The 57,671-nt window shown below is 55.8% G+C and carries 40 protein-coding genes and 1 pseudogene; 31 read left to right on the top strand and 10 right to left on the bottom strand.

Going from position 1 to position 57,671, the window contains the following annotated elements; all coding sequences use genetic code 11:
* Positions 1–42 precede the first annotated feature (42 nt).
* The 5 genes from AB8B20_RS19220 (at position 43) to AB8B20_RS19200 (ending at position 7,844) form a co-directional block, all read left to right on the top strand.
* Positions 43–2,415, top strand: a complete 2,373-nt coding sequence (locus tag AB8B20_RS19220) for an FdhF/YdeP family oxidoreductase (RefSeq protein ID WP_439074287.1) — start codon at positions 43–45, stop codon at positions 2,413–2,415.
* Between the two features lie 8 nt (positions 2,416–2,423).
* On the top strand, positions 2,424–3,821 hold the full coding sequence (locus AB8B20_RS19215) for a cytochrome ubiquinol oxidase subunit I (RefSeq protein WP_439074288.1): 1,398 nt from the start codon (positions 2,424–2,426) through the stop codon (positions 3,819–3,821).
* Positions 3,818–4,840, top strand: coding sequence for a cytochrome d ubiquinol oxidase subunit II (locus tag AB8B20_RS19210; protein ID WP_439074289.1), 1,023 nt, complete (start codon positions 3,818–3,820; stop codon positions 4,838–4,840). Before AB8B20_RS19215 ends, AB8B20_RS19210 begins: the two co-directional genes overlap by 4 nt.
* 280 nt (positions 4,841–5,120) lie before the next feature.
* Complete coding sequence (locus tag AB8B20_RS19205; protein WP_439074290.1) at positions 5,121–5,921, top strand: RNA polymerase factor sigma-32; 801 nt, start codon at positions 5,121–5,123, stop codon at positions 5,919–5,921.
* A 207-nt stretch (positions 5,922–6,128) separates the two neighbouring features.
* Positions 6,129–7,844 carry a thiamine pyrophosphate-dependent enzyme gene (locus AB8B20_RS19200; protein ID WP_439074291.1) on the top strand — a complete coding sequence of 572 codons (1,716 nt, stop codon included), beginning with the start codon at positions 6,129–6,131 and terminating at the stop codon, positions 7,842–7,844.
* 156 nt (positions 7,845–8,000) lie between these two features.
* On the opposite strand, the gene AB8B20_RS19195 is transcribed toward AB8B20_RS19200, so the two are convergent.
* The 5 genes from AB8B20_RS19195 to AB8B20_RS19175 all read right to left on the bottom strand — a co-directional run bounded on the left by AB8B20_RS19195 (position 8,001) and on the right by AB8B20_RS19175 (position 17,611).
* The gene (locus AB8B20_RS19195; protein ID WP_439074292.1) at positions 8,001–8,960 is read right to left on the bottom strand and encodes a helix-turn-helix domain-containing protein; all 960 of its coding nucleotides are present in this window, start codon (positions 8,958–8,960) and stop codon (positions 8,001–8,003) included.
* 144 nt (positions 8,961–9,104) lie between these two features.
* The gene (locus AB8B20_RS19190; RefSeq protein WP_439074293.1) at positions 9,105–12,014 is read right to left on the bottom strand and encodes an ATP-binding protein; all 2,910 of its coding nucleotides are present in this window, start codon (positions 12,012–12,014) and stop codon (positions 9,105–9,107) included.
* 263 nt (positions 12,015–12,277) lie between these two features.
* On the bottom strand, positions 12,278–13,228 hold the full coding sequence (locus tag AB8B20_RS19185) for a helix-turn-helix domain-containing protein (RefSeq protein WP_439074294.1): 951 nt from the start codon (positions 13,226–13,228) through the stop codon (positions 12,278–12,280).
* A 213-nt stretch (positions 13,229–13,441) separates the two neighbouring features.
* On the bottom strand, positions 13,442–16,300 hold the full coding sequence (locus AB8B20_RS19180; RefSeq protein WP_439074295.1) for an ATP-binding protein: 2,859 nt from the start codon (positions 16,298–16,300) through the stop codon (positions 13,442–13,444).
* Positions 16,301–16,717: 417 nt separating this feature from the next.
* Entirely contained in the window at positions 16,718–17,611 is an 894-nt protein-coding gene (locus AB8B20_RS19175; RefSeq protein ID WP_439074296.1) for an SDR family oxidoreductase, read from the bottom strand.
* A gap of 359 nt (positions 17,612–17,970) precedes the next feature.
* On the opposite strand from AB8B20_RS19175, the pseudogene AB8B20_RS19170 reads away from it, so the two are divergent.
* The 7 genes and pseudogenes from AB8B20_RS19170 to AB8B20_RS19140 form a co-directional block, all read left to right on the top strand.
* Positions 17,971–18,282 (top strand): annotated as a pseudogene (locus AB8B20_RS19170) (winged helix-turn-helix domain-containing protein); the annotation flags it as partial.
* 105 nt (positions 18,283–18,387) lie between these two features.
* The gene (locus tag AB8B20_RS19165; RefSeq protein ID WP_439075000.1) at positions 18,388–20,835 is read left to right on the top strand and encodes an ATP-binding protein; all 2,448 of its coding nucleotides are present in this window, start codon (positions 18,388–18,390) and stop codon (positions 20,833–20,835) included.
* A 261-nt stretch (positions 20,836–21,096) separates the two neighbouring features.
* On the top strand, positions 21,097–22,125 hold the full coding sequence (locus tag AB8B20_RS19160) for an ABC transporter substrate-binding protein (protein ID WP_439074297.1): 1,029 nt from the start codon (positions 21,097–21,099) through the stop codon (positions 22,123–22,125).
* Entirely contained in the window at positions 22,122–22,898 is a 777-nt protein-coding gene (locus AB8B20_RS19155) for an ABC transporter ATP-binding protein (RefSeq protein ID WP_439074298.1), read from the top strand. The genes AB8B20_RS19160 and AB8B20_RS19155 overlap by 4 nt, the downstream gene beginning before the upstream one ends.
* Entirely contained in the window at positions 22,899–23,654 is a 756-nt protein-coding gene (locus AB8B20_RS19150) for an ABC transporter permease (protein ID WP_439074299.1), read from the top strand.
* Between the two features lie 756 nt (positions 23,655–24,410).
* On the top strand, positions 24,411–24,635 hold the full coding sequence (locus AB8B20_RS19145) for a DUF3551 domain-containing protein (RefSeq protein ID WP_439074300.1): 225 nt from the start codon (positions 24,411–24,413) through the stop codon (positions 24,633–24,635).
* A gap of 763 nt (positions 24,636–25,398) precedes the next feature.
* Positions 25,399–27,240: a PAS domain-containing sensor histidine kinase gene (locus tag AB8B20_RS19140; protein ID WP_439074301.1), complete on the top strand. Its 1,842-nt coding sequence runs from the start codon at positions 25,399–25,401 to the stop codon at positions 27,238–27,240.
* A 45-nt stretch (positions 27,241–27,285) separates the two neighbouring features.
* Here AB8B20_RS19140 and AB8B20_RS19135 read toward each other — a convergent pair whose 3' ends face one another.
* Positions 27,286–27,927: a response regulator transcription factor gene (locus tag AB8B20_RS19135; RefSeq protein WP_439074302.1), complete on the bottom strand. Its 642-nt coding sequence runs from the start codon at positions 27,925–27,927 to the stop codon at positions 27,286–27,288.
* Between the two features lie 652 nt (positions 27,928–28,579).
* Positions 28,580–28,819, bottom strand: a complete 240-nt coding sequence (locus tag AB8B20_RS19130; RefSeq protein ID WP_441253331.1) for a DUF3551 domain-containing protein — start codon at positions 28,817–28,819, stop codon at positions 28,580–28,582.
* Between the two features lie 605 nt (positions 28,820–29,424).
* On the opposite strand from AB8B20_RS19130, the gene AB8B20_RS19125 reads away from it, so the two are divergent.
* The gene (locus AB8B20_RS19125; RefSeq protein ID WP_439074303.1) at positions 29,425–30,609 is read left to right on the top strand and encodes an efflux RND transporter periplasmic adaptor subunit; all 1,185 of its coding nucleotides are present in this window, start codon (positions 29,425–29,427) and stop codon (positions 30,607–30,609) included.
* Positions 30,606–33,704 (top strand): efflux RND transporter permease subunit, encoded by a 3,099-nt coding sequence (locus tag AB8B20_RS19120; RefSeq protein ID WP_439074304.1) that lies wholly within the window; start codon positions 30,606–30,608, stop codon positions 33,702–33,704. The genes AB8B20_RS19125 and AB8B20_RS19120 overlap by 4 nt, the downstream gene beginning before the upstream one ends.
* A 262-nt stretch (positions 33,705–33,966) precedes the next feature.
* Here AB8B20_RS19120 and AB8B20_RS19115 read toward each other — a convergent pair whose 3' ends face one another.
* On the bottom strand, positions 33,967–34,248 hold the full coding sequence (locus AB8B20_RS19115; RefSeq protein ID WP_441253330.1) for a DUF3551 domain-containing protein: 282 nt from the start codon (positions 34,246–34,248) through the stop codon (positions 33,967–33,969).
* A gap of 732 nt (positions 34,249–34,980) precedes the next feature.
* Between AB8B20_RS19115 and AB8B20_RS19110 the strand changes: the two genes are divergently transcribed.
* The 13 genes from AB8B20_RS19110 to AB8B20_RS19050 all read left to right on the top strand — a co-directional run bounded on the left by AB8B20_RS19110 (position 34,981) and on the right by AB8B20_RS19050 (position 46,145).
* On the top strand, positions 34,981–35,766 hold the full coding sequence (locus tag AB8B20_RS19110) for an alpha/beta hydrolase (RefSeq protein WP_439074306.1): 786 nt from the start codon (positions 34,981–34,983) through the stop codon (positions 35,764–35,766).
* Positions 35,767–35,865: 99 nt separating this feature from the next.
* Complete coding sequence (gene mdcA, locus AB8B20_RS19105) at positions 35,866–37,533, top strand: malonate decarboxylase subunit alpha (RefSeq protein ID WP_439075004.1); 1,668 nt, start codon at positions 35,866–35,868, stop codon at positions 37,531–37,533.
* Positions 37,534–37,543: 10 nt separating this feature from the next.
* Positions 37,544–37,861 (top strand): malonate decarboxylase acyl carrier protein, encoded by a 318-nt coding sequence (gene mdcC, locus AB8B20_RS19100; protein ID WP_439074307.1) that lies wholly within the window; start codon positions 37,544–37,546, stop codon positions 37,859–37,861.
* Positions 37,858–38,796 carry a biotin-independent malonate decarboxylase subunit beta gene (locus AB8B20_RS19095; protein WP_439074308.1) on the top strand — a complete coding sequence of 313 codons (939 nt, stop codon included), beginning with the start codon at positions 37,858–37,860 and terminating at the stop codon, positions 38,794–38,796. The genes mdcC and AB8B20_RS19095 overlap by 4 nt, the downstream gene beginning before the upstream one ends.
* Positions 38,783–39,508 (top strand): biotin-independent malonate decarboxylase subunit gamma, encoded by a 726-nt coding sequence (gene mdcE, locus AB8B20_RS19090; protein ID WP_439074309.1) that lies wholly within the window; start codon positions 38,783–38,785, stop codon positions 39,506–39,508. The genes AB8B20_RS19095 and mdcE overlap by 14 nt, the downstream gene beginning before the upstream one ends.
* Positions 39,483–40,163 carry a malonate decarboxylase holo-[acyl-carrier-protein] synthase gene (gene mdcG, locus AB8B20_RS19085; RefSeq protein WP_439074310.1) on the top strand — a complete coding sequence of 227 codons (681 nt, stop codon included), beginning with the start codon at positions 39,483–39,485 and terminating at the stop codon, positions 40,161–40,163. Before mdcE ends, mdcG begins: the two co-directional genes overlap by 26 nt.
* Positions 40,160–41,041, top strand: coding sequence for a triphosphoribosyl-dephospho-CoA synthase MdcB (mdcB, locus tag AB8B20_RS19080; RefSeq protein WP_439074311.1), 882 nt, complete (start codon positions 40,160–40,162; stop codon positions 41,039–41,041). Before mdcG ends, mdcB begins: the two co-directional genes overlap by 4 nt.
* Positions 41,041–41,988 (top strand): AEC family transporter, encoded by a 948-nt coding sequence (locus tag AB8B20_RS19075; RefSeq protein WP_439074312.1) that lies wholly within the window; start codon positions 41,041–41,043, stop codon positions 41,986–41,988. The genes mdcB and AB8B20_RS19075 overlap by 1 nt, the downstream gene beginning before the upstream one ends.
* Positions 41,989–41,998: 10 nt before the next feature.
* Entirely contained in the window at positions 41,999–42,937 is a 939-nt protein-coding gene (locus tag AB8B20_RS19070) for an acyltransferase domain-containing protein (RefSeq protein WP_439074313.1), read from the top strand.
* A gap of 601 nt (positions 42,938–43,538) precedes the next feature.
* Positions 43,539–44,381 carry a helix-turn-helix domain-containing protein gene (locus tag AB8B20_RS19065; protein ID WP_439074314.1) on the top strand — a complete coding sequence of 281 codons (843 nt, stop codon included), beginning with the start codon at positions 43,539–43,541 and terminating at the stop codon, positions 44,379–44,381.
* 92 nt (positions 44,382–44,473) lie between these two features.
* Entirely contained in the window at positions 44,474–44,737 is a 264-nt protein-coding gene (locus AB8B20_RS19060) for a DUF3551 domain-containing protein (protein WP_439074315.1), read from the top strand.
* Between the two features lie 134 nt (positions 44,738–44,871).
* Entirely contained in the window at positions 44,872–45,111 is a 240-nt protein-coding gene (locus AB8B20_RS19055; RefSeq protein ID WP_439074316.1) for a DUF3551 domain-containing protein, read from the top strand.
* A gap of 383 nt (positions 45,112–45,494) precedes the next feature.
* A complete protein-coding gene (locus tag AB8B20_RS19050) occupies positions 45,495–46,145 on the top strand; it encodes a YoaK family protein (RefSeq protein WP_439074317.1) in 651 nt (216 codons plus the stop codon).
* Between the two features lie 388 nt (positions 46,146–46,533).
* On the opposite strand, the gene AB8B20_RS19045 is transcribed toward AB8B20_RS19050, so the two are convergent.
* The gene (locus AB8B20_RS19045) at positions 46,534–47,652 is read right to left on the bottom strand and encodes a cell envelope integrity protein TolA (RefSeq protein WP_439074318.1); all 1,119 of its coding nucleotides are present in this window, start codon (positions 47,650–47,652) and stop codon (positions 46,534–46,536) included.
* Positions 47,653–47,722: 70 nt separating this feature from the next.
* Between AB8B20_RS19045 and AB8B20_RS19040 the strand changes: the two genes are divergently transcribed.
* On the top strand, positions 47,723–47,956 hold the full coding sequence (locus tag AB8B20_RS19040) for a helix-turn-helix domain-containing protein (protein WP_439074319.1): 234 nt from the start codon (positions 47,723–47,725) through the stop codon (positions 47,954–47,956).
* A 189-nt stretch (positions 47,957–48,145) separates the two neighbouring features.
* On the opposite strand, the gene AB8B20_RS19035 is transcribed toward AB8B20_RS19040, so the two are convergent.
* Positions 48,146–48,628: a recombinase family protein gene (locus tag AB8B20_RS19035; protein ID WP_439074320.1), complete on the bottom strand. Its 483-nt coding sequence runs from the start codon at positions 48,626–48,628 to the stop codon at positions 48,146–48,148.
* 194 nt (positions 48,629–48,822) lie between these two features.
* On the opposite strand from AB8B20_RS19035, the gene AB8B20_RS19030 reads away from it, so the two are divergent.
* Genes AB8B20_RS19030 through AB8B20_RS19020 form a run of 3 tightly spaced genes read left to right on the top strand, consistent with a single transcriptional unit; the run spans position 48,823 to position 57,541 of the window.
* On the top strand, positions 48,823–50,922 hold the full coding sequence (locus AB8B20_RS19030) for a hypothetical protein (protein WP_439074321.1): 2,100 nt from the start codon (positions 48,823–48,825) through the stop codon (positions 50,920–50,922).
* Positions 50,919–52,022, top strand: coding sequence for a hypothetical protein (locus AB8B20_RS19025; protein ID WP_439074322.1), 1,104 nt, complete (start codon positions 50,919–50,921; stop codon positions 52,020–52,022). The genes AB8B20_RS19030 and AB8B20_RS19025 overlap by 4 nt, the downstream gene beginning before the upstream one ends.
* Complete coding sequence (locus AB8B20_RS19020) at positions 52,019–57,541, top strand: DEAD/DEAH box helicase (RefSeq protein WP_439074323.1); 5,523 nt, start codon at positions 52,019–52,021, stop codon at positions 57,539–57,541. Before AB8B20_RS19025 ends, AB8B20_RS19020 begins: the two co-directional genes overlap by 4 nt.
* Positions 57,542–57,671: the final 130 nt, after the last annotated feature.

Genomic DNA, 57,671 nt, shown 5'->3' with positions numbered 1-57,671 from the left:
ATTTGAGCCAGGCTGTTCATTGCACGTGGAGAGATGTCGGCAATGACAAAGCAGCGACCTGAGGGGATCGAAGAGTATCACGAGCCGGCTGGAGGCTGGGGGGCACTAAAAGCTCTCGCTGTGGCCTTGAAAGAGCAGCAGCTTGTGACTGAGGGGATACCGACCCTCTTTAAGCAGAATCAACCAGAAGGATTCGATTGTCCCGGCTGTGCGTGGCCGGATCCGAAGCATACGTCGGCGTTCGAATATTGCGAGAACGGAGCGAAGGCCGTCACGTGGGAATCAACGGCAAAACGGGTTGAGCCTGCGTTCTTCGCTGAGCACACAGTGGCGTCGTTATGGGAACGATCAGACTATTGGCTGGAAAATCAAGGGCGCCTTACACATCCGCTGCGCTATAACGCGGACATCGATAGATATGAGCCGGTCGATTGGCAGGTTGCATTTGATGACATCGCCCATCGGCTGAATGCTCTCGATGATCCTAACGAGGCCGAGTTCTACACGTCCGGCAGAGCATCAAACGAGGCCGCTTTCCTCTATCAGCTCTTCGCGCGTCAGTTCGGGACCAACAATTTTCCAGATTGCTCAAACATGTGTCATGAGCCGACTTCTGTCGGACTGCCGCGTTCGATCGGCGTTGGCAAAGGCACTGTAACCCTCGAGGATTTTGATCGTGCAGAGCTGATCATGTGTCTCGGCCACAATCCTGGCACGAATCATCCACGAATGATGACGCCATTGCGGGACGCTTCGCGACGTGGCGTCAAGATCATCGTGCTCAATCCGCTGCGCGAGCGTGCGTTAGAGCGCTTTGAAGCCCCCCAGGCACCGATCGAAATGGCGACGATGTCGTCTACGCCGATTGCTTCCACATATCTGCAGGTGAAGGTCGGTGGTGACGCGGCTGCCCTAAAGGGAATCGCAAAAGCGCTGGTCGCGATGGATCGAGCCGCCAGCGTTGGGGACCGGGCGCCTGTTCTCGATCATGCGTTCATAGCCGGCCACACTGCCGGATTTAGCCAATACGCAGCAGATTTGGAGCGAAGCGACTGGCGAGAGATCGAGAAAGCAAGCGGCCTGAAGCAGGTCGATCTGGAAAGAATTGCGGAAATTTACGCGGCGTCCCAGGCAACGATCATATGCTACGGAATGGGTATCACCCAGCACGTAACCGGTACGGCAAATGTCCAACAGATTGCAAACCTACTCCTACTGAAGGGAAATATTGGCAAACCGGGCGCAGGCATATGCCCACTGCGGGGACACTCCAATGTCCAGGGCGACCGCACGGTCGGCATCACAGAGCGCCCATCAAAAGAGTTCCTTGATCGGCTGCAACACGTATTCCGATTCGATCCACCACGGGCCATTGGCCACTCGGTCGTGGAGAGTATCGAAGCAATGCGCGACGGTCGTTCGAAAGCAATAATCTGTTTGGGTGGAAATCTAGCCGTTGCAGCGTCAGATCCGCAGGCCTGCTTTGCGGGATTCCGCCGACTGGACCTTGCGGTCCACTTGGCCACAAAATTGAATCGCACGCATCTATTGACTGCGAGAGCGAACTACCTATTCCCCGTTCTCGGTCGAACCGACAATGATGTTCAGTCGTCCGGTCGCCAGGCGGTAACTGTCGAAGACTCGATGTCTATGGTTCATGCATCGAGGGGCTTTCTAAATCCGCCGAGCGGGCACGTAAGGTCCGAGCCCGCCATTATAGCAGGAATCGCCAAAGCAACGCTCGGCGTAAAATCTGCTGTAGATTGGGATGCTCTTGCTGGCGATTACCAACTAATCCGAATGGCCATTGAATCCGTCTTTCCAGAGTTCGAGGCGTATAACGACCGCATCCAGACGCCTGGTGGCTTTCAACTTCCAAACGCAGCGGCTATGCGCGTTTGGAAGACGCCCAACGGCAAGGCGAACTTTGCGATATTCGCGGGACTAGAAGAGGATGCCGTTACATCCGATGCAAATGTCTTGCGGATGACATCGCTACGCGCTCACGACCAGTACAATACAACAATATACGGCCTTAACGATCGGTACCGCGGCATCTTCGGCCGTAGAGACGTTTTGCTCATAAGTCCCGATGAACTTGCGCGACTCGGTTTTACCGAGGGCGAGTTGGTCGACGTTGCGACTGCCCTCGACCATGCTCGTTCCGATCGGGTGGTACAGGGGCTAACGCTCGTTTGCTACGACTTACCTGACGGGTGCTGCGCATCGTACTACCCGGAGAGCCAGCCTCTCGTAGCACTCGAGCACCGCGATGCCGACTGTCTAACGCCATCCTACAAATCGATCCCCGTCACTATCAGCCGGGCGAAGGCAGCAGAAAGTGCTGTGAGATCCATCGTGCGAGACGGGGTCGTCGGGCGACCTATAGCGCCTTCTATAACTCCAGCTGCGTAGGACATAAGATGGATCCGCTTCTTATCTCTCGTCTGCAATTCGCGTTTACAATCGGATACCATATTCTTTGGCCCGCATTCACGATCGGCCTTGCCTGGTTTATAGTTATTCTGAATGGCCTCTGGCTCGCAACCCGTCAGCAAGAGTACCGACACCTCGTACGATTTTGGACGAAAGTCTTCGCACTTGCGTTTGGCATGGGTGTCGTGACGGGTGTCGTTATCTCTTACGAGATCGGTCTGAACTGGTCCGGATATGCGCGAGCAACGGCCGATGCGATAGGCCCACTATTTGTGTTGGAGGTACTGACCGCGTTCTTCCTTGAGGCGGGCTTCATTGGCGTCATGCTATATGGAGAAGAAAAAGTCGGAGAAAAGCTCCACTTTGCCGCCTGTATTATCGTGGGCACGGGTACGCTTCTCTCAGCATTCTGGATCATATCCGCGAATTCCTGGATGCAGACTCCGACAGCCTTCACTACGACGGCTGATGGTCGCTTCGTCGCCACCGACTTCTGGGGTGTCGTCTTCAACCCTTCCATGCCGTTTCGCCTGGCGCATATGCTCACCGCGAGCTTCATTACAGGAGGCTTCGTCGTAACCGGCGTATCCGCGTTCTGGCTGTGGCGCGGTCGAGATGTCGATCACGCGCCCGCTCGTAAAGCATTCTCGACGTGTCTTTGGTTGATGGCAGTCTTGGTCCCGGCACAAATGATAATTGGCGACCAGCACGGATTGAATACTCGAAAATATCAACCAATGAAGATTGCCGCGATTGAAGCGCGATGGGATACGGAGAGGCGCGTTCCGATCAACGTGATCGCTTGGCCTAATCAGGCCGAAGCGAAGAATGACTATGCACTCGAAATCCCCCTGCTTGGGAGCATCATTCTTACCCATTCACTGGACGGTGAGATCAAGGGCCTGAAGGAAGTGCCACCCCAGGATCGTCCGCCCGTAATCCCCGTGTTCTTCGCATTTCGGATTATGGTCGGGTGCGGAATGCTGCTGCTATGCGTCGCATTAACAGGATTATATCTCCGTTGGAAGCGTCGTCTGTACACTACAAGATGGTATCAAGTAGCCTGCATGGGCTGCATCCCGCTTGGGTTCATCGCAACCCTTGCAGGATGGACGGTCACTGAAGTCGGGCGCCAACCATATGTGGTTTATGGCCATTTAAGAACAGCCGACGCCGTCTCTCCGATCGCTGGCGGCGCGGCGCTTGGCACAATCGTCACGGCCTTCATCCTCTACAATCTGCTGCTGCTGAGCTTCTTCTGGTACGCGGGCCGCATGGTCTGGCGTGGACCTTTGACCGGTGCGCCAATGCCTCCTGCTGTTCCAACAGCCGCCTTTGCAGGGAATATCGGGCGGCTCTCTAAGGAAAGGAGCGACGTTAAATGACCTTCCTCTCGAGCTTCGATCTTGCGATCTTCTTTGCCATCGCCGCTGCGATCGTTATCGGTCTGTATGTAACATTGGACGGTTTTGACTTGGGCGTCGGAATACTATTTCCGTTCGCGCCGCGGTCTGAAGAGCGCGATATCATGATGGAAACCCTCGAACCATTTTGGGACGGGAATGAGACATGGTTAGTGCTCGGCGGCATGACGCTGCTCGCCGGCTTTCCTCTCGCGTTTTCAATTCTATTGCCGGCCTTCTACGTCCCGCTCTGGCTCATGTTGTTCGGCTTGGTGATTCGCGGCGTGGCATTCGAATTTCGCAGCCAAAACGGCCCACTCAAGAAGATCTGGTCGTTCACATTCGCAGTAGGTTCGCTCGTTGCTGGGTTCTGCCAGGGCGCCATACTTGGCGGCTTCGTCGGTCGGAAAATTACTGTTGAGGCAGGCGTCTTTGCCGGTGGTCCGCTTGATTGGTTGGGCCCGTTTTCAGTTCTAACAGGCCTCGGCGTCGTTGCGGGATATGCTCTCCTTGGAGCCTGCTGGCTCATTTGGAAAACGGAAGGAGCGACCCAGACATTCGGACGGGAGCTCGTGCGTCCCGTTCTTCTTTGCGTCGGGGTTGCCATTATTGCCGTGAGCATATGGACGCCGTTTGCAATGCCGAAGATAGAAGAGCGGTGGTTTGGGTGGCCTAACACGTTACTTCTGTTACCATTGCCGATCATTGCAGTTGTTGCTTGGCTCGGCATTTTGTCGACGCGCTGGAGTCCGAAAGAATGGGTGCCGATGGCGTTGGCGCTGCTGCTCTTCCAGATATCGCTTGTCGGGCTTGGGGTGAGTGTCTGGCCCGCTGCAATCCCTGGCGTAATGACAATCTGGCAGGCTTCTTCGATGCACAGAACTCAAGCGATCGTGGCCGGCGCCATTGTAGTTGTTCTGCCCATCATCCTTACATACATCGGCTACGGCTATTGGATCTTTCGGGGAAAGACGAAGCCTGTGGCGGATGAGCCTCGCTAGGCATTGGAGTTTTAAGAGCGCAGTATGGCGTGACCTCTACGCAAGTGAGTCTAGGCGCGTTATCCGTTCGATCGCGAAATATCGATAGGTAGTGGGAATACCCTGTCTGATTACTGTTTATCGTTGACGTAACGTTCGGGCGTCGTTTCGAACGAAGATGTCGTCGGAGCCGATAGAGATGGAAACAGACATAAATGTAGTTGGAGAAGCCGCACGCTCTCCCCGAAGCGAAAGCGCTAAATACTCTGCCGTATCTGGGTCCGCACCGAACCTGCTTTACATGGCAAGTCTGCGCAACTTTGAAATGCTAGCCAGCGATGTCGAATACTCGCTGGCTATGTTGTGGCGAGATCACGGAGATCGGTCAGCAGCAGAAAGGCTTGTAACAAGCCATTTGCGACTTGCCGCCAAAATCGCCTGCGGTTTCCGGGGGTATGGCCTTTCCCTGACGGATCTCATATCTGAGGCTAATCTTGGTCTGCTGAACGCCGTTGAGCGTTTTGATCCAGACAGAGGAGCGCGATTTTCAACCTATGCCACCTGGTGGATCCGTGCCGCAGTGCAGGAGTATGTTCTTCGAAACTGGTCTCTGGTGAAGATCAATTCGACGGCAATTCATAAAAGACTGTTTTTCAAACTTCGCTCGAAGACGAAAGGCGAGATCGCGGCGAAAGGAGTGTTGCGAAGCGAGCAGGCTGTCGCGTTGGCGAGAGAGTTGAGGGTCGAAACTAGTGACGTGACCCAAATGGATCAACGCCTTCGCGGCGATGCCTCCCTGAATGCGTCGGTGCGATCCAACGGACAAGTGTTCGAGTTACAAGAGATGCTCGTCGATGACGCGCCTACGCCGGAAGCGATCGTTCTTATCCGAGACGAGAGCGAATATCGACGGCGTGCGCTGGCCGCCGCTGTAGAAAAACTGAGTAGCCGGGAGCGACGTATTTTTGACGAGCGCCTCGTCGCAGAGGAACCAGCTCCAAGACATTTGCTGGCGGCCGAGCTCGGGATCTGCAAGGAACGGGTCAGACAGATCGAGGAGATCGTGCTTCGAAAATTGCGCGCGGACGTGTGCGGACACTGAGGTTTCAGGCGTTGCGATAGAATTCTTGTCTCGTGTCGTGTGAATTTGGAAATCGGCATCTCGCGAATAAGACGCACGCCCCCACCGACCCTAGCCTGCAAAGCGAATGCCGTCGACCGGATCCAGTGCGCATGTGCGATGTGACCGAAACTCAGGCAATCGATGAGCATGATCGCGGCCAATCGGCCCTAGTGAAGGATGTCAAAAATGAGCAAGCGAGTTGCCGACGTCATCGTAGACGTATTGCAGGGTGCCGGTGTCAAGACATGCTACGGCATTGTCGGTGATACGATGAATCAGATTGCCCAATCCTTGAGCCATAGCGAGATCGATTGGGTGCACATGCGTCATGAAGAGGCCGGAGCGTTTGCAGCCGCAGCTGAAGCTTCTTTGATGGGTCGCCTTACAGCCTGCGCGGGGACCTGTGGGCCGGGGAGCCTTCATTTCATCAATGGGCTATATGAGGCCAATCGAAATCGCTCGCCGGTCTTGCTCATCGCGACTCAAATTGTCAGGCAGGATCTCGGTTTTAGTTCTATTCAAGAAGTTGATTTTAGCGAGGTCTTTAAAGGCTGCAGCGTCTTCTGCGACATGATCTACACACCCGAACAGGCCAGGAGAAAGACGGTTGCGGCCTGTCAGGCTGCATTAACGAAACGCGGAGTTGCCGTGCTGGTCATTCCAGCTGACGTATCGAACTCTCCTGTTCACCAAGAGCTGCCATATGAGGTTCATGTGTCGACGCCTGTCGTTCGTCCGAGTGATGCAGATCTCGATGCCATTGCGAAGATCCTTAACGAAAGCAACTCTGTGACCATCTACGCAGGTGCCGGCTGTCAAGGTGCGCATGATGAGGTCGTCGCGACCGCAGCACGTTTAAAGGCGCCGATGGCGCACACTTCGCGGGGTAAGGACTTCTTGGAGTACGATAACCCCTATAATGTGGGCATGACCGGTATGATCGGTGGCGCCGCGGGCTATCATGCTGTCCTTGACTGCGACACTTTGCTTTTGCTGGGTGCAGATTTCGCATGGAGTCAATTCTATCCGCATAAGGCAAAAATCATTCAAATTGACCTGGACCCGACGCATATCGGAAGGCGCCATCCCGTCACGATCGGAGCAGTTGGTAATGTGAAAGCAACGCTTGAAGCACTGTTGCCGCGACTTGACCAGAACGAGAGTGGCTCATTCCTAGCGGCGTATGTTGAGCGCTTCAAACACGATACAGCGGCTGGAAAGGCTGAGGCGATGTCGGGAGCCGATTCTGCGATATCCGGCACTTATCTGGCAAAGATCATCAACAATTACGCGGCTGACGACGCTTTGTTTGCGGCTGACGATGGAACACCTGCAGTATGGCTGACCCGTCACATTGACACGGGAGGGAAGCGCCGCACCTTCGCAAGCCTTCTCCATGGAACAATGGCGGGCGGTATGCCCTCCGCGCTCGGCCTACAGAAATGCCAACCAGGACGGCAGGTTATCTCAATGTCAGGTGACGGAGGCCTGGCAATGTTGCTGGGTGATCTTCTCACGACTGTACAAGAAGACCTGCCGATCAAGATTGTTGTATTTGACAACGGTAAGCTTGGTTTCGTTGATATCGAGCAGAAGGCCGCTGGGCTGGTACCCGTCTATACAGATCTTAAGAACCCGAACTTTGGTGACGTAGCGAAAGCCATGGGTCTTTGGGGTAAGAGCATCTCGAAGGCTGGCGAACTTGAACCGGCGGTCACGGAATGGCTTGCGCAACCAGGGCCAGCATTGCTGCACGTTAAAGTTACGCCCATGCAACTCGTGACGCCTCCATCAACGTTCGTATCGCCGGAAGCGGTGATCGGGATGGCAGTGTACACTGCTAAAGCGGTTCTGCAGGGCAAAGGCCATGATGTATGGGAGATGGTCGTCGAGAACGTGTGATCAGAAGCTCACCGTCTAAATTCGCTTCGCAGAAGCAGTAAGATCGACAAATGGAGAGGGCCTTAGCCACGTCCGGCGGCTAGGCCCTCTGTCCGATAGTTAAGCCGCCGTTTGTTATGTAGCTCCAAGTATGTAGCGGTCGCCGCATGCAAGTTGTTAAGCCTTAGCTTCAGCATCAATGACTTCTTGCTTGCGGGCTTCTCTCCAGCGAGCGGGTGTCTCAGCTGTGAGGCGCTTGAAGACGGTCGAAAAATGCGCCTGGGTACGAAATCCGGTACGGACTGCAACTTCTGAAAGGGAAGCATCCGAGGTGCCCATTGCGTGTTTGGCTCGTTGAATACGCTGGTGCAGGACAAATTCATGCGGCCGGTATCCAGTCGCGGCACGAAACTGCGCCGCGAAATGCATTCGCGAAAGCCCTGCGATAGATGCAAGATCCGACAGGCTGATATTGTCCTGAATATTGGCCTGGACATAATCTTCTACCCGCTTTAGCCGCCATCTCGGTAAAGCTGCGACTTTTGCCTGAGGCCGTCTAAGGCGCTCGACGTGAATAATCAGGGTGCGGCTTACGCACTGCGCGAAGTCAAGGTCGCTTGCGTAAGACGAATCCGTGAGCGCCTTACCGAGCTGTTCTGCGAACGGATCACGCAGCAAAACAGTTTCCTCGCAATCTTTACCGAAGAGGAAAGTTCGCGCTGTTCCCTGCGATGGGAAATTGTGCACCGGTACGTGAAAGTGAAGGAAGTCGAACGGCGCGTGGAAGTCAGCGTGAAGCTGGCTTGAAGGCCTGCTGATATGCAGGGCACCCGCTGGCATATCGCCGGAGAACAACGTCTTGCGTCCTCGGATCAAACATAAGCGCGTGCTCGCTAGAGCAATTGAAATAATGATTGTGCTCGGAGGAACGGTTGAATTCACAGATCGCAAAATGCTCCGATCGTCGGCCCATCGTGTGACAGCTATTCCGTCAGCGGTCAGTTCGACCGTCTGATCAACGTGGCGCCACTGACTTTCAAAGGGAATGGATCGTCTGCCTCGACGATCAAGAGCCGGTGGCTCAAGTGGCCATCCAATAGCCGCTCTGCCGACAGCGAAGCCCTCAGAAAACATCATCTGCTCCCCTTTATCGCTTTCCGGCGGAAAAGCGCCGAAGATGTCGCCATTCCACGATATTGATTGGGAGACAAAAAGCCCGTTATTGATCCTTAATGCTTGTTAGATTTCGCAAAACCCCACCTCGGCGCGAACAATTCGGCGTTAAGAAGCAAGTTGAGCCAGGAGTGCTTTAGCAACGGCGAGATCAGACGTATCGAACCCTTCGGTGAATTTGCTGTAGGTTTCATGAATCACATTGTGGCCCGTTTGCCGGCGGCCAGTCTGTGATTGTAATCGTCCCAAACTCATGGCGGCCCTCAGCTCCCAGCCGAGGCCGACGTCTGCGCGCGCTACCTGCAGAGATTCTATGAAAAGCTCTTCCGCAGCCGGAGGGTTGATGAGCCCCAAGCCAAGCAGAACCTCTCCTTTTACGCGCAGGAATTCGGAGCGTGACCAATAGTTGTAATACCCCTCTTGCCGTTCGAACTCCTTCATCATGCCTATAGCTTCACCCGCCGCACCGGTGGCAGCTGTGGCGGTTGCGAAAGCGCCTATGAAAACTGGATGGAAGACTTTGTACGCGCTGTCGTCCAGTCGCTTAAGGCCTTCAGCCAGCAACGTTTGGGCTTCCGCGGGGCGGTCCTGGCGCATATGGCAGACGCCGAGGAGGCATTGGCCTAACCCGTGATAGCTGACGAATCCATGTTGTCTCGACCTCTCTATGAGTTCCGCCGCCGCCCTCTCGCAGTCGGATACTTCGGAGCCAGCGAGCCATCTCGTGATTCCCGTCCAACCAAGGGCGACACAGAGAGGGAGATCGAAATTTAGGGGTCGTGCCTCCTCTACGGCGGCGGCACTTGTCTGCAACGCCTGCTTTGGAAATCCCTGTATCCAAAGGGTATTGCCCAAAACAGAAAGCCCATCAATGCGCCGGTCGTAGGCGATGCGGGACGTCCAGAGAAGGCGCGATGCATTTGTATCTGTGCTTAGTCCGTGCTGCAGGCTGTCTCGCGCTTGTGCAAACTGTCCGGTATGATGCTGCGTCACTCCTCGCATCCACGAGGCCATTGCTTTAGAACCGGTATCCTCCGACGTTTCAGCAACAATCCCGGCCTGGCAGGCGACAGCCTGAGCTTTTGGGTAATTTGGAAATCGAATGTGGAAGCCCCAGAGCGCCAAGATTGCACTCAACTGATACTCGACGTCTTGGAGGTTCTCTGCAATCTCCAGAGTGCGTTCCCAAGTCGCTTGCGTCTCGGCACCCCATCCTTTCGTGAAAAGCAACGAACTGGCGAGCGCCTTTTGCAGGATCATTTCTGCTCGCGTGCCTCGTCCTGCCTCGTCGAGATTAGAAACGGCATTCTCGGCCCAGATGCGACATTCGGTAAGAAGCGACATCGACATCCACAAGGGAGGGGATACGACAGTAAGCGAGACGCCTATCGCCTTATCTCCCTCGGTAGAGAACGCCCATTTGAGTGCAGAGCGGATATTGTCAATCTCGGGTGCGTAAACTGCGGCAAATGCGAGTCTGTCGCTGGGCGCGTCGGGCGCTTCAAGCAGGTCGCGATAGTACAGTGCGTGCTTTTGGAGCATCGCGTGCAGGTGACCACTTTCGTCAAGCTTATTTAATGCATAAGCTCTGGTTGTCTCAAGCAGCCGGAAGCGAGCATTGCCTGATCCGACCTCGGCAGTGACGAGAGACTTAGCGACGAGGCTCTCCAAGCCGGCTGCAATCACTGCAGGCGTCCCGCTGTCCGACTTTGCGACCTCGACTGCTGCGTCGAACGTAAAACCTCCGTGAAAGACTGCTAGACGTTTGAAGAGGTCCTGCTCCGAACCTCCAAGGATGTGGTAGCTCCAATCGAGGGCCGCGCTGATGGTCTGATGTCGCGGTGCGGTCGTACGACGATTGGCTTTAAGTATTTGAAGTCGATCGTCGAGATGGTTCACCAACCCGCGCACTCCGAACGTGCCTACGCGGGCAGCCGCAAATTCAATTGCAAGCGGAACGCCGTCCAACTTTCGGCATATATCGCTAACCGATGCGGCATCATCATCGGTCAATTCGAAATCGCTTGTTGCGGCCGCCGCTCGCTCAACAAAAAGCTGAACTGCGGGAAAAGCGAGTGCGTCCGATGCGGTTATCGCGGTCGATTGACTCGGGCTGTCTAACGGTGAAAGACGAAATACTTGCTCAGACTCGACGTTTAGATGCTCACGGCTCGTCGCCAGAATCCGTAACTCGCGAGTTCCCCGGAGCACCTCAGTAACAAGTGCAGCAGCTTCATCAATCACATGCTCGCAATTGTCGAGCAAGAGCAACATCTGCTTTGCTTTCAACCCGTTGACCAAGTCCGGCATCGGATGGTCGGAGCGGATCTGAAGTCCCAGCGCAGAAGCCAGGGCGGTCGGAACAAGTGAAGCATCAGAAATCTTCGAAAAGTCGATCAGCCATACTCCGTGATTGTAATTGTGTAGAGATTTTTCAGCCACATCTAGCGCCACGGAAGTCTTTCCGATTCCAGCTGCGCCGACCACACTTATGAAGCGGTGTTGCGATAGGTGGTCTATCAACTTCTCGACGGTGACGGTCCGTCCAATCAGTGGTGTCAGACACGCCGGTAGATTGTGCGGTCCTGTTTGTTCACGGTGTTCATTTGAAGTAGTAGTCGGTGTGACCGGAGCGACGAATCGATAGCCTCGACCTGCAACGTTGATAATATATCTGTTTCCTGCACGCCCATCGCTGAGCGTGCGACGAAGCGCGCATATGTGAACGGTCAGATTCGCCGGCTCCACGACGACGTTCGGCCAGACCTTCGCTAGTAGCTCGTTCTTACTAACAAGCTTTCCGGCGCTCTCTACGAGGACTGTCAGAATCGCTAGGGCGCGACTGCCGAGCCGGACAGGTCGCTCACCCTCAAGCAGCATGCCTTGCGCGGCAAAGAGAGAAAACGGACCAAAACGGTGTCCGCTTGCCGTTGTCGCGATAGCGCCGCTAAGAGATTTCGATGGATCGCGTTCGGATGAATTAAATTTATGTGTCGGGTTGGAGGCGGGCGGGGCCACGTTCTACCTTCAGTTCGGACTTGATCACGGGATGCTCCGGTTATCTGAACATCTGTGAGGGGTGCCAGCAACGGTTGTCCGCCGTGCCTACGACGAAAACCGTGCGTATTGGCAATGTCCGAGCCTGAGGGACACGAGTATGAATAGTTTTAGTGAACGCCGATAGAGCGTGGCATACGATGCGGTCTATTCGCGAATAGTCTCTTCGTCTTGCGAAGAGACCGCTGATAGGCATCACTCACCGCTTGGCTTGTTCGATTAGATCAGCGCCGAGTTTCCGCATTAGTACGTTGCTTACCACGCCACCGGGCCGGCGTTTCATCGACAATACGTTTAAAGGCCGTCGAGAAATGCGCTTGGCTGCGGAATCCTGAGGCCAATGCGACCTCCGCCAATGGCATCCCAGAGTTGGCGATTGCGTCTTTCGCAAAATCGATCCTTTGTTGAAGGAGATATTCTCTAGGGCTGCACCCCGTTGCGACTCGGAATTGTGCAGCAAAATGCATTCGAGAAAGGCCCGCGATGGCCGCGAGATCCGATAGCGTAATCGTCTCTTCGATGTTGAGACGAATGTAATCGACAACTCGTCTTAATCGCCAGTGAGGTAGCGCATTCGTCCTTCCACGGTGATGGTGAATGCGGGCAATATGCATTGCAAGGGTCTGTCCGATGCAGCGCACATACTCCGAGTCTGCTCCATCGGAACGTTTGGAGAGCGGCTTACAAAGCTGCTGCGTGAATGAATCTCTGAATATCGCCGGTTTGTCGGATGCTCGGCGGTCGTCCCTTGTTGAGCTCCCTTCAAATGTGAGGAAGTGGGTCGAAGGAACATGAACGTGTAGAAAGTCGTAAGGCGTCAAGAAGGTCGCCTCCAGCTCGGCCATTGGTGTTGCTACAAGCACCGTTCCCGCCGTCATCATGCCATCGATAACTTTCTGACCGTTTTTAGTAAGCTTGAGGCGGGCGCCTTTTATGGCGATGCTGACTATGTGTCGATCTGATGGGACTGTCACGGCGACATGACGGAGCTCGTCTGTTTCGCCTATCCATCGCGTTACAACTGAACCGTGTGGTGTCGGGGACTCATGGTCCTGTGGCTGACACCACCGGCTCTCGATGTGGAGTGGCGTGTAATCAGGACGATCTGTACCGTCAGCAATTGCACCGACGAATGGGCGGTCATTCAGTTCCGGAAAAGCGCATTCTGGAAGCATCTTCGGTCTCCCTACAAGGCGGTCTTGTCCGCCGTTGACAGCAAGATGCCCCGGATCTGGTCACAGCGCTTGTTATGGATGATTAAGGGTTATTAATTTTTGCCAAAGCGCTCTGGTTCACCTGCGACAGCCCGTCGCATGGTTCCAAGACGAGTGCTTCTGCGGAGGTTCTCTGAAGTCGCCAGTACTCTAGCCAGGGGCAATAACTCACTGTCACACCGAAATTTCCTCAATCTCGTCAAGAAGCTTTCGGGCCGCAGCGAGGTCTCTATTCTCGGAGCCCTCACCGAATTGGTCAATCACACTCACGAGTAAAGAACGAGCCTCGTCGGCCAACTTTTGTCCCGCCAGAAAACGAGCCAGCGGAATGGCGGCAAGAATTTCCCAGGCGAGTGCGAACTGTCTACGGGCGTGATCTATAGAACTTCGCAGCGAGGACTCCGCTGCGGCGATGTTTGGTCGTGGGAGAGCGAGAAGGATCTCGCCTCGCGATCGGAGCAGGCTTGGAAGCCAGAATATGTTACCGCGCGTTTCAACAACAAGTAGTTGGTCATTGATAATAGCAAGCGCTTCATCTGGCTGATCCAGACGAAGAAGCCCACTGGCGAGCGCGCAAGCAATCGGCGGCGTCGCGATATGTAAGCCGAGGCTTTGTAAGGTTTGTAGTGATGTCTTAAGAACGTCGACCCCTTGTGATATCTCCCCCCTTGCGACAAGAAGTTCGCCCCTAAGAGCTTGGCCGATCGCCCAATCCCGAGGAAATGGGGATTTGCGAGATGTTGCGATAGCGCGTTCTATGGGATCAACCGCTTCTTCAAAGCGTCCCAACCACAGGAGAACTGGGATCGTGTAAAGGACGGCAATCGAGCGCGAGATAGGTGGGGCGCTATCCGATTTGTCATGGATTATCCGAGTTGCAAGTTCATAGGCTTCGTCAGATCTGCCGCGCAACCACGAAGCCCGTGCCATCACTACGTCGGCTCTGGCTCTATGGTTGAAGCCGAAAATACTCGCAGGCACGATCGGGGCATCGCGCGCGAGCTCATAGCCCTGTTCACAGTGATGAATGGCGGCCACTTGGTTGCCCGCAAAATGATAGGCCGCACCCAACACCCATTCGGCGACAGCTATCTCGGCCGTGACGCCAGTGTCATAGGCAATGGCGGCGCAGCGGGTTGCTGCGTCCAGTGCCTCGACAAAACGTCCGGCGCCAGTATGAGCGATGTTGAGGCCGATCAAAAAGCGGATTTGATACGTTCGCTCGCCCATTTCACTGCTAAGTTGCACTCCGGATTTGATCTCAGCTCCAATCTCATCAGGAATATTATGAGTCCATAAAAGGGATGTCGCTAGCGCCGCTCGCAATTCCAATTTCTGCTGCTCTCTACCGCCGCTCGATTTGTAAATCTCCAATGCCTTCTGGCACCAGCTACGACACTCAACGTATAGTGATAGCTCAAGCAAGAGTGGGACCGCATTAACTGCTAAGTCGACGCTCTCATCCTCGCTGCCAATAGCCGCAAAACTGCAGGACAGCGCTTTTCGAATGTTCTCGAGGTGCGGTGACAACTCCAGTGCTTTGCTGTGAGTGATGCTCCCTTGCTGCTTTGTAGATTTCAGAAGAGCTGAAAAATAGCGAATGTGGCGCTGAGTCACGAGATCGGTATCGCCCCGCTCGCGAAGCTTACTCATCGCATACTGCCGCGTCGTGTCCAGAAGTCTAAAGCCGGTCAGTTTTTCTGGTGGTACAAGTGATGAGAGGAGCGACTTTGCCACCAAACTATTAATTGCGGTGATAATCTGGGTTCTCGAATTGTCGCTATCCGACACGATGGTGCAGGCGGCATCCAAAGTGAACGGCCCCGAAAAAACCGAAATCCTACAAAGAGTTGTGCGTTCGATATCCGAGAGTAAATTGTAACTCCAATCGATCGTAGCTCGTAGTGTCTGATGTCGCGGGGCGGCCGTGCGGCGACCTTTCCATATCAGTTCGAACTGGCTATCCAGCATTGAGGCGGTTTCACTGACACCATGAGTGCTCGCACGTTTGGCGGCTAGTTCTATTGCCAAAGGGATGCCGTCGAGTTTGCGACAAATATCGGCGACAAACGGAGCGTTCAAATCATCTAACGCGAAGCGGCCATCGCTGGCACTTGCATGTTCTACGAACAACTGTATCGAGGGATAAGTAAGAGCCTCCACCGCTGTCAATGAATAGCCGTCGGCGGGATGTTCAAGCGGCATCAATCGATATACATGTTCGCCTTCCACCCGTAGTCGTTCTCGGCTTGTCGCCAGGATATGCAACCGTGGTGCATCCGCGTATAGGAGCTCCGCCAATGCTGACAATGAGTCGATAACATGCTCGCAGGAGTCGAAGACAACGAGCATTCGTCGTTCGGCCAGGAAATCGACCAGAGCTCGCGTGGGGTCGACCGTCCGGACGAGGAGACCGAAAGCCGCTGCAATAACGGTAGGAACGAGTTCGTGGTCATGCAGTGATCCCAGATCGAAGAAATAGACTTCGCCATCGAATTCTTTAAGCAGGGCGTGACTCACCGATAGGGCAACAGTTGTTTTTCCAATGCCGCCGGGCCCGACAACAGTGACAAATCGTTCGTTGCGCAATCGATTCAGAAGATCGTTCACTGCTTGCTCGCGTCCAACCAGTCTCGCAACTTGCGTCGGGATCCGGCTCTGAGCTGTGGCAATCCTCGCTTCGGTAACGTTCGTTCCTTTCAATCTCTGAACCGGAGCTACGAAGCAGTAGCCCTGGCCGGATACTGTCGCCAAGAACCGCGCGTCAGATCCCTCAATTTGGAGCGCTTTCCTGATCGCGGATATGTAAACTCTCAAGACGCCAACATCCGCTGATCCGTTCGGAAATGGTTGCGCAAGCAGTTCTTCCTTGGCGACGACCGTGCCCGCCTTCTCAACGAGGATTATTAGAACATCCATCGCGCGGTTAGTGAGAGCGACCGGCTTTCCCTCGACCTCTAAACGTCGCGCAGACAGGTTCAGCCGAAAGGATCCAAAAGTGACCATGTCGTCATGTGCGGAGCCACCGTGCATCTCAGTTCCTCAGGAGCCCATGTGCGACCTTATATGAGCTGTCAGACTGTAAGAAGGTAAACAGGGACGAAAATCACCAGTAGACCATGCAACGACATAGGCAGCGCGAATCTGTGCAGAAGTTTCGAAGTTGATCGAGCGCGTCCTAAACTGAAAGTGCGGCGCTCTTCTCAAGATGCCACAGCAGTGGATCCTACCAACGAGGCGAACGGGTTCGCACTATGAACCAATGCTCGGCCCGCAAGACCATCGCTGATTGCAAGTTTCTTTTATAGCATCATCAACGCTTGATTATCGCATCGCGGTTAAACCGGGCGCGCTACCCTCTTTTTGAGGCACCCTTCGGTAACCTACGGGAGATCTTGGCGATCTCGCCAAAGTGAGATCGAGCTGCGCACGTCTAGCTTGCGGTAAACCTTACTTGAATATAGCCGGCTTTAAAATATCCTCTACGCCGATTCGTCGGAACAGATCGGCTCGCGCTTGATCAGCATATTGATCAACTGTCACCGCGCCATCATCGTCTGGATCAAAATGAATTCGAAGTGGTCGCTCGCCAAAGGGCAGGTCGACCGTTGTGGCAATGGCAGCTGCAATATCTTGCGCATTTGTGTCGCGCGGGGAGAGGGACGCCACACCTTTGAGTGCTGTCTCACTTAGATCACAAGTCGGACCGTCGCCATACTCTTCCGCCCTTGCGCGGTCACGCGGGCGACCTGATCGGATATAATGGTCGGCCCCTAGGGATCTAGGCACGATAATGGTTGTCTCGATCCCCCATCGTGCAAGTTCTCCCGCGTAGCACAGCGCCAATGCATCCATACTCGCTTTGGTTGCAGAATAGATGCCCAGAAACGGCGGTGTGCCGCCCCGAGCTCCACTGGACGACAGCCATACCAGCAAACCTTCACCACGCTTTCGCAGCTGCGGCAATGCTGCGCGATTAACCCTCTGGGCACTGACAACATTTGTGTCGAAAAGCTCGCCTAGCTGTTCCGCGGTGAATGCTTCTGCGGGTCCGTAGACGATATGACCCGCATTGTGAACGACCACATCGAGACGGCCGTTTTCGTCGATGATGGCCTTGACGACCGCGTCTACAGACGTCTGGGAAGAGACATCGATGTCAATCGTGCGGAGCTGAAGATTGTTCTGGCGCGCAAAGCTGTCCAGGTGAGCGGCGTGGCCAGCGTTGCGGCCCTTTGTATCACCCATCGAAGCGTAAACCGCGTGTCCCGCAAGCGCCAAATGCTTGCATGTCTGCTTGCCAATCCCGTTGGACGCACCGGTGACAATGATGATCTTTCGCATCCCTCACCTGATGTCTTCGAGTGGAATTGACGCGGTAGCGGCGGCGGGCCAAAAAGGGCGGCGCCCTTCTAGAATACCGTGATCATGCTCGGGCCGTATTGCCGTCGTCTTTTCGCCAACCAGCGATATTGCCTAAACGCACGAATGGTTCCAGGGTAAGAAATGTTGGCCGAGTGTCCGAGCTTACGCCGCGCAAGGCCGAACCATTGCGACCCCCTCTGCATGAGGCATCCGCTGGTGCTGGTTTAATAGAAAGACATTCTAACGCCGTTTGATCCACGTGTCGCTTGCGGCTCTCCGCAGAGGGGCTTTAACCGGACATTGGAGGCGAAAGAACTAGGCTGCAACGAGGGCGAACGATGGGAGAATTGTTGGTAGAAGCGGATCGACGACCGGATACTCTTCAGTTCGGTCCGTTTACTCTGTCCGAGGTCGGACGGCTCCTGCTGCGTGATGGGAAACCGGTGCACTTAGGCGGTCGTGCATTCGATGTTTTGGTGGCATTGGTGGCGCGCCCGGGGCAGGTCGTTAGTCGACGCGAGTTATTGGAAGAGGTTTGGCCCGATGTGACCGTCGATGACGGTAGCCTGCGCTTTCATATAGCGTCATTGCGGAAGGCTCTAGGCGACGGTGCCGATGGCACACAGTATGTAACGACCATGCAGGGACGCGGATACTGTTTCGTCGCTCCCGTAACATCGTCAAGATCGGCAACTTTAATCAAAAAGGGGAGGGGTGACCTACGTTCGCACGGATTACCGCCTCGCTTGGCGCGCATGGTTGGCCGGGATGCTGCAATCGAGACCAGTGCTCAAGATCTGAGAACAAAGCGCTTCGTCACCATTGTCGGACCGGGCGGCATTGGTAAGACGACAGTCGCTATTGCAATTGGACACAGGTTACTTCCAGATTTCGACGGTTCAGTCTACCTCATAGACCTTGGACCACTCAACGACCCCCGATTAGTAGCTAGTGCGATAGCGTCGACGCTTGGGCTCGCCGTTCAATCAGAAGATGCGATGTCGAGCGTTATAGCGTATCTGAGGGACAGGCGGATCCTGTTGATCCTTGATAGCTGTGAGCATGTTGTGGAAACAGCGGCAATGCTCGCCGAACAGATCTATCGTGAGGCCCCACAATGCTACCTGCTTGCAACAAGCAGGGAAGCATTGCGCGTTGCCGGTGAGCATACGCGACCATTGATGCCCCTCGACAGTCCTCCCGAAGGTGTGCCCATTACGGCTGACGAAGCGCTGCGGTTCTCAGCAACGCAGTTGTTTGTCGAGCGCGTTGCCGCCAGCGGGCATCCGTTCGGATTCAGTGATCGTGATGTGCCGGCGGTGGTTGAAATATGTCGACGTCTTGACGGCATTGCTCTCGCGATTGAGCTAGCTGCAAGCCGCGTGTCGACCTATGGTCTCGAAGAAACGGCAGCTGGCTTGAATAGCCGCTTCAAGCTACTGTGGGAGGGACGCCGAACAGCCCTCGCAAGACATCAAACGTTGGGAGCAGCGCTGGATTGGAGCTACGACCTGCTGAACACCGATGAGCAGATCGTGTTGCAGCGTTTATCGATCTTTGTTGGAATCTTTCCGTTGGAGGCGGCACAATCGGTCGTGAGCCGAGATAATGAGGATGGCCAAAGCCTCGTTGAGACGCTCAGCGGTCTTGTAAGTAAATCGTTAGTAGCCGCGGATGTCAGTGGCTTAACAACGCATTACAGACTTTTAGATACCACGCGATCCTATGCGCTTGCTAAGCTGAACGATAGTGGTGATGCAGATGAAATGGCATGTCGGCACGCGCGTTTTTTTCGGGGCTTGCTCGAACATGCATCCAGAAGAGCTCTCGCTTCTCCGAACGAACAAGCCATGACACAGTGCGGTGCCTACATCAGCAACGTGCGTTCGGCGTTGAAATGGTGCTTCTCTGACACGGGAGATACTAATATCGGGGTCGGTCTTGCTGCCGCCGCCTCCGCTTTGTTCTTAGAACTCTCATTACTTACCGAGTGTAGCGATTGGACAGAAAGAGCGATTGCACATTTAGAGGATAGCAAGCTGAACACGCAGCTTGAGTTGCAACTCCAGTCCGCTCTAGGTCTTTCTCTGATGTTCACTAAAGGCAACGGTGAACGCACGCAGGAGGCGTTGGAGCGCGGCCTTGTACTAGCTGGGCGACTTGGTGACACTCAGAATGAGCTTCGACTTCTCGGAAGGCTGCATATTTTTCACGAACGAGTTGGTGAATTTCGAACCGCGCTTAAATATGCTCAACGTAGTGAAACGGTGGCGTCGATAATCGGAGAACCGATTGGTATCGCAGAGGCTCACTCAGCCCTTGGCATTTCCTATCATCTTGAGGGTACCAATGCGGCGGCCCGTTTCCATCTCGAAGCAGCCACCGCCAAACCTTCAGGTGTGGCGAGCGAAGATACGTTCCGCTTTGGCTTCGACTATCGTAATCGCGCGCGGATAGCCCTGGCGCGTGTTCTTTGGCTTGAGGGGACGTCTAGTCAGGCTCTGGCGATGGCTCGTGATACAGTTGAGGAAGCCGAAGCACTCCATCATCCGGTGACATTGTGTATTGCTTTGATCTGGGCGGTATCACTGTCGATATGGAACGGAGATTTTGAGACAGGCGAACAGTATATCGATCGCTTTATTGCATTGGCCGACCGGCATTCACTTGCGCCCTACCAAGCAGCGGGGCGCGGAGTAAAGGGAGAACTATTGGTGCGACGGGGTGAGCCGTTGCCTGGCGTCGCTCAACTCCGTGAAGCATTAAAGGCTCTCCACACTTTACGTTACGAACTGCTGACTGCGTCTTTTATGCTGTGCGAGGCGGAGGGGTTGGCGACGCTGGGACAGAATGACGAGGCTAACCAGGTTATCGATGAGGCGATAGCTGTCACGGAGCGAAACGGTGATCTATTCATGATGCCCGAATTAATGAGGGTTAAAGGATCCATTCTGCTCTCGCTTCAGGGAAAGCGTACGGATGATGCGGCCGCCTGGTTTCGCCGTGCGTACGACCTTGCTGGCAGTCATGGATCTACCGCATGGCAATTACGCGCAGCGACAGGTCTGGCAAATTTAGAGGCGCGGCGCGGGCGGATCTCCGAAGCACGGAAGTTGCTCGAGCCAATCTGCAATCGGCTTTCTCGCGAGATAGAAAATGCGGACTTGAAATCCGCGCGGGATCTGCTGGGTCGTTTGATCTGATGGCGTCTCTAATCGTCGCGTCTTGCTCGATAGCATCCGGGATGACCGGAAATCACTTGGAAGCAAGCAAGTGATATGTTCCGACCGGCGAAAGCCCGAGCCCGCGATATCGAGCTTTTCGCATTCGCACGAAAATCGGATGGAAAATTGTTCGTACGCGAATTAATGTTTTCTCACCGAGTTGTAGATAGGTAGATTGCCCAAGCCGCGAACTGTCGTTGGGGTGTCGCATTTTTCAGAAATATGCACGCGGAGTTTTACATGACTCACGGCGAGATTTCTCGAAGGGCCTTCGCCTTAGGCGCCGTTTGCGTCGGCTGTCTCCCCTCGACAAAAGTCGCAGCGCAAGTCGCAGCTTTGAAGGTCAGACTGGATTGGACGCCGTGGGGTGTTCACGGGGCAGTTCATTTAGCCCAGACAAAAGGTTGGTTAGAAGCGGCGGGATTGAATGTACTTCTCCAGGATGGCAGTGGATCAGCGTCGACTGTTCAGCTACTGGGCAGCGGCGGCGAGTTTGACGTAGGCCATGCCTCCCTTGCGACAATGATGGTCGCGCGCAGCAAAGGACTTGCGGTTAAGGCATTTGCCATTTTCTTCAGGCAAGGCGACATTGGGCTCTTTGTTCCGAAAGGCAGTGGCATTAAGGCGCCCGGTGACCTGAGAAACAGGAAGGTGATTTACACAGCCGGATCTTTGGAGGCGCCGTTTATCGATACCTTCCTTGCAGCTGGTAAATTGAATCGCAATGAGGTTGAGCTCGTAGCAGTTAGTGCCGCGAGCAAAGTGGCCGCGTATGTAGCGGGACAGGCGGACGCGGCATTTTCGACGATACCCTTCTTTGTCCCGGCAGTGGCGACGGCGCGCCCTTCAGATGCGATTCGTTTCGCGGACTACAATTTGCATATGCCCGGATACGGTTTTCTAGCTCAGGAAGGAACACTTCATGGTCCGAAGCGTGAGGCGATAGCACGGTTTGCAAGTATTATCTCTGCCACTTGGAGCTATATCTACGACGGCCATCAGGACGAGGCTGTCGACGCAATTGTCTCGCAGCGTCCGCAGGCGCGTCTCGATAGGAAAGTCTTGCGCGCTCAGATCGATTCTCTCCAAGGTTTTGTAGAGTCGCCAGCGGCGAGAGAGAAACAACCGGGTGAGATTGTCGCTACAGATTGGGACATTGCTGTTGAGACTCTCAGTGCGGTGGGGCTTCTGGACCCAACGGCAAGAGGAGAGCAGTTCATCGAAACCGGTTTGGTGAGTCCAATAGATTTAGCTGTGCTGCGTCGATGAGCGCCGTTACCGCAACGTCCGTTCACAAGATCTTTGCAGGCGATAGACGCATTGTCGCTATCGATGAGGTCTCCGTGGACATCCTTGATGGCGAGTTTGTCTGCATCCTAGGCCCTAGCGGATGCGGAAAGAGTACTCTGTTGAGATGTATCGCTGGGCTAGAGAATCCGACCTCCGGTAGAATCATCGCAAACGGCAGTGAGGTTACTGAGCCTCCGCAAGATATCGGAATGGTGTTTCAAAACGATGCCCTATTGGACTGGCGGACAGTTGCCGACAATATTTTGCTACCCATCGAATTTGCGAGAAAGTCGCGTAGGCAGGCGGCGCAGCGCATGGAAGAACTGTTGCGAATGGTTGGATTGACGCAGTTTAGTCGTTCCTATCCGAAGGAACTGTCCGGTGGAATGCGGCAGCGAGTGGCAATTTGTAGAGCTCTAATCAATGCCCCGTCCCTATTGTTAATGGACGAGCCCTTCGGCGCCCTCGACGCGCTGACGCGAGACCAAATGAATGTCGAAATTCAACGCATATGGGGACAGGTGCGACATACATGCATCTTTGTCACTCACAGCATCGTTGAGTCAGTTTTTCTCGCTGACAGGGTGATCGTTCTTTCTCCACGCCCTGCGCGCATCGTCGAGACTATTGATATCGATCTCCCACGTCCGCGTAAGTTGGCTATTAGAGAGACCGCAGAGTTCGGCGCTTATGTGCTGAGAATCAGGCGCTTATTCGAGGGCATGGGTTTGATTGAAGAGGGCGATCTATAGATGCCGCTGACGGGAAACCGACGGGCAAGGCGACTAATCAGTGTTGTCAGCTTTATAGCCGTTCTGCTTCTATGGGAGTTTGCAACGTGGGAATTCCATGTTCGGCCGGTGATTCTGCCTGCTCCATCGGATATCATCCACGAGCTTAGGCAGGACGTTCTCTGGTATTTATCAAATGCTGGTCACACTCTGTTGACGACGCTTGTAGCCTTTGTTCTTTCCGTGATCATCGGTGTAACCATTGCCGTGTCGCTGGTGAACCTACCGTGGTTCGAGAGTGCTATCTATCCGCTGATTGTATCGTTCAACAGCGTGCCAAAAGTGGCCGTCGCGCCACTGTTTATAGTTTGGCTTGGTACGGGAATGGAGTCGCAAGTAGCAATCGCGTTTTTGATCGCAGTATTCGCAATCATAGTGGAGACAGTTCATGGACTGCGATCCGTTCCGCGCGATATCGTTGATCTCGGACGAATCTTAAGAGGATCGGCGGTAGCGCTCTTCATGAAAATCAGTCTCCCGTGCGCCTTACCCTATATTTTGTCGGGTATGAAGGTTTCCATATCTCTGGCTCTCGTAGGAGCCATTGTTGGAGAGTTTGTCGCATCTCAACGTGGTCTGGGTTATATCATTCTTTCGGCGCAAGGATCGTTTGATACGGCGCGTGCCTTTGCTGCCCTATCGCTTTTGGCGGCAATGGGTATGATCTTGTACTCGATTATAGAATGGCTAGACCGTCGGGTGGTTCACTGGAGATGAGCAGTCGCGGTTGCAGCAGCTTCGCAGCCGTTCATATTTGTAATTCTAGCTCAAATTCGAGAAGAGGTTCGGCGTGAGCGGCGCCAAGATCGCTTTGACCGCGTGAATGATCGTCCCTCCCCCCGCACCAGACGGCCGCGCCGCCCCGCCCGCCGGCTGGAGATTGTTCGCAGTGGTCTTGGGCTTGAGCGACACAAAGCCCAAAGGCCGCCCTTTCGCAATGAGGGCGGCCTTTCTTGTATATCGGGGACGACGGCAATCAGTGTGAATAAGTAAAGGAATACTGACGCTCGATATCCGTCTGGCGCCAAGGGCGCGTAGCAGTACAGGATCCGCAGCGGAATCACGTATGGGCCGCGTCATTTCAGAAGACCCGAATGTGATCACGAACATTGCGGCCGGTACGATGCACGATAAGGCCGTTCGGTGCCCCAATTGGGCCAGCGGATCGGCCTCCCACGCAGCTTCTGAAACCACGTGCAAAGAGAGAAATCGCATGAGTTTCAGACAATATGTCGCCTGCGCGACGAGATAAAAACACAGAGTGAAAGGTGGGATGGGTTGCGTACGTCGAACAAATGGCGAGCCGCCACCTCTCAGGGGGGCGCCGACGCGCTGTCCGCAACGAGCGGTTTCAGCTCAAGCGTCGTTGTCTATGGGCAAGATTGTGGAAGCGCGTGACGCGACCATCCTCTTGCTGGCGATATCTTCTGAGCGGAGCTTTGCTCGTTGCGCATATTCAATGGGAGCAATACCATGCGCTACATCATTCTCGCCCCGTTCATGGTGATGGCCGTTTTAGATATTTCCACGTGGTCTCCTCATTCCGGCGCCAAAGACTTATTCTGTATCCACTATCCCGGCGAAGACGGTGATTGTAGTTACGGAAGTGCGGAGCGGTGTCACGCCGCCGTGCGAGGTCCGGCGGTGTGTATCCTTAATCCGAAATTGCTCGCCTCAAGTAGCGAGCGAGCTCCGTAGCTGAATGAGCGTATAGGTCTCGTATCCGCCGCCGAACAAACAACTCCCCAGAGCGCGACGGTGAAGAGAGTGCCTGCCATCCCCTGACGTCGGTCTTCGCGCGATGTGCAATCATAAAATGAACTAGCGACCGAAAAAGTAGGCCGCCTTGTTATGGAAGGCGGCCCCAGTTTGCTCGGAACCCAGGGAGGCGTGGGTTCGAGTGAACAACGATCAGCGACAACAATGTCGAATAGCAGCGCTGCGCAAACGAGGAAATGACGGGTTGGGATATATCGATGGATAGTCCGTCCAATCGCGCGATGAGCGCTGAATATAGAGCCTCGTGTAAAGTACTATTCTCGACATGACGGAAGCTTTCTCCAGCGCACGATTAAATAATGTGCGCTGTCTGCAAATAATGATGAGCTCACAAGTCAGACGCGTCGATCATTCAGCAGAAGTCGTGGTGTTAGCCTCGGATTCCTCGGAAGTGATCCGTAAGTCGTGCGAAAGCAGAATCTACATACGGATAAGAAATATGCCGGGCCGGGACTCTGAGAAGTTGTGCCGGTGTGAGTTTTCCGTCGACTAGGACGCGTGGCGAGTAAATCGGACAATAGATCTCGGAGGATGCCCCAGTGTCTCTTCTTCCATGTTTCTTAGTTATGGCTGTATTTGCGGGGTTGCTGTTCGCCGCAGATGAAAGCGAAGCAAAGTAGAAAAGCGATCTGACGAAGAGGACGACTGAGCTCACTGTGCTTGGCCGGTATGAGGACACGAGGTGACGGAAGAACCGAGCTTACTCGATACACTACCTGCCTTGGCATGGAGGGTAATGCCTGGCAAAGGGGCCTGCGAATTTAACTTAGAATGGCTAGGGTATACGGGGGCGGACCAAAATGGCTCGAGAGGAAACGGTTGGCTAGGTCATATTCATCCGGAAGATCATGCGCAGTTATGGATCGCCGCTAACTCGAGTGCCGGCGACAGTACGGGAATCATTGAAGTCCAAATTAGAGAGAGTACGGGCGCCTTTCACTGGTTCCTGCTGAGATGGACCAAGGCTATTTCACTTGACGGCGCGCTTGAGCACACAAGTTTCGTGGCTCTAGACATTCATGGGCGGAAGCTTGCCGAGCAAGCGAGAGATGCTCGCGCCACGGAGGTAGATGCGATCCTTCAGCATGTGCCGACGATGATATGGCGGACGACAGCAACGGGCGAGATGGACTACGCCAACGAACGATATCTCACTGTCTGGGGGCGGTCATATGATGGCGTTAAGGGATGGGGCTGGAAAGATTCGATACATCCAGACGATATGCCTGGCATCGTTGCCTATTGGTCCGAACAAGTGAAGACAGGTTGTGACGGCGTCTATCAGTTTCGTGTCGGCAACCCGGAACGCGGCTATCGCTGGTGTGTTTCGAGGTGTACGGCCCATATTGATGCCGGTGGAAAAGTCCAAGCGTGGTACGGAGCATCCTTTGATATCCAGGAACAAAAGCGCGCCGAGGAGCGTCTGAGTCGCAGCGAGGCGTTCCTCCGACAAAGCCAATCCATTAGTAAGACCGGAAGTGTTGGCGTGGATCTCGTCTCGGGCGAAATTTACTGGTCCGATGAGACATACCAAGTACTGGAGATCGATCCTTCCGTACCACCCGGCTTCGAGGTCATGTTGGAGCGTGCACATCCCGATGATCGCAGTCACATGGCAGCGACGATCGATCAGTTCAGGATAGGCAGTTCGATCATTGACGTTGAGCATAGGTTGGTCATGCGCGATGGTCGCGTCAAGTATGTGCGGTTCTTGGCGGATCACGCGTCTGCGGGCATTGATGCAGGGGTTAGCCTAGGCGTATTGACCGATATTACCGCTGCGAAGCAGGTGGAGGAGGCGAACCAGAAAATTGAAGCGGAATTATCCCGCATCACTCGGATCGCGACTATGTCCGAGGTGACCGCATCGATCGCGCATGAGGTGAACCAACCACTTTCAGCTATTTTGACGAGCTGCCAGGCTTGTTTGCGGTGGATTAATCGGCCATTGCCAAATTTGATGGAGGCCGGACAAGCGCTTAAACAAGCGATAGATAGCGCCAGGCAAGCCAGCGACGTCATCGGGCGACTACGCGCGGTCTTTAGTCGGAAAGAAACGGAGCGCACCAATCTGAATCTAAACGCATTAATAAGCGCGACGCTGCCGCTACTGCGAGAACAGACCGCACGGCATCGCGCAGCTGTCAGCATGGATCTCGCCGGTGACCTACCGAGCGTAACAGGAGATCCGGTGCAGATCCAGCAGGTACTCATCAACCTAATCACGAACGGGCTTCAGTCTCCAAATGCCAACGCCGGGTCGGACCGGAAACTTCATGTTTGCACAAAGGACAACGACGACGGCCTCGTCATCGTGGCGGTCACTGACGATGGACAGGGGATTGAAGCTGATCATATGGAGCGCCTCTTCGATCCATTCTTCACGACCAAGAGCGACGGAATGGGGATGGGCTTGTCGATCTGCCGATCGATTGTCGAGGCCCATAACGGCCGTATGTTTGCAAAAAATAATAAGCAGGGCGGCGCAACAGTGGGCTTCACCCTTCCCTCGTCGGCTCAATGACGCCCAGTAATGCAGTAGAAGAATGGGGCTGCTGAGGATCGGGTGCTATTTAGCGTTGCGCACGGCAGGGTCAGCGCCAACAAGTTCTGCCATGCGCACAAGTGATGCGAAAGTCTTTGCATCCATCTTTCGCATGACTCTACCGCGATGGATCTTCACCGTGATTTCGCTCAGACCAAGTTTCGCTGCAATCTGCTTATTGAGAAGGCCGGATGTCGCAAGCAACATGATCTCACGCTCGCGATGACTTAGCGTGCTGTACCGGGCCCTCAGATCAGCGTGCCCCGTCCTCTCAAGTCGCGATTTGCGGTCGCGCTCAACCGCTCCGGCGACAGCGTCAAGCATATCTTGATCCCGAAATGGTTTGGCCAGGAAGTCAACTGCGCCGGCCTTCATGGCGCGAACCGTCATTGGCACATCACCATGGCCAGTCATGAAGACAATCGGAGTAGGCGCTCCGAGCGTTAACAGCTGCTCCTGGAAATCGAGTCCGCTGACCATCGGAAGACGAATATCCAAGACGAGGCAATTCACTCGATCAAGAATCTCGGTCTCTAGGAGCTCGGCTACGTTCGAATTAAGGCGAACGTCATAACCGACCGATCGTAGTAGGCTCCCTACTGCGTTCTGCACAGCTGGCTCATCGTCGATTACCACAATCAACGGTGCAACGACTTCACTGCGCATGTGATGGTCCTACGAGATGCCTGCCAAGAACCGGCCTCGTTCGATACCGATATACCTTAGCATGGAGGGCGAGGCCCAAGGTGTCACAATTCTCAATCACGGTAGAATATCCCAAGAGAAAACTATGGCTCACGATAGTGGTCGACAAACCGGTTTTAATCAGAGTCGATCTCGACAGAAGAGGATATCGTGTTTTCTCACTCACATTATTGGAAGCCAATCCATAACGCCGACAGCGAACCCGACGCTTGCGCTGTCGCACCCCGCAAACATGGTACAGATAGGGGTACGCCCGACTCACGGTCAAAATCGCAGTTCGCAAGGCACCGAGAGGCCATCAGACGGGCGAGACGATGGATTGTCGCTATCTACTCAATTGCATTCATTGCTCTCATGTGCACGAGTAGCGGGTCTATCGCACTAGATAGAGCGCTGTGTTGGATTGCTGACCCGCGAAGAAATTTCAATACAATGCGACCCGTAACGATCCCTTCGGCAGCATACTTTAGGGTCGATCCCAGTGAGACCCAATCTCGGCGGTCGGCATTAAACCGTTCCATCCTTGCCCTATAAGCCGTGTCGATCCAGAAAATCGACGGCGACACAAATCGAGTTTCCTTCTTTAGATCTGCACCGACCCGACAAGAGCTAGCTACCGACCAATTGAATATGATTTTGGCGATTTCTTGCTATCTGATGTTAGCTTAGGATTAACAGAGCAATCTGCCCCACGACCGGATGCGCTCGCCATGCATTGCTTCAACGTATCGAAATGACAGCGTGGCGTATCTCCCGGTCCATTGATGCACCATTTGTAGGTTCTTGCGCTCGCGGCTGAAGCGACAAGAGGCAAGAATCCAGCGACAAGCGCCATTGTGAACAGCTTTCTCATGTATTCCCTCATGGGTAAAACAGCCGGCCAGAGCACGCGGCGCTCGCAAGGTACATTTCATCTCGCAAGAAGATTTCCCATTAGCTGCTGCATTTCATTTGTGAACGACGCTTTTGCTAAGTGTCCTAGGCGAAAGTTGGCGAGATTAGGCAGAATGGGATCCGTCGCGACCCATGATGCACTCGCTGCCCAGTGATCGCGCTGGATAAATAGTTTAGGTCAATAGACGCCGGCGTGAGGCGGCGTCTCTTCGAGATTTGGCAGTTTTCGGCGAGCGGCCCAATTCGAATTGGCGCCGAATTACTCGCGGTCGCTCCGCGATAAAGTCGAGTGCGAAACTACCAAACCGTCGATGAGACACGTCGGTCTCGTCGATAGCGCCAAAATTGTCTGGTAGAACGCAAGTTTCCATTTTGAACGATGCCATGATGGGCTTGCGTGGAATAGTTGTAGCAAGCTGCCAGAATACGGGTGCAATAAGGCAACAAGCATTCTCCGACGATACGGTGGATGCAGCGAGGAGGGCGCAAAGGCGTCCGACGTAATCTGCGTTGGAGAAATATGAGAACGCAGTCCACACATCGTGTCGATTGAATGAGGCGACGATGAATCGTTCTGCATGGGTTGCACTCGGAATTCTGGCGTCCGGCATTGTAGGCGGATCAGGCGTTGCTGTGCTGTTTACGGAAAGCCAGAAGGAGCGATCTCTGGAAAGCAAAGTCAACGTTGACGTAGTTCCCGTCGTATCCGCAACGGTGCGTGATGGCGCTGTTCCAATCTACCTGAGGGGCGTTGGCACTATTGTCGCTTACAATACAGTTGTTGTCAGAAGTCAGATCCAGGGCGAGCTAGTAAGGATCAATTTCAAGGAAGGACAAGAGGTTAAGCCAACCGAAGTACTCGCAGTGATCGACGCCAAGCCGTACCAGGCGCGGCTCGATCAGATGATTGCTAACAAAGCACGCGATCAGGCCGAGCTTAAGAATGCTCAGACAAATCTTGATCGATCGACCCAGCTCGTAAGCAAGGGATTTGCGACACAGCAGTTGTTGGACTCACAAACAGCGCAAGTAACGCAGCTTCAGAACACAGTGGCATCAGACGAAGCGCAAATTGAGCAAGCGCAAGTTCAGCTGGGCTACACGACGTTAAGATCTCCGATATCGGGCATTACAGGGATCAGACAGATCGATATTGGAAATATTATTCATCCAAGTGACGCGAATGGCCTAGTGACCGTTACTCAAATTGAGCCGATTTCGTTGATTTTCACACTGCCCGAGGTCGAGCTAACACGGCTGCAAAGCCACATGAGCGCAGTCAACGGGCTTTCTGTTCTTGCCTTCAGTCAAGACGATAAGGTTTTACTTGATGAAGGAAAGGTGGAGCTGATCAACAATGAGATCATTCAAACGACTGGTTCCATCGAGTTAAAAGCCACCTTTCCGAATCTGTCACACCGTTTATGGCCGGGGCAGCTCGTCAATGTTCGCTTGCTCCTGGAAACGCTGCCCAGCGGACTTACAATCGCTGCCTCCGCAGTACAACGGAATCAGAACGGGCCATACGTCTATATCGTCAAGAGCGACCTGACGGTCGAAACGCGCCCAGTCACAGTTTCGCAGATTGTGCAGGGACAAGCGCTACTCTCGTCAGGTGTCAAGGCAGGTGACCGGATAGTCATCGATGGCCAATACCGGCTTCAGCAGGGCAGCGCCATTCGTGAGCTCCATGGCAAGGCCGCTCAGGAAGCGGTCTCGCAAAGTTCGGTTGAGAAAGAAATCCCGTGAATCTTTCAGCGCCATTCATCCAGCGGCCGATTGCGACCGCGCTGCTGATGTTCGGTGTGCTGTTGGCGGGCATTGCGACATATCCTTTGCTTCCCGTAGCTGCGCTGCCAAATGTCAACTTCCCAACTATTCAGATATCCGCCCAACTGCCCGGAGCGAATCCGCAGACTATGGCGTCTTCGATCGCCACCCCATTGGAGCAGCAACTCAGCCAGATCCCGGGCGTGACGCAACTTACGTCGACCAGCGCACTCGGGGTGACCACAATTATTGCTCAGTTCGAGCTGTCGCGCAGTATTGAGAGCGCTTCAGTTGATGTGCTCGCAGCCATAAACGCGGCCAGTCCCTATCTTCCCCAAACTCCATACCCGCCGACGATTCGAAAGGTCAATCCGGCAGTTCCACCAGTCCTTCTGCTGGCTCTTACATCCGACACCCTTCCCTTAACAACCGTAGATGCCTACGCCGAGAACATCCTGATTCCAAAGATCTCTCAAGTTCCAGGAGTTGGTCTCGTCGGGATAGGCGGCCAGCAGAAGCCTGCGATCCGAATTCAAGTCGATCCTCAGGCGCTAGCTGCCAGGAACATCAGCCTGGAAGACGTGCGAGCCGTGATCGGGCAAGCCAACGTCAATTTGGCAAAGGGTACGCTTAACAGCCCGCGGCAAACATACACGCTCAGCACCAATGATCAGCTTCTAAGTCCAGCTCAATACGACTCGTTGATCATTACCTACCGGAACGGATCTCCGGTGCGGATTCGTGACATCGGGACGGCGGTCGATGGGCCCGAGAACGATCTGCTCGCTGGCTGGTTTAATCACAACCGTGCGATCGTCGTGGCTGTGCAACAGGTTCCCGGCGCTAACGTCATTGAAACAGTCGATCGCATTAAGAAACTACTTCCAACTCTTGAGGCATCGATTCCGCCTGGTATCAAGCTATCGATCGCGTCTGATCGCACCACGACCATTCGTGCTGCTGTCGCCGACGTCCAGTTCACACTTGTTTTGACGATAGTACTTGTCGTGATGGTGATCTTTATCTTCCTCCGGAATCTGTGGGCGACGATCATCCCGGCAATCACTGTTCCGCTAGCTCTTATAGGTACGTTCGCCGCGCTGTACCTCCTGGGTGGTAGTCTCGATAATCTCTCGCTAATGGCGCTGTCTATCGCTGTTGGATTCGTCGTTGATGATGCCGTCGTCGTCATCGAGAATATCGTCAGGCATATCGAGGAGGGGCTCTCGCCAATGGAGGCGGCCATGAAAGGTTCGGCGGAAATAGCCTTTACAATCGTCTCCATCACATTGTCTTTGATCGCCGTTTTTATCCCCCTCTTTTTGATGCCGGGGTACGTGGGAAAGCTATTTCACGAATTTGCACTGACAATCTCCGTATCGCTGGTTCTGTCGCTGATCATCTCTCTGACCTTGACGCCAATGATGTGCGCCCGGCTTCTGCGGTCCGACAAAGGAAGAGCACATGGGCGTAGTTACCTATTGTTCGAGCGTACGTTTGACGCGATCCAGGATCTTTATGCGCGCGGCCTAACGCAAGTAATGCGCCACCATTTCGCGACATTGATCGTGATGTTCGGAACGATAGGACTGACCGGTTGGCTTTATATTGTCGTTCCGAAGAGTTTTTTCCCCCAAGAAGACACAGGCCTAATTCAGGGAATCACCGAGGCTTCGGAGGACATTTCATTCGCTGCGATGTCCGAGAGGCAGCAGGCCATTGTCAACGTCCTATTGAAGGATCCCGCTGTAGAGAATGTCAGTAGCTATATCGGACCAGGGGGGCCGACGGCGACTCTAAATCAAGGGCGCGTTTTCATTGTACTGAAACCGGAGAGCCAAAGAAGCGCGAGCGCTGACGAGATTATCGCTCGTCTGAAGCCTAGACTTGCGAATATACAGGGAATTCGCCTGTTCATGCAGTCAGCGCAGGACATCACTGTAGGAGCGCGGCTCTCAAAGACGCAGTATCAATATACATTGACGGATGCTGATGCGGATGAACTCTCTCGGTGGGCGGATATTTTTCTCGAAAAGCTCAAGCAAGTCTCTGAGATTACCGATGTCGCCAGTGATCAGGCAAACGCCGGCCCCTTGCTGAATATCGAAGTCAATCGAGATGCTGCTTCAACACACGGTATTCTTCCCGCCACAATTGACAACACGCTCGACGACGCGTTCGGACAACGTATCGTGTCAACTATATACACGTCGTTGAATCAGTATCACGTCATTCTCGAGGTGGCGGCTCGCTTTCAATACGGGCCGGAAGCGTTGAACGACATCTATCTGGGTGGTAACGATGGTCAGCAGGTACCCCTAAGTACTCTTGTCAGAACAAGCGTCGGAACGTCTCCAATCGTTGTCAACCACCAAAACCTGTTCCCGTCCGTGACGATCTCATTCAATCTTAGGCAAGGTGCAGCGTTGGGCGATGCGGTTCGAGCGATCGCAGACGTCGAGAAATGGGCGGGCAAGCCTAAATCGCTGTCCACGGCGTTTCAGGGAAACGCTCAGGCGTTCGAAACCTCTCTCGCCGGCACGCCGATGCTGATAGGTCTGGCGTTGATCGTGATATATCTCATTCTCGGCATTCTCTATGAGAGTCTTATTCACCCTCTTGCCATTCTCTCGACTTTGCCATCTGCCGGCATAGGAGCGTTACTGATGCTCATGGCAGTAAAAATGTCATTGAGTGTTATCGCTATAATTGGAATCATTCTTTTGATCGGCATCGTCAAGAAGAACGGAATTATGCTTGTTGACTTTGCTATTCAGAAAGAACGTAGCGGCCAGACCCCGGAACAGGCAATCTATCAAGCCTGCATTGTACGCTTTAGGCCCATTCTAATGACCACGATGGCCGCCCTTCTAGGGGGCGTTCCGTTGATGTTGGGCTCAGGAACAGGCTCCGAACTTCGTCAGCCGCTCGGCTATACGATAGTCGGGGGACTTATTCTCTCCCAGATGCTTACGCTCTTCACGACGCCAGTTGTGTACGTGTATCTCGGACGATTAAGAAGATGGAGATCACCGAGCGAAGCGATTGACGCAGTTGAAAACGACAAGGCGTAGTTGTTCTCGCAGCCGGCGGCCGGCCTATGCGTCAATGCATATTAAAGAATAAATCGTCTTGACGCGCGCGTGCTGCGATCCGACTGATTGGCGGGACGTCAGACCCTTTGACGGTAACAATGAAAGGGTGATGAGTGTGGACATAGAGCGAGAGGGGAGCTCGTTGTCTAAATGCTCCCCTCAGTACGCTATCCACGAGAAAAAATGTAGTGAAGGAAAGTCGCAGGTGGCGGCTGCGACGTTGCTGGATAGCAGCCGGATTCTATCGATCGTGTCGAGTGTGATGCACGACGAGCTCCGCTCTGGCATTGTCTGTGGGACGAAAGTCAACATTGCCAACACAATCGCCGTTCGATCCAACGGTAGATGCCACGCATTGCTGATAACTGGAAAAATTGCAGTTCCCCACGAATGAGTTTTCTCCATTGGGACCACTTTGGGCGACGCAATACGCAGCGCCCGCAGCGGCCGCAGGTGACATTAATGTAGCGGCAGTCGCGCCGGAAAGGCTCGCCAACAAGATGATCTTTAGATGAAGTGTCATATCCGATCTCCTAGGGTTTGAGTTCTGAGCAGGGTGCACCCGAAGTGTAGTGTACTGACGAGCAGCTCCGCGCATAGGAGCGCTGAAACGCCAATTGTACAAAACTAAGGTTTAAGCGGGTCGCTCTGGGCGAACCGCGCGAAATGACCGGAAGTACAATTCCATAAGCTAGGTAGCAGCAGGCGACTCATCCTGAGTGACACCCATGCGCCCGCGGCGGAAGCGCAGTATTTCGGAAAGGCAAGACTTTGAGAGCATAAGGTGCAGCGGTATCACCTTGAAGGCGTCGACGAGGCGGTCTCTGCGATCTCGACCGGGTAATCGGTTCTGATACTTACGATAGCGCGGTGAGGGACATATTGCACCGCGTTCATCGCGTGTCCTTGCCTGGATGGAACGTCCGCACGGCGATAGATGCGTAATCGCTGTAGCTGGATCTTCGCAGCTCGTTCAACCACGCAAGGCCGCACGCCGCTTGTACGTTGCCGTCGGCGACACCGAAGATGCACAAGTGCAGGAAATCCGTCCGTCGCGCACCGTCGAGGACCCGTCGGAATTGTCGCAAGTTGTGTCCGTGAAGTACGGTCTTGACGGGTATTACGATATTGGCATTCGAGAAGCTGTGTAACGGCGCGACGTGCGTGCAAAAATGAAACCAGGCTCTCGTTGAGAAAATACGGCACAGGATCACAGCGCTAGGTTCGCATCACTCAATCAGTGGAGCGATCTGACATGACCAATGTTAAAACCGGGCTGGCCTTTGCGGCAGCCATCTCAGTGCTGTCGACGGTCGCCCCGGCGAAAGCCGAGACGATCAAGAATGTCGTTCTGGTTCACGGCGCGTGGGTCGATGCATCCGGCTGGAAGCCGGTTTACGAAATCCTGACAAAGGAGGGATTTCACGTCACCATGGTGCAGGAGCCGGAGACCTCGTTCACCGACGACGTCACCGCTGCAAAGCGTGTGCTCGACCTCCAGGATGGCCCGACGCTGCTTGTCGGCCATAGCTACGGCGGATCGATCATCACGGAAGCCGGTATTCATCCCAAGGTGGTCGGACTCGTCTATGTTGCTGCTCATGCGCCAGACGTTGGTGAGGACGAATCGGCGCTCGGCAAGAAGACGCCGAGCGTGCTCGCAAAGACCGAAGGCGCTATCAAGCTAACGCCGGACAATTTTACCTACCTCAATCCGGTCGTATTCCCGAAGCTTTTCGCACCCGATCTACCACGTGAGCGAGCCGAGTTCGCCGCGCGCTCGCAGGTGCTGGCTGCTTCCAAGGTGTTCAGCACGCCTCTCACCGCGGCTGCGTGGAAGACCAAGCCGAGCTGGGGAATCGTCGCCGGTGCCGATCAGATCATCAACCCGGATCTCGAGCGCTGGTACTATGCGCGCGCCAAGAGCCAGACCACGGTCATCCCCGGCGCAAGCCACTCGGTCTACGAGTCGCATCCCAAAGAAGTGGCTGCCGTGATCGCCGATGCCGCTCGCAATGCCGAGAAGTCGACAGCCCGCTGACCAAAATCATTCACACGCACACACCGTTCTGGCGCAGGTCGCTGCGATATCGTCGCCAGAAGGGTGATTTGGGCCAGACAAGGATTTGAACACATGTTGATGTCCGTGAATGCCGGAAGAGAGATCAACTGGCAACGCCAGCGTGAGGCGCGCGATGCGCGGCTGGAGGCCGGTGCGAAGTTTGCGCGCGGGAAGATCGTAGATGCCCGCGATACCACGCAATTGATGGAAGCCGTGATCCAGCCAGGCGACCGCGTCTGCCTGGAAGGCGACAACCAGAAGCAGGCGGACCATCTCAGCCGTGCGCTGCTCGCCGTCGATCTAGCTAAGGTGAATGACCTTCACATGGTGCAGTCCGGCGTGGTCCTCCCCGAGCATCTCGATCTGTTCGAACGCGGCGTCGCAAAGAAGCTCGATTATGCTTACTCCGGACCGCAATCCGAGCGTATCGCGCGAATGCTGTTCGGCGGCAAAATCGAGCTCGGCGCGGTGCATACTTATCTGGAGCTGTTTGCACGCTATTTTATCGATCTGACGCCGAATGTCGCGTTGATCGCGGCGGTCAGCGCGGATCGTGAGGGCAATCTCTATACCGGCCCCAACACGGAAGACACGCCCACCGTAGTGGAGGCGACCGCGTTTAAGGATGGTGTCGTGATCGCACAGGTCAACGAGATCGTCGAAAAGGTTCCGCGCGTCGACATACCCGCTGATCGTGTGCACTTCATCGTCAAGTCAGACAAGTCGTTTTTCGTCGAGCCGCTTTTCACACGCGATCCCGCGGCGATCACCGAAGGACAGATCCTTACTGCTATGCTCGCCATCAAAGGCATCTATGGGCCTTACGGCGTGCGGCGCCTCAATCACGGGATCGGGTTCAGCACCGCTGCGATCGAACTCCTTTTGCCGACATTTGGTGAGGCGCTTGGCCTGAAGGGCAAGATTGCCAGCCACTTCGCGCTCAATCCGCATCCGGCGCTGATACCCGCCATCGAGTCCGGCTGGGTGCAGCAGATCCATTCGTTCGGATCAGAGGTCGGAATGGATGAATATATCCGAGCTCGATCCGACATCTACTTCACGGGGGCTGACGGGTCACTTCGTTCCAACCGCGCGTTCTCACAGACGGCGGGTCTCTACGCCACCGACATGTTCATCGGTTCGACGCTGCAGATCGATCTGCAGGGCAACTCGTCCACTGTGACGACGTCGCGGATCGCGGGCTTCGGCGGCGCCCCGAACATGGGCTCCGATGCGCGTGGACGCCGACACCCAAGTGCGCCTTGGTTGAGAGCCGGTGCTGAAGCCGATCCCGAAAGTTCGGCATTGCTGCGCCGTGGTCGCAAGCTGGTGGTGCAGATAGGCGAGACGTTTGGCGATAAGAACGTGTCGCTGTTCGTCGAAAAGCTCGACGCGATCGAGCTTGCGGAGAAGCTGAAGCTCGATCTCGCACCGGTCATGATATACGGCGACGACGTCACCCATATCGTGACGGAAGAGGGCATCGCCAACCTGTTGCTGTGCCGTAATCTCCAGGAGCGCGAGCAAGCTATTCGCGGTGTCGCGGGCTACACCGACGTCGGCCGTCGGCGTGATCGCAATATGGTCGATCGCTTACGACAGCGCGGCGTGATCCGTCGTCCTGAAGACCTCGGCATCAATCCGCTCGACGCCGATCGCAGCCTGCTAGCGGCGCGGTCCATCAAGGATCTCGTGCATTGGTCCGGCGGGCTATACGCGCCGCCGTCAAAATTCAGAAACTGGTGAGGAGAGCGTCGTGGAAGACCTCAATTATCAACATCTCGCAACCACGCGTGCCGGTGGCACCAAACGATCCGCAATCATAGGCGTGGTGGCTTCCGGAAATCTGGAGGTGCTCGTGGAGCGCGTTCTGCCTGACGCCGAATGCCTGGTCGAGATCAAGACCGCGGCGGTCGGGTTCGGCGATGCCTGGACTGCTGTCATCGCAGATTTTGTGGAGCGCTATTCGCCGGGCGGATTGAAGTTCTCGATCAATGACGGTGGGGCGCGACCGGATACGGTATCGCTCCGTCTCGCCCAGGCATTGCGTTTGATCGAGGAGGACGTGCGATGAACGCGCCGCTGCAGAACATGAGCACCGATGAGCGCGCACGCGCGACCAGCTTTAACGAAGCATCCGCGCGGACACGGCTCGACCTGCTGCTAGACCCCGGCAGTCTGGTCGAGATTATCGGCCCAGGAGATCGCGAGATCAGCCCGCATCTCGCCATCTTCAACCTGCCGGAGCAGTTCGACGACGGCATTGTCGTGGGGCGCGGCAGTCTCAATGGTGCGCCGGTCTTCGTAGCCGCGCAAGAAGGCCGCTTTATGGGCGGCGCATTCGGCGAGGTACACGGCGCCAAGCTCACGGGCCTGCTGCGTGCCGCGCGCGATATCGGATCGATCCCGGTGTTGATCCTGTTCGATACCGGCGGCGTGCGCCTGCAGGAAGCAAATGCGGGCGAACTGGCGATCGCCGAGATCATGCGCGCCGTCGTCGAGGCGCGGCTGGCGGGGGTTAAGGTTATCGGCCTGATCGGGGGTCGATCTGGATGCTATGGCGGGGGCGGCCTTATCGCGGGCTGTTGCTCGGCGCTGGCGGTGTCCGAGTCGGGTCGCATTGCGGTGTCGGGTCCAGAAGTGATCGAGACCAATCGCGGCGTCGAGGAATTCGATTCGCGCGATCGCGCATTGGTCTGGCGCACCATGGGCGGCAAGAACCGCCGCCTGCTCGGAGCGGCTGATATCTTCACCGAAGATACCGTGCACGGGTTTCGAAAGGCGGCGCTGCGACTGATCAGCCTCATCGGACCGCTCACTATCGACAAGTTGCAGGCGGAGCAACGCCGCCTAGCCGATCGTTTGCGTGACTTCGGAACCTGCCCGGATGCCATCGATATCTGGGCGGCAGAGGGGATTATCCAGGCCAGCGATGTTCCGGAATATCCTGCAGACCAGTTCATTGCCATCGCCAACACGATCGGGAGGACTAGCCGTGACGCTCGCTGACATTCTCACATCCCTCTTTCCCGGTGGACACAAAGTCAACAACGACAACGGCGTCGTGTCGGGATCGGCAACGCTGCGATCAGGTGCCGATGCCCCTGTCATCGGCGTCGCAAACCGGATCCCGCTCGGTATCGATGAGGCTATCAGGCTCTCCGCAAAAGTTCTCAATGCCATCGAGGATCACAGCGATGGCCCGATCTTTGTGCTGGTCGACAGTGACAGTCAGCGGATGAGCAAACGCGACGAGATGCTGGGGCTCAACGAGTTCCTAGCGCATCTCGCAAAGTCGCTGATCTATGCCGACTTGCATGGCCGCCCGACGATCGGGATCCTGTACGGCCACTCTGCCGCTGGCGCACTGCTGGCGACCGGCCTCGCGACGCGAGTGCTGGTCGGTATACCTGGCGCAACACCGGCGGTGATGGATCTGCCGTCGATGTCGAAGGTCACCAAACTGTCGATTGAGACCTTGCAAGAAAAGGCACAGTCCACGCCGGTTTTCGCGCCGGGCCTGTCGAACCTCGCACGCATGGGCGCGATCCACGTGACTTGGGACGATGCGGCGCCGCTTGCGAATCAGCTCGACGCACTGCTGGCCGATCTGCCGGATGTGCATGATCGGCGCGATGTGCTTGGCCGGGACCGCGGCGGACGCTCGAAGGCCCTCGAAATAGCGGAGCGCGTTCGTGAGCAAGCGTTGCAAGTGCGTTGAGGCGCCGGCGCGCCGTCACGATCTCGTCTTCGTCAGCCCCCGCGGCTGGCAGGCGATATTTGCGAGGCGTGATGACCTTGCGTCCGATGCGCTGATCGCGCGCTGGGCGAGCGAAGGGTGGCCGACGATCAGGCGGCGCGCGTTGCCGGATGAGACGTCCGGCTTGCCCTTGGGACTGCCTTTGCCTCCGTCCGCCGGCAAGCGACGCGTGTCACTTCTATCGGAGCACGACGACATCTTCTCGGTCGTGCGGCCGCCGTCGTTGCACGACGCGTTCGCCTGCGCGCCGCCGCCCTGGCGCGCGACGCTCGAGAAACTCGGCGAGTTCGCCAACCGCAACGCTATCGATGTGCGGGTGTACGGAAGCCTCGCCTGGCGCGCGCTGACCGGACTCGAATATGTCACCAACCGCTCAGATCTCGACCTACTGTTCGGTATCCGCCCCGAGACCGACCTCGATCGTTTGACGGCCGAATTGGCCGACATCGAGACCGCCGCGCCGATGCGGCTCGACGGCGAATTGATGCGCGAAGATGGCCCAGCCGTGAACTGGCGCGAGTTTCACGGCGGCACAGCGCAGGTTCTGGTGAAAAGCCTCGATGGAATCGCTCTGGTCGATCGCTATCGCTTTCGCTCAGGGAGATCGCTGTCATGACCGCGGTTCGCGCATATGAATTGCAGCAGACGCAGCATAGTAAGGCGCAGACGCGTTACCCTACCGGCGCGATCGGCGACAACGCGGCGCGATGTTTGCTGTTGGAGCTGGAGACCTGGCCAAAACCGGGACTTGTGAGCCATGTCGACAATGGCAGCCACAACGACATGGATGCCGACACCTTCCGGCGCAGCGCCGCGGCGATTAAGCCGTATTTCCAGCGGCTCGCGGATGCAGCAGCGAAAGGCTGCGATATGGGCCGGCTGCGGATCATTGGCATTGAGGCCGAAGCCGCGATGCTCGCGGCGACCTCTGGAGTCAACACCCATCGCGGAGCCATCTTCGGTTTGGGCCTTCTGTGCGCGGCTGCCGGCGCAAGAGCGTCAGGTCTGGTCGACCCCGGACTCTCGCTCGGCGCCGTAGTCTCAACGCTGTGGGGCAGCAGCATCGTCGGTGGTCCGGTGATGCTGCATAGCCACGGCAGCAATGTGCGGCGCAAGTTCGGTGCAGGCGGCGCGCGTGTCGAGGCCGCGCAGGGATTTTTGAGCGTATATCAGGTCGGGCTGCCGGCTCTCATTAGAGGACTTCGCGCCGCGCCTTCAGACGCACAAGCCGCGCGGATCGAGGCTTGCTTCGCTCTGATCGCAGCCGTTGAGGATACCAATATCCTGCACCGTGCCGGAAAGGATGGCCTTCGCTTCGCGCACCGGAGCACGCGGCACTTTCTCGACATGGGCGGCGTGCACAGGCCCGACTGGCGTGACCATGCACAACGCATCCACGAGGCGTTTGTCGCCCGGCGCCTAAGCCCCGGCGGATCCGCGGATCTACTCGCCATGACGCTGTTCGTAGCCGCCCAGGAAGGGGTCAATCAATAATGTCCAACCCAATTGTGATGGCCCTGGTGCCGATCTTCTTCGTGCTCTTGCTCGGCTATGCCGCCGGCAGGATTCGCATCGTCGACAATCATCACGTCGAGGGGCTTAATGCCTTGGTAATGGACTTCGCGCTTCCGGCATCACTCTTCGCGGCAACGGCTTCGGCGCCGCGAGGTGAGATGATCGCGCAGGGGCCGCTGTTCGTGGCGTTCGGGCTTACAATGCTGATCCTGTTCGCCGTGTGGTTCTGGGGCGTGCGCTCGGTATTTAGCGTCTCCAAATCCGACGCATCGCTTCAGGCGTTGACGATCAGCTTTCCAAACCTCGCAGGCGTGGGCTTGCCGATCGTCGCTTCCGTGCTTGGGCCGAAGGGGGCGGTTCCGATTGCCGTGGCACTCGCGGCAGGCTCGATCCTGATCAGCCCGCTCTCATTGATCATCGTCGAAATCAGCGCCAACAAGGATCGCGGTGTCGCGATGTCAACCAGACAGATCCTTGGAGCGGTCCGGCGTGCGATCACCAAGCCGGTGATCTTGGCGCCCGCGCTCGGGATCCTGTTGTCGCTATCCGGCTTCGAGTTGAACGCGCTTGCGCATAGCTGTCTCATGTTGATCGGCAGTGCCGCCGCCGGCGTTGCGCTGTTCGTCACGGGGTTGGTGCTGTCGGCACAATCGTTTAAGCTCGACTGGAAAGTCGTCGCCGCGACCGCCGCATCGGATATCATGAGACCATTGCTGGCTGCAGCGATCGTCTATCTCTGTCCGATTTCGTCCGAGGCGGCGAAGACGGCCATTCTTCTGGCAGCCGTGCCGTCCGGCTTTTTCGGAATTCTGTTTGCCGTCAACTATCGATTGGACTCTGCAACCACGGGCTCCATGGTCATTGCCAGCACGGTGTTCAGCATTGTGACCCTGGCGACCGCCATCCTCGTGCTGTTTCCTCACTAGAAGGCCTGCCATGACGCTGGCGATCCTATGTTCGGGGCAGGGCCGACAGCATGCCGAGATGTTTGCCCTGACGGGCACCGCGCCCAGCGCCGCGGATATCTTCGCGCACGCGTCAGGCCTGCTCGGCTGCAGCGACGTCCGTGAATTTGTCCGTGGCGCTTCCAATGAGGCCGTGCATCGAAATCGCGCCGGCCAGATCCTATGCACCACGCAAGCGCTAGCAGCGGCCGCAGCGCTGGAAGATGCGCTGGCCGGTCGGGTCATAGTCGCTGGCTACAGCGTCGGCGAGGTAGCCGCTTGGGGCGTTGCCGGCGCAATCGTTGCACGCGATACACTCGATCTCGTGGCCGATCGAGCGGATGCCATGGATGCCAGTACAATACCCGGCGATGGATTGCTGTTCCTGCGCGGCCTGCCGCGCAGCACCATTGATCACCTGTGCGATCGCCACGGTGCATCGATCGCCATCGTGAATCCTGGTGACGCCTTCGTTATTGGTGGAAGCCGTATCATGCTGCAGGCGGTTGCCGCGGACGCCAAAGCCTTACACGCCGCGGGCATCGTCGATCTGCCCGTGGAAGTTGCCTCCCACACCAAACGGCTGATAGGGGCGTCGACGGTGTTCCGACATCGTCTGACGCGGGTGTCCGCGACATTTCCGCCGCGCGGCGATACACGCATTCTCAGCGGCATCGATGGCGCGTCCGTCGTCGCGCTGGGCGCCGGCTTTGACAAGCTGGCGGCGCAGATATCGCAAACGGTGCATTGGGCGAGCTGCCTGCAGGGCTGCATTGAAGCCGGTGCCACGGCCTTCCTCGAACTCGGACCTGGCCATGCGCTGAGCAACATGGTGGCGGGCACATGGAGTGACATGCCAGCACGGGCGCTTGATGATTTCAGGAGCCTTCAGGGTGTCCGTGATTGGCTGGCGCATTACGCGCCGTCGTAGCGCGTGGAGTGCCCCTGTCCGACCGCCGGTCTCTGATCTCAATCAATGGCCCCAACGCCTACCGCAGTCGTAAGGAGTCCGAAACCTGCCTTATCCAGCTCCTGGCCACGACACTGCAATGAAGAGGATCGCCACTGAGACTGCGCCGTCGACAGCACCTCCGACCCGAACCAACTCGTGTAGAGCGCCGGCAACGTCCCGCGCCGCACGGGCAGGTCGAATGCGCACGACAGCGGAGCAACCCGGGGTCGTCAGGAAAACTGGCTGAAGCACGGAGTTTTGGTGGCGGTACATTGCAGCGACATATGTCCAGGGTACCGATGGAAATTCCGTCGGGCAATCGCGTGGGCAACGTGACCTGGCGGCGGGACAGGTATTTTCACTGCGTAGAGCAGCTGGGAAGCACTCGCGAGCTTGGCAGGTGCCGCCATCAGCGCGACGTAAAGGACCACATACGAGAGTATGTATTTGCGAAACCCAGATCCTACCGATTTACCCGCCCGTAGAATAGCGGAGGCCGGTACGCCGACTATTGTCACCTCACAACCTTTGAACGCGTCAGCACGTCGTGTTGAAGGAAAATGGGTGAGGAGGTCGTTTCATGTTGATGCAGATCGCAGACGCGCAAGGCTCCCGCAACACCGTCGCAGATTTTCCGCTGCGCGACCTGATGGCGCTCAATCCCCCTGAACTCAGGAAGGTCGCAACCGCCGGCCATGTGCCGGATGGCGGCATCACGCTCTCCCTGGCACATCTCGACGTTGATCTGGCTTTCACGGCAGACACCGGCAAGGGCGAGCAAAGAAGGCATGGCGCCCGCGCCTTCCAGGTCTTCGCCAGTCGCCCGGCATCCAATTTGAGTAATGAAGTTGATGTCGGTGCGCCCATCGACGATCCCGTCATGCAGCGTCTGGCTGAAGCGCTAACGCTAATGGAAGCCGTCGACGATATGCACTCCGCAGTCTGCGCAGATGCGCTGCGCCTTGCGATACTGACTCGGCAATGCAGCCGCGGCACGCAGCTCACTCGTGGCATCGCGACGCGACGGGAATTTGGCCCGGCCCGCAACGCGCGTTCGCTACAGCCATGGCGCCTCAAGCGGGTGCTCGATTTTATCGACAAGAATCTATCCGCCAGGCTAACGTTGCAGGATCTCGCCACCGTTTCCGGTCTAAGCCGAATGCATTTTGCTGCACAATTTCGCACTGCCGTCGGTGTGCGCCCGCATGAATACTTGCAGCAGCAAAGGATCCGGTACGCCGAGGAGTTGCTGAAGCAGGCGACGATCCCAATCGTCGAAGTGGCGTTGACCGTCGGCTTTCAATCCCAGGCGCATTTTACGACGGTGTTCAAGCGCATTGCGGGCACGACGCCGTCGCATTGGCGCAATCGATTCATCCTGCAGGCAACGCCGCTGCCTCGCGCGTCTTCTTCGTGGGATTAGAGAATTTGGCGGTTGTTCGGGAAGAGACGACGCCAGCGGATCTGACACGATGAGGATCGTCGGAAATCTATCCGCGATTCAGGGAGTGCACCATGCGATATGCGCTGTGTTTTTCTGCCATCGGACTAGCCGCTGCGACGTTCCTGCTATCGTCGGCAGATGCGGCTGTAACCTACCCGTACTGCATCAAGAGCCCCGAGGGCGGTGGCTGCTGGTACGAAAACTACGAACAATGCCGCGCGTCAGCCGTAGGTACTGGGCGCGAGTGCTTTATCGATGCCTCATTGGTAGCTGCGCGCCGGGTGACGGGCAGGAGTAGGCTATGGAATGGACCTGTTTATCTGCAGGTTGAATAATTCTCAATTGCCGAATGCGAACCGCAAGACCGTGTGATTCAAGAATAGCAAGAGCTCTCTCGAAAGATGTGCGTAAATTTCGCTGGCTTAATGTGCTGCAGCCGAACTAGTTCACATACGCAAGGAGTTTAACGATGCGATACGCAATTCTCGGCCCGGCCATTGTAATGGCGGCTTTCGGAATGTCCTTCTCACAAGTCGCTGAGGCGGCGGTGAAATACCCGTACTGCATTGAGGGAAGCGATTCCATCGGATGCTGGTACAAGACGCTCGCACAGTGCCGCGAGTCAGCGGCTGACACCGGTAGGGATTGCATCGTCAATCCGAAGTTGGATCTCGCCAATCGAGCCAAGGCCATGCAGGCCTTCGACTGAAACGTACGTGATCGTTCTGGCCGCCGAGCGAATGTGCGCAACCGATAACGCGTGACGTGCCTCCATTCCCGACAGAAAAGGCAAAATAGATGCAAGACGCCATTCAACATCGGAGTGCCGAGCCCGGCCTGTATGACGCCACCGTTTTCCGTGTCGATGTGTCCCACGATCCAGTTGTCGAGGGTTTGACCTCGGCGCTTGCTGCGCGCGAGCGTGAGAACGGGAGCGGGTCGGATGGCATCTGGCTCGCGGTTGCATCGCGCTTGGTCGACCTGCAGATGGCAGTGCGAACTAATGGCATCCGAAACAGCACTTCGGTAAGTCGTTCGGCAATCCGCCGATAGCTCACCGGAAGCTCCTCGCACTCCGCGCATGAAGGACGGATGATGCTGCCGGTGGTCGTGTTTGACCTGATCATGACGATTGTCGCGGGCTTCCTAGACGCAATCGGATTCACTTATCTATCGGGGCTCTATGTGTCGTTCATGAGCGGCAACAGTACCGGTCTCGGCGTGGCACTGGCTCACCATAAGACGGACATCGCGCTTGGCAGCGCCACCGTAATCGGCAGTTTCCTATTCGGCACATTTGCGGGCTCGCTGCTGGTCGCCGATCGTGGATCTGCCGCGACGTCGACCGTTTTGGCCATCGAGGCAATACTGCTGCTCCTGTCGTCTGTTTTGATCGAGCATATCGCGGGTGCTGCAGGTCTCGTCCCGGTCTGCGTGGCGATGGGCATGCAGAACACCGTGCCGCGAGCGATCGCGGGCGTCGAGATCGGCAGAAGTTACATCACGGGCGCGCTGTTCGGTCTCGGAAAGGCGCTGGCGCTGTCGATCCGCGATCGTCGGCATCTTCGGGTGGCTGCCGCGCATGCCAGCTCATGGATGGCGCTGATCGTCGGCGCGACTTCCGGTACCTTGGCGCTAGGTGCATTTGGGGTGGCCATCTGTTTGATGATTGGCGTTGCGGGGATTCTCGCAGCAATGGTCTTGGATGGATATTCGCGGGCCAAAGTTCTCACAGGTCTTTGATGCAACGAAATAACGTGTGATCGAAATAGAGCGCAGCAGTGCCCGCATCGACCTTGAAGAGAACAGTTATTCATCCAACTAACGGCTCTTTTCACGACTGATGGCGCAGCCAAATCTACTCGTCGGCCGGTAGAAACAAATGCCGTGAGAGGACCTTTTGAACAACGGAATCTGTGGCTCGATCGCGCGCTAGTTGACCAGGAAAACCAGCATCTCGGCGGATCCATAGCACTGTCGGCAGCCAGATGCTCGGCGACAGGCCGAGGGGGTCTGCCGTGGCGGCGCACTACGAGGTCCCCCCGTTAACAGCGCTCCTAATAAGATATAAGGACCTCTCATTAACAGAGAAGAGAAGTGTCTGTACCTTAGTGCGCCGGCATTCCGGCAATCAATTACGCCGCTCAGAAAAGACCGGCTCGAACCGTTGCCATGCGGCGTAATCTTTGGCCGGCAATGCATATGGTTGGCACCGTATGATCGCCTGAAGCGCGTTCTGATGGTATGATTTTGAATATGGCGAGTTCACAGGGCTTAGAATCGTGGGTTGACCATCCAATGATCCATCCGGCTTTAATTTGACGGCGAACTTAGCCTCCATATTGGGTGAATTGAATTCCGGTGGGGGCTTGATCCAGCATCGGCCCATCTGCCTTGCGAATAGCATTCCCCATGGTTGGGCATTGGATTGCGTCGAGGGAGATCCTGAAGGTGCAGTGGCGGGGATGGGAGAAGGAAGGGAGTCCGCTAACTTAGTGCTAGGCATTGGGGTCGTCCCCGCACTTTGCGGCTTTGCGGTCTGTTGCCACCCGAGCCAAGCTGCTCCAGCGCCGAGTAAACCTAGAACCGAGCACACAATGTAAGTGTTCAATCTGCGCCGCAATCGCCGCGATGATATATACCCAGACAGAACGGGGTCATTTGTTGCTGGCCCCCACGATATGCCTTTGTCGGTGGAGACAAGGACATTCCGCGAAAACTGCTTTGCTTTGATGAACCCCGAGATCTGCCGGCCGGAAAAAGGGCCGTGTACAGCCTCATCCGAGAAAATGTGCCACTGCATATCAAGGGGTACACGGACATCCGCCTCCGCTGCGCTCAGGCTGTCGTGAACCAAAGCGCCTTGTTGGGCTTCATTGGCGAACGCTGAGGCACCAGCAGTTCTACGATCATCGGATCGCCAATCATTGTCTTCCACGATTCCAAATCGCTTGGCCGCCCTGCCGCCGATGATCTCGATAAGGTGAGAGCCAGCCCAGAATGCAAAAGTCATGATCGAGACGATGATCGTCAATGATCCACCCAGTCGAAGCATCTCGTAGGGGTCGTTCTTGATTGGAAATCCATGCAGATCACGACCTGTGCCAGCGACGAAGACGGCAATAGCGCCTCCGACAACCAGCAGGATTGTCAGGATACCCATGGTCTTCCGGAGCCCGGGGAAAAGGGTAAGGACCCCCATGATAATGAAACCGTTGAGCGCGCTTCCTTCTGCCTTCTCAGTGGTCATTAGAAATCACCTAAATAAAAGAGGCTTTAAAGCCGTGGGCTAATATACCACAGTCTTTCATGTTCGGTAGATGGATTTACGCCCCATTTTTGCTGGCAATTTAAAAAGAATACGAGCTGCTCAGGGCATTTCGCAGGAGCAGTTGGCGCATGATGCTGAGGTCGATAGAGCCTATTTGAGCCGGATTGAACGGTCAGTGACCTACGTGGGTCTCGAGATTATCGGCAGGCTGGCTGATGTCCTGAGGGTCGACCCCGTCGAGTTTCTTGCACCGATTCCGAAGGGCAGCCGGCGCGCCAAATAAGTCTGCTGCGATGCGGGGTGGCGGTCTAGCGGCGGCCAGCAGGGCATCGCCAAAGGTGCCAGATTGTCACCGGTTTTTCGGTCTAGATGTCCGCCGAAAAGGGCCTTCGGCGATTGGCGCGAAACACGGCGATTCGGCTTTGATCGAGGCAGGGCACCTTTTCAGCCTCCCGCGGCTTACGCGGGTGGACTAAATTTTCTCAATCACCCGCTTGACCTGCGTAGCGCCCCATTCCGAGCCGCGAGCGGTTTTCAAGCCTCGCGCATTCAGAGCCGCTGCCACGCCGGTCAGTGTGGAAATGCCCGTCCCCTGAATTTGGCGTATGACCGGCAACAGGTTCGCTGCGAACCGGCCGGCTTGGGCCGTTCTTACGGTCCTAGATCGAGCTTGAGCAACCTCTAGGTTGATACGATTTCCCAGACGGATGCCCCTTCTCTTGGCCGCTGCTAAAGCTGAGCGGGTCCGTTGAGAGATCATCTCCCGCTCATGCTCAGCCACAGCGCTTAGAATGTGAATGGTAAGCTTGTTGGCATGAGGCATATCGACGGCCGTAAAATCGACCCTTGATTCCATCAAGTTCGCAATGAAGGCAACGTTTCGAGAAAGACGATCCAGCTTCGCAATCACGAGCGTGGCACGGTGCTTCTTTGCCAGTTTGACCGCTTCGGCCAACTTGGGCCGCTCTGATCGCTTGCCGCTCTCCACCTAAGTGAATTCAGCAATGAGTTTCAGAGACCGCTCGGCCAGGTAACCGATGAAGCGTTGCTCAACCACTTCTATCAAGTGGCGATTCCGATAGGACTCATGCCCCACAAGCGTGCGCTTGAAGCGGCGCTGCTTTGCGTGCCGACTAGTGGAATTGCGCAATGAGTGATCGCCTCTCGCCGGGTCCGGAAGCCAAGGCACGTTTTCAAGCGCTCGATGAAAAGGATTTTGGCGCGTTCTTTGATGAGATATCGCCGACCGCGATGCGGAAGGTCGCAAAGTATCTTCCTAGCGTAGATGGCTTTCGTAAGACCAGCCACGCCGGGATAGCCAAACAGAAGGTGGCACTCGCCCGTAAACTTACGAAGGGCACCGCGGGTGACCGAGACTTTCACGGATTATATTTGATTTGGCGGACTTGGATCGATGCGAACTTCGAAAATTCGAAGACGATCCACGAAGCGATGGACAAGTTGGAGAAAGCCGTCGACAAAATTACCAACGCGGAAGATCGTCGTTTATTAATCCAACAGAATGCCGATTCTTTTCTACGGAAACTAAACGATGAGTCTCTGCAAAATCGCTGCACGCGTGAGCAAATCGAGCGTCTGTTTACGTTTAGTCCGCTGCCCGAGACGTCCGCGTCGCCGGGCCTGATCACATCGGCAAAACGCGCAGCCGACGTTGAACGTGACGCGACGCTAAGCGAATTACCGAAGCGCCTGAAAATTGACGAAGATGAAATCGAGCGAATCAAATCCGAGCTAAAAAGCCTATCGGATCGGGTTGAGAAAACAAATGCGTCCGTCCAGCCATTCGCGACCGAACTGGATCGACTTCAGGCAAGTATTGCAGAGGCGAAGTCATCCGCGTTGGCAGCGCATGATGCCGTTGAAACACTCGCCAAGGTTGGCCAAGAGGTTGATGCCAACTCAACGGTCCCGCGACCGGATAGCGCCCCGATTGAAATCCGAATTGAAGCTCTCGCCATCGCCCTGCAATCTCAGCGCGCAGAAATCCGCAATCTCGAAGAAAAATTCAAAGATGTCGACACGTTGCTCGATGCAATCACCGAGGTATCCCAGGCTCAGAACGGAACCGATTTCAAATTGAAAGGCCAAGATCAGCAGATCGCCGAACTTGGTTTGGAGTTTGAAAGGGTGACGAGCAAGGTAGCCGAGCACGATCTTAGAATAGATGAAAAGCTTGGAGCAATCGAGGATCGTCTTAAAGAACTAGAATTTCCCTCGGAAGTATTGATGCCATCCCCAGCGCAGCCCTATGAAATAAAAAACCAAATTGTGACGTCCCATACAGAGCGGCGGCCCCATACTTCGGTCGGCTTGCGTTGGGATTCGTTGATACCATCCGACGCAATAGATACAACGATTCTGCAGTCTCACACTGACCTATCACGTGGCATAGCCGGAACACTTCAAGCACTGGGATTGCGAAATTCCTCCGCGAAAATCTTCGGTGAAGAGTGCGCAGCTGCCATCATCGCCAAGCAGGCAATATTCCTCAAAGGTTCGTTCGCTACCCAGACGGCCCGTGCCATTGCGCGTGTCATCGGCGGGGCTTCCAGCATTCGTGTCGCGATGCCGGTTGGGCTTCGAGATGGCGAGGAATTGAGAGCCACAGTCGAAGATGCCTTCGGTGCAGAACGGCCTACGATGAGTGCGCTCGTCATTGAAGGGATAAACAGGACCGCGCTTGATATAACCAGGGAGGTGCTTTGCGATTGCCTCGATCCCGGTTTTGACCGAGCTCCGGACCGAAGTGTCATTATCGCGACGATCTCCGAAGGCGTCGCGTCCATACCGCTCGAATTGGGCTATTGCGACATTGGTCCCGTCTTTGACCTGAACTGCCTCGATTGGCGCACCGGTCAATCACCTCGTGCGGCGGGAGGCCTAAGTGCACTCTCTTCTAACACAGATAGACTTCTCTTCACGCAGATACAGAATGCGAGCACGGATACCGAAGAGGCTTCACGGCTCGCCAATGCGTTTGTGATGAGGCGAGATCCGTCGATCGAAAGAGCATTTGTCAGAGCCTACCGTGCGCTTCATTTGGTTCGCACCGAAGTAACGACTATCACGCCACTTCAATCACTGCTTTATGGCTGGCTCATGCCCTATTGGCTGACGCTTGGTGTTACGAAGGAACAAATCGAGATAGAATTGGACGGTGGCAAAGTGAATGGCACAGCTGTTGATCCACGCCTTCTTGCAGCTTTTAGAGCAGGCGGACTGTCATGATTGCGCTCATGCAGCGATCTCTTCCACAGGTGGAGGCCGGTATCGCCAGTGCGCTGCAGTGTATCATGGATCGCTCAGCTCTGAACGGCGCGATCGCTGCCGAGCATATTCGGTCTACTCTTTATGCCGCTTGCGCTTTGCCAAGGCAGTCGAGCGGTGCAGCGGGCGTTCACTCCGTACGTCTCTTGAAGAATGCACGCCGGGCAGTCGATTTGATTCGACCGTCCGGCAGACCAACTTCGGGCGCCCCATCTGAGTTGGACTTCTGCTCCTCAATTCTCGAACGTTTGGAGCGTCTGGGGGATGCGGCCCATGTCGGACAAGGCCAATGGATAGCGACGCCGTTGCGTATTGTCGATCCCGGCGGCGCAAACGACTGGATGCTCCTTGGCTCAGCGCCCATCGCAGCTTTGCAGGCCGCATTTACTGCTCCCGTTGCGTGCGCGGGCGCCTCACGTTTTATAAATGCCAAGTCCCTGACGAAATCGGAACACCGCGATCTGGTCCAGTCCGTTGACGATTGGCTGGGACCATCGCCAACGCTGTCCTCATGGACCACTCAAATGTTAGCAAGCTATGAGACCCGCATGGAGGCTTCGCCTGGTCTCTCCGCCGAGCAACTCGAGCTTTATGCGCCAGACATTCTGCGTATTCAGCGTAAACTAGGACGATGGATAGCCGCCGGGCATGTAGCGAGTGCTATTTCCGGGCCAAGGTTATGCAGGCCGCGCGGCTCGTTTGCGAGAGCCTACAACCGGCCCTATTTTCTGGCACACTTCGATTTTTCGGATGGAAAGCTTTCGCTTCGAAGTAGTGCGCCAATCGCTCACGAACTGACTTTGCGGCTTCGCTTCGGCTTCGACCTACTATTGAATATGCCTCGCCGATTTTCAATTTCGACAACCGCTCAAACGCTTTCGATTGATCTACCTACGTCTCTGCCGGAACCTGAGAGCCGCGTTTATGCGCTCGGATGGAATGACCCGACAGGACCCGTACCATCCGAACGGCTGACATTTCGCGCTCATGCAATGCCCTTTCTCCTTTCTGCTTTGCAACGTCTTTCGATAACCCCAAACATTGTACGGCACACCCCATGACCAACGGCTCACAGACTCCCGACCACGGTGTTCATGCGACCGCGCTCCGCCTTACCGAGAGTCTGCAATCATATATCGAAGCCCAGTATCACATCCGCAATGAAAGCCTGATCCGTGAACGGCGGCGCTTGTTGGAGGAGCCTGGCGCTGTCAGCCAAGTTCCGTTTGTTGAATCGACGCCTGTTTATGAATTAGGCGCGCCCTATACCAACCTTCGTATTCCTCAATCCGTCGAACGCACACTTACCCGGCTTTCCATATTAGACATCGGCCTTTACCCAAGGCCCTACGTTCACCAGGCCGAAGCGCTCGAAGCATTCTTTGATCTTGGAAGAGACTTGATCGTTGCTACAGGAACGGGTTCTGGGAAGACCGAAAGCTTCCTCATGCCGATCATTGGCCAACTGGCCGTTGAGGCTGAAAGCCGACCAGCCTCCGCTGCACTTCCCGGCATCCGCGCTTTGCTGCTCTATCCAATGAATGCGCTTGTCAATGATCAACTTTCGCGCATTAGGCGGCTATTCGGTGGTAGCCAAGCGTCGGAGATAATATCGGCCGGAAGGGATTTACCGGTTCGCTTTGCAAGCTACACGGGTCGGACCGCCTATCCCGGCCCCCGGACGTCAGCTCGCGATACTGACCGTATCGAGCCTTTGTTTGAAGAATTCTATCTTCCAATTATCGCTCAGCCTGAAAAAGAAGCGCAGCTTCGCGCAATCGGGCAATTGCCTGAGAAGGACCTTGTCAACTTCTTTGGACAGGAATTCGAACGAACCCATGGTACGCGAAGAGGGTCGCAGCGAAGGCGAAACTGGAACCAGCGCTTGCTAACGCAGGCGGGCGACCGAGAACTAATGACTCGACATGAGACCCAGGAACGTTGCCCTGAAATTTTGATCACCAACTATTCGATGTTGGAATACATGTTGATGCGTCCAATTGAGCGGCCCATCTTCCAGCAAACCCGAGACTGGTTGCGCGCCGATCCATCTAACGAGCTCATTCTCGTACTTGACGAAGCCCATATGTATCGAGGCGCGGGGGGGGCTGAAGTCGCGCTTCTGCTGCGACGTCTGCTGTCACGCCTCGACGTTCCACGTTCGCGCGTTCGATTTATTCTGACAAGCGCCAGCCTCGGGAACGGCGACGAAGCGACACGCGCCATTACGCAATTTGGCCGAGACCTTACGGGGCTTGCCGACGGCTCCTCTCGCTCGTTTCAAGTCATCCGGGGGACGCGTGAAGAGCGTGGTGGCGCGCGGCAAGGTAGTTCAGACGAAGCGAGAGCACTACACAATTTCGATCTTGCCGCGTTTGAGCGAAACGCGGTTGATGTGGACGCCGCGCGCAGCGCGGTCAGCGCGCTCTGCCATGCGCTCGGCTGGGATGAACCTGCTGCCGCTCACGATTTAGCGGATTTTTTGTTTGAGAAGCTTACGGGTTTTGGTCCCGCCGAATTGATGATTGAATCAGTCGCGGGTACCGCGCTCCCGTTGCCAGAACTGCAACAAGTCATGTTCGGCGAGACACCGTTTGCAGAACGTGCAACAGCGGCTTTGATCGCGCTCGCGACGTTTGCGCAGCGGCAACGCGACCGACGCGTCTTGCTTCCCACGCGTCTGCATATGTTCTTTCGCGGGCTTCCGGCCCTTTTTGCGTGCATAAACCCTGATTGTAACCACGCCCGTGAGCACCACCCCCATTCCATTCTTGGCCGATTGCATACTCATGCACGCGAGCGCTGCCAATGTGGAGGGCGTGTGTACGAACTCGCCACGCACCGCGAATGCGGGACGGCTTTTCTGCGCGGATATATCGATGGACCACGCGGCGACTTCCTTTGGCACCTCCCATCAGGACTGTTGCGCGAAGGTCATCAAGCGCCCCTCACTGAAATCGAGCTACTTGTCGATGGAGAGCCCCACCATGACCAAGCTGATAGATGCTTGCCCGTTTGGATCGATATTCGCAGCGGACGAATGCTCCACCAACAGCCGGATGATGCGACCGGCTTTCGCCGTGTATTCCGGGCCGACCCGATTGACTGGACCCGCTCGGTTCGTTTTGCGGCGTGCCCAATTTGCCGATCGAACACCATACGCAATGGTCGGTCCACGATTATGGATCACGCCACCAAGGGAGAAGCTCCCTTTGCGAACCTCGTGAAAACGCAGCTTGACGCGCAGCCCGCCGTGCGCGGGGAAGATCGTATCTATCCTAATGGAGGCCGAAAGGTACTACTTTTTTCGGACGGGCGACAGAAAGCTGCGCGCCTTGCGCGTGACATACCGCGTGAGGTTGAACAGGACATCTTCCGCCAAGTGCTTGCTGCGGCATCGGCCCGCATGAACGCGATTGGCCGCGAACCCAGACCGACGCTTCACCTTTATATTGCTATACTTGCGGTGCTGCGCGAGTTCAATTTGCCGATGTTCGACCGCGAGGACGCGCGTCAAATTGAACATGAACTTGAGCGCATCGACAGAGACTACGAAAACGACGGCCTCGGTGAATTGATCAGCGAATTTGCAGTCGGGAATCCCCCATCTCGCTACCGTATCGCGCTCCTCAAGCAACTGTGCGGCCGCTATTATTCGCTTTCGGGGACATCGGTAGGAATATGTCTTCCCGCGACACGGGCAGAGCCACGACTTCGTGCTGCTCTGAGAGGGGCCGTCCCCTCCTTGACAGACTCAGATGCGAGTGAGTTGGCCGCAGCCTGGATCTCGGGTTTGTGCGACAAGTTCGCGCTTGATCAGGATATTCCTGCGCCTGTTCGATCGCAGGCGGCAGGATACTGGTCGAACGATTGGGGCAGTGATGGAAGATTCGAGCGAACGCTTCGTGCACAATTGCACCGCATCCTTGATGTAAATCCGGAGGCTGTCGCGTCTATCGAAGCCGCTCTCACCAATGAGTTGGCCACCCGACACGATAATGGCGCCTACTTCCTCGATCCGGGGAAAATTCGCGTCCACATCGACCTGAATATGCCGTGGATGCAATGTCGAGAATGTACCCAGTTGATGCCCTTTGTCATACGAGGTTGCTGTACATCGTGCGCATCGACCGATGTGGAGAGGCTCGATCCCGCGGAAAGTGAGTATATCCGTGCTCGCAAGGGGTTTTGGCGCAACCCCGTCCGTACGGCACTGGGGGCGAGTGCCAGATTGCGAAGTATCTCTGTCGAGGAGCACACAGCTCAATTATCCAACCGTGATAACACGCGCGTCCATGCAACCACCGAAAAGTTTGAATTGAGATTCCGCGATATTCGCATCGAGGCCAGAGATCGGCCGATCGATGTTTTAAGTTGCACCACAACTATGGAGGTCGGCGTCGATATTGGTTCACTCGTCGCAGTGGGCCTTCGAAATGTGCCTCCGCAGCGAGAAAACTACCAGCAACGCGCCGGACGAGCGGGTCGACGCGGTTCGTCTGTCTCAACGGTCATCACCTATGCCCAGAATGGACCACATGACACTTACTATTATGAGAACCCGCGCGCCATAGTGGCCGGACCACCACGCAATCCTGACATAAAGATCGACAATCCAAAGATCGCCCGCCGCCACGTTGCGTCATATCTTTTACAGACGTTCTTCCATCGCTACATGGACGAGCATAATATTGCTATTGGTGGTGCGACTTCGGCCCTATTCCGGGCGCTCGGCAAGGCTAATGACTTCTTCTTCGGCGATGGTCAGGCCGGGCCATCCTTTCCCGCGTTTCGGCTATGGGTCGAGCAAAACGTGATAGCTCCTGCAGGCATGATCCGTCAGGAAATCCACTCGTGGCTACCGGCCTCCTTGCGCACGGCCCCCCGCAGCATCGATGCTTGGATCGGCGATGTCGCCGGGGAATTGCTTGGCCAGCTAGACGACATCATGCGCGAGCTACAGCCCGCCCTGCCTCGTCCCGCAGATGCCAATGATGAGGACGACGATCAAGATGATGACCGCAATGCCTTGGGCGATGAAGAATTATTGGAGTTCCTTTTCAGTCGCGGCTTGTTGCCGAGTTATGCATTCCCGACCGATCTGACCAGTTTTCTCGTCGAACACCTCGTCCGCCAACCGAATGCGCAGCAGTGGAAGATGGAGATTATTGAAAGACCTCAGCAAGGCATAAACAAGGCCCTCAGCGAATACGCGCCCGGTCGACTTATCGTCATCAACAAGGAGACATACCGCTCGGCTGGTGTCGTCGCAAACGTCCTCCCCAACGTGCACGATCGCGCCGCCCAGCTTTTCGCGGAAGTCAACGAACTCGTTCACTGCGACAGTTGCAGCTTCGTTCGCGACATGGAGGACACAAACGATACCCAAACTGATTGTCCCGTGTGTAACGGCACCCTGCAGCGTACGCGCATGATCGTGCCGCAAGTGTTCACTCCTGAGGGAGGCAGACCACTCAACGAGGACGATCGGGAACAAGAAATCACTTACGCCACCGGAGCGCAGTTTCCCGTTCCGGTTGGTACGAACGATCTGCCCGAACTTCAACCTATTGGAGCCCGGCTTGCATACGTCGTCACGGGAGATCGACGACTTGTGACCGCGAACAAGGGGCAGCAGCAAAACGACGTATTCCAAGGCTTTTGGGTTTGCGACAAGTGTGGCAACGCCGCTTCGGAGCAGCCGCCAGCGGCCCCGCATCGAAGAAACTATGAAATCGAATATACGTTTAATCAGCCGCGCCCAACGCAGAACTGTAATGGAACGTTTCATAACGTTTTCCTAGGTCATGTTTTCTCAACGGACCTTCTGCTGATCCGGTTGTCAGTTTCCGCTCCGATGGCAACCGATACAAACGATCCCATCGTACTGCGGGCACTTGAAGACGCTTTATATTCTGTCTCGGAAGCCCTTCGCTTGGCCGCGAGCCGTCACCCTCAACTCGACCTTGATCCTTCGGAGTTTGGCTCAGGCTTCCGCATCGTTCCGTCAGGCGACGACGAAGGCGGGGTCCATCTTGACGTGTATCTTTACGATACGTTGTCCGGCGGAGCCGGATACGCGGAATTGGCGGGGCGCAACCTCGCCGCAATTCTTGATGATGTCCTCAACATACTTGAGAACTGTCCAGCTCGCTGCGATTCGTCATGCGAGAGCTGCTTGCGCCACTATCACAATCAACATCTTAAGGATCGGCTTGACCGCTTCATCGGGGCGCAATTGCTGCGGTATGCGATGACGGGGGTTATTCCAACGGAGCTCTCTATCGCAACCCAAGCGGAGAATCTCCACGGGCTTGCCCGGCTCCTGCAACTTGATGGCTTTCAGTGTACGCCGGTTGTTGATGTCAACGGCCACACAGTTCCGCTCTTGGTCGAGCGAAATGGCGAACGAGCAATCGTCGGCACGCAATCTGCTCTTGTCGCGGCAGATTGGCCCGGCCACTCACTGACGCCTTTGTTTAACGAGGCGAGGATGCGCGGTCGCATACTGAATGATTATATCTTACGGCGAAATCTGCCCGACGAACATCTGCTGATACGTTCGGTGTTCCCCACATAAAATCGAGGTACGTTAAGTCGGCGACATCAAGGATGGGCTGCTTGCCAGCGACAGATCTGGATGGATCATCGAGCAGTGACGAGTATCGGTTTTGGCCACGGGAGTATGCTATAACGGTTCTTGTCCAGAA

Origin of the sequence: Tardiphaga sp. 866_E4_N1_4, assembly GCF_052076075.1 — a bacterium.
In the GTDB taxonomy this organism is placed as follows: domain Bacteria; phylum Pseudomonadota; class Alphaproteobacteria; order Rhizobiales; family Xanthobacteraceae; genus Tardiphaga; species Tardiphaga robiniae.
This window is presented reverse-complemented; position numbering and strand designations above follow the sequence as displayed.

Coding starts and splice junctions, on each gene's coding strand:
- AB8B20_RS19095 (WP_439074308.1), top strand. CDS start 37,858: ATGAACGCGCCGCTGCAGAACATGAGCACCGATGAGCGCGCACGCGCG.
- AB8B20_RS19155 (WP_439074298.1), top strand. CDS start 22,122: ATGAGCGCCGTTACCGCAACGTCCGTTCACAAGATCTTTGCAGGCGAT.
- AB8B20_RS19025 (WP_439074322.1), top strand. CDS start 50,919: ATGATTGCGCTCATGCAGCGATCTCTTCCACAGGTGGAGGCCGGTATC.
- AB8B20_RS19175 (WP_439074296.1), bottom strand. CDS start 17,611: ATGCGAAAGATCATCATTGTCACCGGTGCGTCCAACGGGATTGGCAAG.
- AB8B20_RS19210 (WP_439074289.1), top strand. CDS start 3,818: ATGACCTTCCTCTCGAGCTTCGATCTTGCGATCTTCTTTGCCATCGCC.
- mdcB (WP_439074311.1), top strand. CDS start 40,160: ATGACCGCGGTTCGCGCATATGAATTGCAGCAGACGCAGCATAGTAAG.
- AB8B20_RS19165 (WP_439075000.1), top strand. CDS start 18,388: ATGGTTGGCCGGGATGCTGCAATCGAGACCAGTGCTCAAGATCTGAGA.
- AB8B20_RS19185 (WP_439074294.1), bottom strand. CDS start 13,228: ATGCTTCCAGAATGCGCTTTTCCGGAACTGAATGACCGCCCATTCGTC.
- AB8B20_RS19050 (WP_439074317.1), top strand. CDS start 45,495: ATGATGCTGCCGGTGGTCGTGTTTGACCTGATCATGACGATTGTCGCG.
- AB8B20_RS19180 (WP_439074295.1), bottom strand. CDS start 16,300: ATGCACGGTGGCTCCGCACATGACGACATGGTCACTTTTGGATCCTTT.
- AB8B20_RS19065 (WP_439074314.1), top strand. CDS start 43,539: ATGTTGATGCAGATCGCAGACGCGCAAGGCTCCCGCAACACCGTCGCA.
- AB8B20_RS19030 (WP_439074321.1), top strand. CDS start 48,823: ATGAGTGATCGCCTCTCGCCGGGTCCGGAAGCCAAGGCACGTTTTCAA.
- AB8B20_RS19075 (WP_439074312.1), top strand. CDS start 41,041: ATGTCCAACCCAATTGTGATGGCCCTGGTGCCGATCTTCTTCGTGCTC.
- AB8B20_RS19160 (WP_439074297.1), top strand. CDS start 21,097: ATGACTCACGGCGAGATTTCTCGAAGGGCCTTCGCCTTAGGCGCCGTT.
- mdcA (WP_439075004.1), top strand. CDS start 35,866: ATGTCCGTGAATGCCGGAAGAGAGATCAACTGGCAACGCCAGCGTGAG.
- AB8B20_RS19055 (WP_439074316.1), top strand. CDS start 44,872: ATGCGATACGCAATTCTCGGCCCGGCCATTGTAATGGCGGCTTTCGGA.
- AB8B20_RS19040 (WP_439074319.1), top strand. CDS start 47,723: ATGGATTTACGCCCCATTTTTGCTGGCAATTTAAAAAGAATACGAGCT.
- AB8B20_RS19195 (WP_439074292.1), bottom strand. CDS start 8,960: ATGATGTTTTCTGAGGGCTTCGCTGTCGGCAGAGCGGCTATTGGATGG.
- AB8B20_RS19220 (WP_439074287.1), top strand. CDS start 43: ATGACAAAGCAGCGACCTGAGGGGATCGAAGAGTATCACGAGCCGGCT.
- AB8B20_RS19150 (WP_439074299.1), top strand. CDS start 22,899: ATGCCGCTGACGGGAAACCGACGGGCAAGGCGACTAATCAGTGTTGTC.
- AB8B20_RS19110 (WP_439074306.1), top strand. CDS start 34,981: ATGACCAATGTTAAAACCGGGCTGGCCTTTGCGGCAGCCATCTCAGTG.
- AB8B20_RS19205 (WP_439074290.1), top strand. CDS start 5,121: ATGGCAAGTCTGCGCAACTTTGAAATGCTAGCCAGCGATGTCGAATAC.
- AB8B20_RS19020 (WP_439074323.1), top strand. CDS start 52,019: ATGACCAACGGCTCACAGACTCCCGACCACGGTGTTCATGCGACCGCG.
- AB8B20_RS19060 (WP_439074315.1), top strand. CDS start 44,474: ATGCGATATGCGCTGTGTTTTTCTGCCATCGGACTAGCCGCTGCGACG.
- AB8B20_RS19200 (WP_439074291.1), top strand. CDS start 6,129: ATGAGCAAGCGAGTTGCCGACGTCATCGTAGACGTATTGCAGGGTGCC.
- AB8B20_RS19125 (WP_439074303.1), top strand. CDS start 29,425: ATGAATCGTTCTGCATGGGTTGCACTCGGAATTCTGGCGTCCGGCATT.
- AB8B20_RS19145 (WP_439074300.1), top strand. CDS start 24,411: ATGCGCTACATCATTCTCGCCCCGTTCATGGTGATGGCCGTTTTAGAT.
- AB8B20_RS19045 (WP_439074318.1), bottom strand. CDS start 47,652: ATGACCACTGAGAAGGCAGAAGGAAGCGCGCTCAACGGTTTCATTATC.
- AB8B20_RS19115 (WP_441253330.1), bottom strand. CDS start 34,248: ATGACACTTCATCTAAAGATCATCTTGTTGGCGAGCCTTTCCGGCGCG.
- AB8B20_RS19215 (WP_439074288.1), top strand. CDS start 2,424: ATGGATCCGCTTCTTATCTCTCGTCTGCAATTCGCGTTTACAATCGGA.
- AB8B20_RS19070 (WP_439074313.1), top strand. CDS start 41,999: ATGACGCTGGCGATCCTATGTTCGGGGCAGGGCCGACAGCATGCCGAG.
- AB8B20_RS19130 (WP_441253331.1), bottom strand. CDS start 28,819: ATGAGAAAGCTGTTCACAATGGCGCTTGTCGCTGGATTCTTGCCTCTT.
- AB8B20_RS19135 (WP_439074302.1), bottom strand. CDS start 27,927: ATGCGCAGTGAAGTCGTTGCACCGTTGATTGTGGTAATCGACGATGAG.